Genomic DNA, 57,671 nt, shown 5'->3' on the forward strand with positions numbered 1-57,671 from the left:
GGTATTGATTGGCGTGAACCTGGCCGATCGCGACGATACGCAAAAGGAAGTGATCAACAATAACGATCCAACCTACAAAAGCGATCACAGCGACACCGTGGTCTATAGCCCGGAAGGTGCGCTGAACTATCGCCTGGTTGCCCAGCATGTGGAATATTTTTCCGATGAGGGCGTTTCGTGGTTTACCCAACCCGTCATGACCACATTCGATAAAGACAAAGTGCCGACGTGGTCAATTAAGTCAGATCGGGCCAAACTGACAAATGACCGTATGCTTTATCTGTATGGCCACGTTGAAGTCAACGCCCTGACCGCTGACTCGCAACTGCGGAAAATTACGACCGATAATGCCCAGATCAACCTGGTAACCCAGGACGTGACCTCGCAGGATCTGGTCACACTGTATGGCACAACATTTAATTCCAGCGGTTTAAGAATGCGCGGGAACTTACGCAGCAAGAACGCCGAGCTGATTGAAAAGGTTAGAACCTCCTATGAAATTCAAAACAAACAAACTCAGCCTTAAAGTAATTATCGCCAGCGCGATGCTGGCGGCCAGTCTCCCCGCGCTTGCTGTAACGGGTGATACCGACCAGCCGATCCACATCGAGTCTGACACTCAGTCCCTCGATATGCAGGGTAACGTCGTCACCTTCACGGGTAACGTCGTGATGACGCAGGGCACCATCAAAATTAACGCTGATAAAGTGGTCGTTACCCGTCCGGGTGGCGAGCAGGGCAAAGAGATCATTGATGGTTACGGCAACCCGGCCACCTTCTACCAGATGCAGGACAACGGCAAGCCGGTGAAAGGCCGCGCCTCGCATATGCACTATGAGCTGGCGAAAGACCTGGTTATCCTGACCGGAAACGCGTATCTGGAACAGCTGGACAGCAACATTACCGGCGACAAGATCACCTATCTGGTGAAAGAGCAAAAAATGCAGGCCTCCAGCGAGAAAGGCAAACGCGTAACCACCGTGCTGGTTCCGTCTCAGCTGCAGGATAAAGGCAAGGGTCAGGCCCCGGCACAGAAGAAGAGTAACTAATTCGTTATGGCAACATTAACTGCAAAAAATCTCGCGAAGGCCTATAAGGGCCGCCGTGTCGTAGAAGATGTCAGTCTGACCGTCAACTCCGGCGAAATTGTGGGCCTGCTTGGCCCTAACGGTGCGGGTAAAACCACCACCTTCTACATGGTGGTTGGCATTGTCCCGCGTGATGCCGGCAACATCATCATCGATGATGAAGACATCAGCCTGCTGCCACTGCACGCGCGCGCGCGTCGTGGCATCGGCTATCTGCCGCAGGAAGCCTCTATTTTCCGCCGTCTGAGCGTCTTTGATAACCTGATGGCGGTTCTGCAAATTCGTGACGACCTGACCAGCGAACAGCGTCAGGATCGCGCCAACGAGCTGATGGAAGAGTTTCACATCGAGCACCTGCGCGACAGCCTGGGCCAGGCATTGTCCGGCGGTGAACGTCGTCGTGTTGAGATTGCGCGCGCGCTGGCTGCAAACCCGAAATTTATCCTTCTGGATGAACCGTTTGCAGGTGTTGACCCAATCTCCGTCATCGACATTAAACGTATCATTGAGCATCTGCGTGACAGCGGGCTTGGCGTGCTGATCACCGACCACAACGTGCGTGAAACGCTTGCCGTCTGTGAGCGCGCGTACATTGTGAGCCAGGGCAATCTTATCGCCCACGGTACGCCGCAGCAGATCCTCGAAAACGATCATGTTAAGCGCGTCTATCTTGGGGAAGACTTCAGACTCTGATAGGGTAGAGGTAACGTAACGCCGAACCGGAGAAAAATGCTCTGAACATGAAGCAAGGTTTGCAATTAAGGCTCAGCCAACAACTGGCGATGACGCCGCAGTTACAGCAGGCAATTCGTCTGTTGCAACTGTCCACCTTAGAACTCCAGCAGGAGCTCCAGCAAGCGCTGGACAGCAATCCCCTGCTGGAGCAAGCCGATCTTCATGATGAGGTAGATACACAGCAGTCCCAGGATACAGAATCGCTCGACACCGCAGATGCGCTCGAACAAAAAGAGATGCCGGACGAGCTTCCTCTGGATGCCAGCTGGGATGAAATTTATACCGCCGGCACCCCTTCCGGTACGCGTGCAGACTACCAGGACGATGAGCTACCGGTTTATCAGGGCGAAACCACCCAGTCGCTGCAGGATTACCTGATGTGGCAGGTGGAGCTGACCCCGTTCTCCGATACCGATCGTGCCATTGCCACCTCCATTGTCGACGCCGTTGATGACACCGGTTATCTGACCGTCACGCTGGACGACATTCTGGAGAGCATGGGCGATGAAGAGATTGAGCTGGAAGAGATTGAAGCCGTTCTGAAACGTATTCAGCGTTTCGATCCCGTAGGCGTGGCAGCGAAAGATCTGCGCGACTGCCTGCTGATCCAGCTTTCTCAGTTCAGCAAAGAGACGCCATGGCTCGACGAAGCACGCTTAATCATCAGCGATCATCTGGATCTTCTCGCTAACCACGACTTTCGTAGCCTGATGCGCGTTACGCGCCTCAAAGAAGAGGTGCTGAAAGAGGCGGTGAATCTGATTCAGTCGCTCGATCCGCGGCCTGGTCAGTCGATCCAGACCAGTGAACCCGAGTACGTGATCCCGGACGTGCTGGTCAGAAAACATAACGACCGCTGGGTCGTTGAACTGAACTCTGACAGCATCCCTCGCCTGCAAATCAACCAGCAGTACGCCTCCATGTGCACCAGCGCGCGCAACGACGCCGATAATCAATATATTCGTAGCAACCTTCAGGAAGCGCGATGGTTGATCAAGAGTCTGGAGAGCCGAAATGATACCCTGCTTCGCGTGAGCCGCTGTATCGTCGAACAGCAGCAGGCATTCTTTGAGCAGGGCGAAGAATATATGAAACCGATGGTACTGGCGGATATCGCTCAGGCCGTCGAGATGCATGAATCAACCATTTCCCGCGTCACCACGCAGAAGTATCTGCACAGTCCGCGCGGTATTTTTGAGCTTAAGTATTTCTTCTCCAGCCACGTGAGTACCGAGGGCGGCGGCGAAGCGTCGTCAACGGCGATTCGCGCACTGGTGAAGAAGTTGATCGCCGCGGAGAACCCCGCGAAGCCACTGAGTGACAGTAAGTTAACCACCATGCTGTCCGATCAGGGTATTATGGTGGCACGTCGTACTGTTGCGAAGTATCGAGAGTCTTTATCCATTCCGCCGTCAAACCAGCGTAAACAACTGGTCTGACACAACCGATAAGGAAGACACTATGCAGCTCAATATCACAGGACACAATGTCGAGATTACTGAGGCCTTACGTGATTTTGTGAACGCTAAGTTCGCGAAACTCGAGCAGTATTTCGAAAGGATCAACCAGGTCTACGTTGTGTTGAAAGTGGAGAAAGTGACTCATATCTCGGATGCGACCCTGCATGTAAACGGGGGTGAACTCCATGCCAGTGCGGAAGGGCAAGACATGTACGCTGCTATCGACGGCTTGATTGATAAGCTTGCGCGACAGCTCAATAAACATAAAGATAAACTGAAACAACACTAATTGTCCGGGCAGTTAACGGGTGCAGGACGGCCTGTTGTGAAAAACAACAGGCCATTTGTACAGTTAGCGCTTAGGTGAAATTATGATGAACAACGATTCCGCTCTTCAACTGAGCAATGTCCTTAACCAGGAATGTACCCGCAGTGCCGTTCACTGCCAGAGCAAAAAACGTGCGCTGGAGATCATCAGTGAACTGGCTGCAAAACAGCTGGGCCTGCCGCCGCAGGTGGTGTTCGAAGCGATCCTGACCCGTGAAAAGATGGGCAGTACCGGTATCGGCAACGGCATCGCGATCCCGCACGGCAAACTGGAAGAGGACACCCTGCGTGCCGTCGGTGTGTTTGTGCAACTGGAAACGCCAATTGCCTTTGATGCCATTGATAATCAGCCCGTCGATCTCCTCTTCGCGCTGCTGGTTCCTGCCGACCAGACCAAAACCCATCTACACACGCTTTCGCTGGTCGCTAAACGTCTGGCCGATAAAACCATCTGCCGTCGACTGCGCTCAGCCCAAAGTGATGAAGAGCTTTATCAGATTATCACTGAAGCAGAAGGCAATCAGGATGACGCGTAACCAGGAGATGGCCTTCACATCTGTTGTCCTGAGGAGAAACGGAACATGGTGCTGATGATTGTCAGCGGTCGTTCAGGGTCGGGGAAATCCGTTGCCCTGCGCGCGCTGGAAGACATGGGTTTTTACTGCGTAGATAACCTGCCGGTGGTGTTATTGCCCGATCTGGCGCGTACCCTGGCGGAGAGACAAACCTCTGCTGCCGTCAGTATCGACGTTCGTAACATGCCCGAGTCGCCTGAAATCTTCGAGCAGGCAATGAGTAACCTGCCTGACGCGTTCTCGCCTCAACTGCTGTTTCTCGATGCCGATCGCAATACCCTGATCCGCCGCTACAGCGATACCCGGCGTTTGCACCCGCTTTCCAGTAAAAATCTCTCGCTGGAAAGCGCCATCGACGAAGAGAGCGATCTGCTGGAACCGCTGCGTTCACGCGCCGACCTGATTGTCGATACCTCAGAGATGTCCGTTCATGAACTGGCGGAAATGCTGCGTACCCGCCTGCTGGGCAAACGCGAGCGCGAACTGACGATGGTGTTCGAATCCTTTGGCTTTAAGCACGGTATTCCGATTGATGCGGACTATGTTTTCGACGTGCGCTTCCTGCCGAACCCGCACTGGGATCCTAAACTGCGTCCTATGACCGGCCTGGATAAACCCGTTGCGGCGTTCCTCGACAGGCACACAGAAGTTCACAATTTTATCTACCAGACGCGAAGCTACCTTGAGCTATGGTTACCTATGCTGGAGACAAACAATCGTAGCTACCTGACGGTGGCGATTGGCTGTACCGGCGGTAAACATCGTTCGGTCTACATTGCCGAACAGCTGGCCGACTATTTCCGCTCGCGCGGCAAGAACGTTCAGTCCCGTCATCGCACGCTGGAAAAACGTAAAACATGACCGTAAAACAAACCGTTGAGATCACCAACAAGCTGGGAATGCATGCACGCCCGGCGATGAAACTGTTTGAGCTGATGCAGGGTTTTGATGCAGAAGTTCTGTTGCGCAATGATGAAGGCACCGAAGCGGAAGCGAACAGCGTTATCGCCCTGCTGATGCTGGATTCTGCCAAAGGGCGCCAGATTGAGGTCGAAGCCACCGGCCCTCAGGAAGAGGAAGCGCTGGCGGCGGTGATTGCGCTGTTTAATGCCGGGTTTGACGAAGATTAGGTCTGCCATTCTGGCGGGTGGCGCTGCGCTTACCCGCCCTACATCAGATGATTACGCTGCATAAATCCCTTCCCACCCAGCTGTCTCATCTGGCGCATGATCCACGCCTGACGGCTTCGCACGTAGCCTGATGGGGCACTGGCCTTAAAGCGAAGAGGATTAGGCAGTACAGCGGCTAACAGCGCGGCCTCCGACATGCTTAGCCTGCTGGCAGGTTTATTAAAATAGCGTTGTGATGCAGCTTCGACACCAAATACCCCCTCCCCAAACTCGGCAATATTGAGATAGACGGTCAGAATGCGCTTTTTGCTCCAGACTGTTTCCATTCCCAGGGTCAGCCCCGCTTCCAGCCCTTTTCGCACCCAGCTTCGGCCATCCCACAGGAACAGATTTTTTGCCGTCTGTTGCGACAGGGTAGACGCACCGCGCACGCGATTTTCATGGCGTTCGTTATGGGCAAGCGCCTTTTCAATCGCGGCCACATCGAACCCCCAGTGCTCCGGGAACTTCTGATCTTCCGCCGCGATGACTGCCAGCCCCATCCACGGTGAGATCTCGTCCGTACTCACCCAGTCAGAATGCGCGACATAGCCAAAATCACCGGAGAACCACGCGCCGAGCTGACGCTCAACCATAACGGCTGAAAACGGTACTGGCAAAATGCTGAACACGGCCAGTCCGCCTCCCCAGAACACCGCCAGCACGAGTACGATGCGCAAAAGAAGGTATTTCACCCATTTTCCTGCGGAAGACTGTCGGCTCATTCCGTCAGCACCAGTACCCGGGCTACCAGTTTTTCAATACCCTCAGCCGCTTGCGCGATATTCTGCGCCAGCATGTACGCGGGCGTGGTGACGATTTTGTTCTCTTCATCCACGACAATGTCGTCGACCGGGCACGGAACGTGTTCGCCACCCATCTCCTCGATGACCTCAGCAGTATCGATATCGGTCCCGATTGTCAGCCGTAACGGGAAATCAAAAATGTTTGGCAGCATGGCCGGTGCAATGCAGATAAAGCCCAGCGGCTTACCCGCCGCATGCATCGCCTGCGCCAGCGCTTTTAAATCCGCGTCCACCTTGCAAGCCGCGCCTTCAGCAGCAAAAGTGCTGAGATGTTTCGCGGCACCAAAGCCACCCGGCACAATGAGCGCATCCAGTTCAGCAGCATTTGCCTGGGCCAGCGGACGAATTTCTCCCCGGGCAATACGCGCGGCTTCAATCAACACATTACGGGTTTCGGCCATTGGCTCGCCGGTCAGATGGTTAATGACATCCGCCTGATTTTTATCTGGCGCAAAACACATCACCTCTGCGCCCTGTTTTGCCAGAGCCAGTAGGGTAATTACGGCTTCATGTATCTCTGAGCCATCATAAACACCGCATCCGCTCAGGACGACACCCATTTTTTTCATCTTGACGATCCTTCTTTGCAACTTGCTGAAGCACATTAATAATTTTGATTAAAACGCTATGCTTCACACATTTCACTGATTCATGTAACAAACCATTTAAGATTTGCTATCTTATCTGCGTGCGGCCTAAATTTTTCAGGCGGCGCCCATTCGAAAATAACGTTTAAAAACAGGCGCAGCCACGATTTCCCTGGTGTTGGCGCAGTATTCGCGCACCCCGGTTAAACCGGGGTCATTTTTTTCTGGCGTCCACCCAGGCTTTAAGCACCGCCACATCGTTCTGCCACTCTTGTTTCATCTCTTCAACCCAATCACCCACGTTATCTTCCCAGGCGGGTAAATCAGGCGACTGAATCTGTTGGCCCAGCTGCTGCAGGTGGCGTAACCCGACCGAGCCGGCGGCCCCTTTGATTTTATGCCCTTCTTCCACGATGCCCTTCTGGTCCCGTGCCGTCAGGTTTGACTCCAGCACGCTCAGATAGCCCGGCATCATTTTTTCAAACACAGCCAGACCGTCGGTAATCAGTTTCGGGCCGACCAGGTCAATGTACTGCTCCAGCATCGCGGTATCGAGTATCGTTTGGGCTTTTGCGCTATCAACAGACGTCATGGTGCTCTCCTCTTCATCACGGGTATCCCAGAACTTCTTGATCATGGCGGTCAGAGCAGGCACCGCCAGCGGCTTGCTGAGTACATCGTCCATACCGGCGTCGAGATACTCTTTTTTGTCTTTCAGTACGTTTGCCGTTAGCGCCACAAGCGGCGGCAGTTCGTCAGCCGCGTACTGACGCGTCAGTTCACGCGAGATATCCAGCCCGGTCATATCCGGCAACTGGATATCCAGCAGAACGAGGTCATATTCGCCCGGTGTAAACATCTCCAGCGCGGCTTTACCGGTCATTGCCACATCCACGCTGTTGCCCAGTTTTTCCAGCACCGAGCGCGCCACAATGACGTTCAGCTCAATATCTTCCACCAGCAGGACGTGCAGGGCTGGCAGCGGCATATCGTCGTTTTCAAAGGTATCCTCAACTTCTTCCGCCACAGCTGGCGCATGCACCGTCAGCGTAAAGGTTGATCCTTTGCCCGGCTGGCTGGCAACGGTAATATCACCGCCCATGCTCTTCGCCAGCCGTTTAGACACCGCCAGGCCAATACCGGTCCCGGTGGCAGGTTTTCCGCCGTTGCTGTCCTTCACCTGGTAGTACATCGCGAAAATTTTGTCCTGCTCTTCCTGTGGAATACCGATCCCGGAGTCCTCCACCTCGAAGTGCAGCATGTCGCCTGCGTCATAGCGGATACGCACCGCCACCTGCCCTTTCTGGGTAAATTTCACCGCGTTGCTGATCAGGTTCCACAGGATCTGGCGCAACCGCGTACCGTCGGTAACCACTTTATGCGGCAGCGGCAGGGTGGGCTCCATGACGAACCTCAGCCCTTTCTGCTGCGCCTGAAGACCAGACAGATTTTCCAGATCGGCAAGGAAACTGGTGAAATCAATCGGCTGGTTATCAAGCTGAACCTTACGGCGTTCCATCTTATCCATATCGATAATATCGTTGAAGATATTACCCAGCGTAACCGCCGAGACATGAATTGTTTTCAGGTACTTTTCCTGCTCTGCAGTGAGATCGGTATCCAGCAGAATACGGCTCAGCCCCACAATGCCATTGAGCGGCGTACGCAGTTCGTGGCTAATGGTGGAGATAAAGGTGGTTTTATCGCGGCTGGCGCGCTCCAGGGCATCCTGATAGCGCTTACGCTCGGTGATATCGCGGCCGAAGCCCATCAGGCCGTGGCGTTTCCCTACGCGGTCATAATAGGGCACTTTACGGATCTCAAAGCAGGCTTTGCGGCCATCCGGATAATCCAGCCACTGCTCGTAGGTCAGCGAGACGTTATGGCGGAACACTTTTTCGTCCGTTTCCATGACCTTGGCGGCCGCCTCCTCAGAGTAAACGTCCTGCGGCTTCAGATGAATCAACTGCTTCTCGCTTTTTCCGGTCAGGAGTTCCATTGCCCGGTTACAGCCGGAAAACTCTTTATCTTCGTTGCGGTAGAACACCAGATCCGGCGAAGCATCCAGGAACGAACGCAGGAAAGAGGATTGCTGCTCAAGCTGGATCTGCGTCACCTCGCGCTCTTTCATTTCAACTTTCAGCTGTTCCAGCGTGGCCTGACGCTCCGCCTCCGCCTTCTCACGATCTGAAATTTCCTGATTCAGCTGCGCAATATTGTCTTTAAGCTGAACGTTGAGTTTCAGATCGCGCTCGCGCATCTCCTCCAGTTTATCCACCAGTTTTGACAAGCGCTGACGAGACTCCTCAAGCTGTTCAACCACGACGGAAAGGAAATAGACGGCCCAGGGGGTAATAAGCAAGCCAAAGAAGATAGAGCGGATGACGTCGATACTCTCGACCTGGCCATGCAGAACCATGGTGACGGCCATTTGCACGACAATGGCCAGAACGACCAGCGCCAGCGCCAGCAGCATGGAGAAACGCACCAGCCCAAGCTTCATCATCAGGTCGACGTAATACTGGGCAAGCATTCGAATTTGCTTCATAGAGGATCCCTTCACGACTTTATCGCTCAATAATACTCAAATTCGGGGCAGGACGTTGAAGGTTGTGAGAAAAAGTGCGGGGTGAAACAGGAGATTAGCCTCGCTCCCGGTCAACCGGAAGCGAGGAGAGGTCTGTCAGGAGCGTTTCAAAAGCAGCCAGAGGCTGATCAGGAAGAAACTGGCACTCGGCAGCAGCGCGCCAATAATCGGCGGGATACCGTACACCAGCGTCAGCGGTCCGAAGATCTGATCGAGAACGTAGAAGACAAAGCCGAAGCTGATCCCCGTCACCACGCGCACGCCCATCGGTACGCTACGCAGCGGACCGAAGATAAACGACAGCGCCATCAGCATCATTACCGCCACGGACATCGGCTGGAAGATCTTGCTCCACATGTTGAGCTGATAACGTCCGGCATCCTGCCCGCTCGCCTTCAGGTACTTCACATAGTTGTGCAAGCCGCTGATAGAGAGCGCATCAGGATCCAGCGCCACGACGCCGAGTTTATCCGGCGTGAGGTTGGTCTTCCACGTGCCGCTGACGGTCTGCGAACCGGTGATCTGTTTTGGATCGGTCAGGTCAGATTCATCCACCTGCGACAAACGCCACTGCTTATGTTCGGGGTCAAACTTTGCCGAAGAGGCATGTCGTACTGACTCCAGGCGGCGCTGGTCATTGAAGGCGTAGATGCTCACGCCGCCCAGTTCATCATCGCCTTTTACCCGTTCGATGTAGACGAAGTTTTTACCATCTTTCGCCCACAGCCCTTGCTGCGTCGAGAGTAGTGAACCACCGTACATGGCCTGAGCACGATAGTTACGCGCCATCTGCTCGCCCTGCGGTGCCACCCACTCACCAATCGCCATGGTCAACAGCACCAGCGGGATAGCGGTTTTCATTACCGACAGCGCAACCTGCATACGGGTAAAGCCTGAGGCCTGCATCACCACCAGCTCGCTGCGCTGTGCCAGCATGCCCAGCCCGAGGAGTGCCCCCAGCAGGGCCGCCATTGGGAAGAAGATCTGCACATCTTTTGGCACGCTGAGCAGGGTGTACATCCCTGCGCCCAGCGCGTCATAACTGCCCTGCCCGGCTTTTTTCAGCTGGTCGACAAATTTGATAATGCCGGAGAGCGACACCAGCATGAACAACGTCATCATGATGGTGGTAAAAATGGTTTTACCGATATAGCGGTCAAGAACGCCAAACGCCTGCATTAGATGGCTCCTTTACGCGAAAACCGGGCACGTATGCGGCGCACTGGCACCGTATCCCACAGGTTTAATCCCAGCGCCAGTAAGATGTACAAGCTGTTAACGAACCACGTCCAGACCATAGGATCCAGCTTACCCTTCGCGCCGTTAGAGCGAATAGAGGTTTGCAGCAGGAAATAGATCAGGTAAAGCAGCATCGCTGGCAGCATAGAGAGCACGCGCCCCTGACGCGGGTTCACCACGCTCAGCGGAACCACAATCAGTGCCATCATAAACACGGTGAATACGAGCGTAATACGCCAGTGGAACTCTGCACGCGCTCTGTCGGTGTCGGTGTTCCACAATGTACGCATATCCATTTGCTCGGTATCCGTCGGATCGAGCGCCACCGCCTGATGGCCGATAATAGCCTGATAGTTCTGGAAATCCGTAATACGGAAGTCGCGCAGCATCGCGGTGCCTTCAAAGCGAGTGCCTTTATTCAGCGTGACAATCTGCGAACCATCTTTACTCTGCGCCAGCTGACCGGAATCTGCCACCACGACGGATGGACGCGCGTTACCTTTAGGTCGCAGCTGGGCCAGGAATACATCGTTGAATTTACTGCCGTCAACGCTCTCAATGAACAGCACAGAGTTACCGTCGGTCGCCTGCTGGAACTGCCCCTGCGCTAACGCCGCCATGCCGGGGTTCGCTTTCGCTTCGGCCAGCACTTCGTCCTGATGACGAGAAGACATGGGGCCCGCCCACATCACATTCACTGCCGCCACGATCCCCGTGAACAGCGCCAGTATCATCGCCGCTTTCACCAGTACGGCTTTGCTCAGGCCACAGGCATGCATCACCGTGATTTCACTCTCGGTGTACAGCTTGCCGAGCGTCATGAGCAGGCCGAGGAAAAGACTCAGCGGCAGGATCAGCTGCGCCATTTCCGGGATCCCTAAACCAAGCAGGGAAAGCACCAGATTCGTTGGAATTTCGCCGTCAACGGCCGCACCGAGGATCTTAACCAGCTTCTGACAGAAAAAAATCAGCAGCAGGATGAAGAGGATCGCCAGTTGGCTTTTGAGCGTCTCCCGCACCAGATATCTTATGATTATCACTTTAAATACGCCCGTAAAAACCCGTCTCTTTGCTGGAAAATCGCTTGTTTCATGGCTTAAACGTCATTTATTCTCTTGAGTCGTCGAAATCATCGCTAAGATTAAAACATCCGGCGGATTCACGCTTCAGGACTTTTTCTGACGTGTCGAAACCGTAGTAACGTAAGATTAACACGAAGTCACCACAACAGCGGACATGAGTTACGAAAGGTTTCAATTCTATCCGTAGCAGCCGCTGTTGTCTTTAAGATTCAGGAGCGTAGTGCATGGAGTTCAGTGTAAAAAGCGGTAGCCCGGAGAAACAGCGGAGTGCCTGCATCGTTGTGGGTGTCTTTGAACCACGCCGACTCTCCCCGATCGCCGAGCAACTCGATAAAATCAGTGACGGCTATATCAGCGCCCTGCTGCGCCGTGGCGAACTGGAAGGCAAACCTGGGCAGACGCTGTTACTGCACCATGTTCCAAACGTCCTGTCAGAGCGTATTCTACTGATTGGCTGCGGCAAAGAGCGCGAGCTGGACGAGCGTCAGTATAAGCAGGTCATTCAGAAAACCATTAATACGCTGAATGATACCGGTTCAATGGAAGCCGTCTGCTTCCTGACCGAGCTGCACGTTAAAGGCCGTAACACTTACTGGAAAGTCCGTCAGGCGGTCGAAACCGCAAAAGAGAGCCTGTACAGCTTCGATCAGCTGAAGACCAATAAAAGCGAGCCGCGTCGTCCGCTGCGTAAAATGGTCTTCAATGTGCCAACCCGTCGCGAACTGACCAGCGGCGAACGCGCTATTCAGCATGGTCTGGCGATTGCCGCCGGTATTAAAGCGGCGAAGGACCTCGGTAACATGCCGCCGAACATCTGTAACGCTGCCTATCTGGCCTCTCAGGCGCGCCAGCTGGCAGACTCCTACAGCAAAAACGTCATCACCCGCGTCATCGGTGAACAGCAGATGAAAGAGCTGGGGATGCACTCCTATCTGGCGGTCGGCAACGGCTCGCAGAACGAATCCCTGATGTCGGTCATCGAATACAAGGGCAACCCGTCGGAAGATGCGCGCCCTGTCGTGCTCGTCGGTAAAGGCCTGACCTTCGACTCCGGCGGCATCTCCATCAAGCCTGCCGAAGGCATGGATGAGATGAAGTACGACATGTGCGGCGCGGCGGCGGTTTACGGCGTGATGCGCATGGTCGCGGAGCTCCAGCTGCCCATTAACGTGATCGGCGTTCTGGCAGGCTGCGAAAACATGCCTGGCGGACGCGCCTATCGTCCGGGTGACGTGCTGACCACGATGTCAGGCCAGACCGTTGAAGTGCTGAACACCGATGCCGAAGGCCGTCTGGTGCTGTGCGACGTGCTGACCTACGTTGAGCGCTTCGAGCCTGAAGCGGTAATTGACGTCGCCACATTGACGGGTGCCTGCGTGATTGCACTGGGCCACCACATCACCGGACTGATGTCGAACCACAATCCGCTGGCGCACGAGCTTATCGGGGCATCTGAACAGGCTGGCGATCGCGCATGGCGTCTGCCGCTGGGTGACGAGTACCAGGAACAGCTGGAGTCTAACTTTGCGGATATGGCGAACATCGGCGGTCGTCCTGGCGGGGCTATCACCGCGGGCTGCTTCCTGGCACGCTTCACCCGCAAGTATAACTGGGCACACCTGGATATCGCGGGTACCGCATGGCGCTCCGGTAAAGCCAAAGGCGCCACCGGTCGTCCGGTGGCGCTGCTGTCGCAGTTCCTGCTCAATCGTGCGGGTTTTAACGGCGACGAGTGATGTAAAACGCCGGGTAGCGGCTTCGCCTTACCCGGCCGACAACGTCGCTCAACCGTAGGCCGGGTAAGCGTAGCGCCACCCGGCTTTGCATTTAAATCCACGACAAGAAGCCCCATATATGAAGAATGCAACGTTCTACCTTCTGGACAACGACACCCATCAGGATGGCCTCAGCGCCGTCGAACAGCTGGTGTGTGACATTGCCGCAGAACGTTGGCGCGCAGGTAAACGCGTTCTGATTGCCTGTGAAGATGAACAGCAGGCGATTCGCCTTGATGAAGCCCTGTGGGCCCGCCCACCGGAGAGTTTTGTCCCGCATAACCTGTCGGGCGAAGGTCCGCGCGGTGGCGCCCCGGTCGAGATCGCCTGGCCACAAAAGCGCAACAGCAGCGCGCGCGATATTCTCATTAGCCTGCGGGCAGACTTTGCAGATTTTGCCACCGCTTTCACAGAAGTGGTAGACTTTGTCCCTTACGAAGAATCTTTGAAACAACTGGCGCGCGAACGCTATAAAGCGTACCGCCTGGCTGGTTTTAACCTGAATACGGCAACCTGGAAATAATGGAAAAGACATATAACCCACGCGATATCGAACAGCCGCTTTACGAGCACTGGGAACAGCAGGGCTATTTCAAGCCTAACGGCGACGAAAGCAAAGAGTCCTTCTGCATCATGATCCCGCCGCCGAACGTCACCGGCAGTTTGCATATGGGACATGCTTTCCAGCAGACCATCATGGACACCATGATCCGCTACCAGCGCATGCAGGGTAAAAACACCCTGTGGCAGGCGGGGACTGACCACGCGGGTATCGCGACCCAGATGGTGGTTGAGCGTAAAATTGCCGCTGAAGAAGGAAAAACCCGCCACGACTACGGTCGCGACGCCTTCATCGACAAAATCTGGCAGTGGAAAGCGGAATCCGGCGGCACCATTACCCGTCAGATGCGCCGCCTCGGCAACTCCGTGGACTGGGAGCGCGAGCGCTTCACCATGGATGAAGGCCTGTCCAATGCCGTGAAAGAAGTTTTCGTCCGTCTGTACAAAGAAGACCTGATTTACCGTGGCAAGCGCCTGGTGAACTGGGATCCGAAACTGCGTACCGCCATCTCTGACCTGGAAGTGGAAAACCGCGAGTCGAAAGGCTCCATGTGGCACATCCGCTATCCGCTGGCCGACGGCGCAAAAACCGCAGACGGTAAAGATTATCTGGTCGTTGCCACCACCCGTCCGGAAACCCTGCTGGGCGATACCGGCGTGGCCGTTAACCCGGAAGATCCGCGTTATAAAGATCTGATCGGCAAATTTGTAGTGCTGCCGCTGGTAAACCGCCGTATTCCGATCGTGGGCGACGAACACGCCGACATGGAAAAAGGCACTGGCTGCGTGAAAATCACTCCGGCGCACGACTTCAACGACTATGAAGTAGGTCGTCGTCACGCCCTGCCAATGATCAACATTCTGACCTTCGACGGTGATATCCGTGAAAGCGCAGAAGTGTACGACACCAAAGGCAACGAATCTGACGTTTACTCCAGCGAGATCCCGGCTGAATTCCAGAAACTGGAACGTTTTGCCGCGCGTAAAGCGATTGTGGCTGCCGTTGACGCACTCGGCCTGCTGGAAGAGATTAAACCTCACGACCTGACCGTGCCCTACGGCGATCGTGGTGGCGTAGTTATCGAGCCAATGCTGACCGACCAGTGGTACGTCCGTGCCGACGTGCTGGCGAAACCGGCGGTGGAAGCGGTTGAAAACGGCAGCATCCAGTTTGTGCCGAAGCAGTACGAAAACATGTACTTCTCCTGGATGCGTGATATTCAGGACTGGTGTATCTCCCGTCAGCTGTGGTGGGGTCACCGCATCCCGGCGTGGTATGACAACGAAGGCAACGTCTACGTTGGCCGCAGCGAAGACGAAGTGCGTCAGGAAAACAACCTGAGCGCTGACGTTGCGCTGCGTCAGGACGAAGACGTACTGGATACCTGGTTCTCTTCCGCGCTGTGGACCTTCTCCACCCTTGGCTGGCCTGAGAACACCGACGCGCTGCGTCAGTTCCACCCAACCAGCGTGATGGTGTCCGGTTTCGACATCATCTTCTTCTGGATTGCGCGCATGATCATGATGACCATGCACTTCATCAAAGACGAAGACGGCAAGCCTCAGGTTCCGTTCCATACCGTCTACATGACCGGTCTGATCCGTGACGATGAAGGCCAGAAGATGTCCAAATCCAAGGGTAACGTTATCGACCCACTGGATATGGTTGACGGTATTTCGCTGGAAGATTTGCTGGAAAAACGTACCGGCAACATGATGCAGCCGCAGCTGGCAGAGAAAATCCGCAAGCGCACCGAGAAGCAGTTCCCGAACGGGATTGAGTCTCACGGTACCGACGCCCTGCGCTTCACCCTGGCGGCGCTGGCCTCGACCGGCCGCGACATCAACTGGGACATGAAGCGTCTGGAAGGTTACCGTAACTTCTGTAACAAGCTGTGGAATGCCAGCCGCTTCGTGCTGATGAACACCGAAGATCAGGATTGCGGCTTCAACGGCGGCGAGATGACCCTTTCCCTGGCGGACCGCTGGATCCTGGCGGAATTCAACCAGACCGTGAAAGCGTTCCGTGAGGCGCTGGACAGCTACCGCTTCGATATCGCAGCGGGCATTCTGTATGAATTCACCTGGAACCAGTTCTGCGACTGGTACCTGGAGCTGGCGAAGCCGGTGATGAACGGCGGTTCTGAAGCGGAGCTGCGCGGCACGCGCAACACGCTGATTACCGTTCTGGAAGGTCTGCTGCGCCTGGCGCATCCGGTCATTCCATTCATTACCGAAACCATCTGGCAGCGCGTGAAGGTGATTGCAGGTATCAATGCCGATACCATCATGCTGCAGCCGTTCCCGGAATTCGATGCTGCGCGCGTTGATGAAGCCGCCGCTGCCGATACCGAATGGCTGAAGCAGGCGATTGTTGCCGTGCGTAACGTTCGTGCAGAAATGAACATCGCCCCGAGCAAGCCGCTGGAACTGCTGCTGCGCGGCTGCAGCGAGGCTGCCGTGCGTCGCGTGAACGAGAACAGCACCTTCCTGAAAACGATGGCGCGTCTGGAAAGCATCACCGTGCTGCCTGCAGATGACAAAGGTCCGGTTTCCGTGACCAAAATCATCGACGGCGCCGAGCTGCTGATCCCGATGGCAGGTCTGATCGACAAAGATGCTGAGCTGGCGCGTCTGGCGAAAGAAGTGGCGAAAGTCGACGTAGAAATTGGCAAAATCGAAAGCAAACTGGCGAACGAAGGCTTTGTCGCCCGTGCGCCGGAGGCGGTCATTGCCAAAGAGCGTGAACGTCTGGTTGCCTTCGCGGATGCGAAGACCAAGCTGATTGAGCAGCAGGCGGTTATTGCTGCCCTGTAATGCTTTTACCCCTTACGCTTCAGGGCGTAAGGGGTATCCTTCCTGAAAACTCCTCGCTTGCACTCCCTTTTCTGCGGTGCTATTAACAGCAGCTGTGTGTCAATTTTTGTCATGAGTAATACTATGAGCGTGATTACCCCCGTCGCGACGACGATGCGTCGGATCACTGAGCAGGACAATCCGGCTATTGCCACCGTTATCCGCACCGTTTCTGCGGAGTATGGGCTGACAGCGGATAAAGGCTATACCGTTGCTGACCCCAATCTTGACGAGCTTTTTCAGCTCTACAGCCAACCGGGCCACGCCTATTGGGTCATAGAGCAGAACGGCCAGGTAGTAGGCGGTGGCGGCGTTGCGCCGCTGAGCTGCAGCGAGCCGGACATCTGTGAGCTACAGAAAATGTATTTCCTGCCGTCCGCTCGCGGACAAGGGCTGGCAAAAAAACTGGCGCAGCTCGCCCTTGATCATGCTCGTACTCAGGGTTTTACGCGCTGTTACCTCGAAACAACCGCCTTCCTCAAAGAGGCCATCGGCCTGTATGAACATCTTGGCTTTGAGCATATCGATGCGCCGCTGGGCTGCACGGGCCACGTCGACTGCGAAGTGAGAATGCTGAAAAATCTGTAAATTTTGTTCCTGCCCCCTTCTGTTAAGCGGCCGTAAACTGAATGCTCTACACTCTCAGTTCACACCACAACGGGGGAAACACGATGTCGAAGATAAAAAGCTACGCCGCACCGCAGGCGGGTGCAGAACTTGAGCTGTACGAATACGATGCGGGCGAACTAAAAGCAGAAGACGTCGAAGTGCAGGTTGATTACTGCGGGATCTGTCACTCGGATCTCTCGATGATCGACAACGAATGGGGCTTCTCGAGCTATCCACTGATTGCCGGGCATGAAGTCATTGGTCGCGTCGCGGCGCTCGGTAGCGCCGCCCAGGACAAAGGGCTGAAGGTCGGCCAGCGCGTAGGTATTGGCTGGACGGCACGCAGCTGCGGTCATTGTGATGCTTGTATCAGCGGCAACCAGATCAACTGCCTTGAAGGCGCGGTGCCAACCATTCTGAACAAAGGCGGATTTGCCGATAAACTGCGTGCCGACTGGCAATGGGTTATTCCCCTGCCGGAGAGCATTGATATTGAATCCGCCGGTCCGCTGCTGTGTGGCGGTATCACCGTCTTTAAACCACTGCTGATGCACCACGTCACTGCGACCAGCCGCGTAGGCGTCATTGGTATTGGCGGCCTGGGACATATTGCCATCAAACTGCTGCACGCAATGGGCTGTGAAGTGACGGCGTTCAGCTCGAACCCGGCAAAAGAACAGGAAGTGCTGGCGATGGGTGCGGATAAAGTGGTGAACAGCCGCGATCCTGAAGCGCTGAAGGCGCTGGCGGGTCAGTTTGATCTGATCATCAACACCGTCAACGTCGATCTCAACTGGCAGCCATACTTTGAAGCGCTGGCCTACGGCGGTAACTTCCACACCGTGGGTGCGGTAATGAAACCTCTGCCGGTTCCGGCGTTTACCCTGATCGGCGGGGATCGCAGCGTATCCGGTTCCGCAACCGGTACGCCGTACGAGTTGCGCAAGCTGATGAAGTTCGCCGGACGCACCAAAGTGGCACCCACCACCGAGCTTTATCCGATGTCGAAAATTAACGAAGCTATCCAGCACGTACGCGACGGGAAAGCCCGGTATCGCGTGGTGTTGAAAGCGGATTTTTGATGTGAGTTTGCCGGGTGGCGGCTTCGCCTTACCCGGCCTACTTTTACCGCTGTGCCAATACGTTAAATACTTCTGCCACCGCAACCGCCCCCGGATCCATCACGCCATCCAGGTTCTCTTTGTTCACATACGACGAGCGCCCAGCTCCTGCTTTCTCCATTTTTGCCGTTGCTTCTGCCCCCTGCTGCGCTGCCTGCGCCGCTGCCTGAAGATCATTTTTCTGCAACGCCTCCAGCGCCGGTTGGAGCGCATCGATCAGGGTGCGATCGCCGAGATCCGCGCCGCCATACTGCTTCATTTGCGCCAGCCCGCTCAGCAGCGCATCCGGAAGCGATTTTCCGTCATGCAGCTTTTGCCCGGTTGCCGTAAAGAAGATCGACATCAGTACGCCACTCGATCCGCCCATCACCGTTGCCAGCCGCTCCCCTACCAGCAGCAGAAGCTTAGAGACATCATCAAGCGGAAGCGCATGCTCCTCCAGACGCTGCGCAATATCCCGCGCGCCTTGCGCAAAGGTGGAGCCGGTATCGCCGTCGCCCACTTTGGCATCCAGCGCGTTCAGACGATTTTCCAGTTGGATCAGCGTCCTGGCTACCGAGGAGACAGACTTTTCGACCTGTGGGTTTTCCGACGGAGTGTATTCCACGCGGTCATGGATGGCACTATGTGCGACGGTACGCAGTGGCGCAAATGCCACGGGTTTCTGCCAGCCCAGCGTTTCCACCTCTTCATGAAGCGCTTTTTCGAACAGATCGTTGAGCTTCAGCAGCGTCAGCGAAAAACCCTTCATATCCAGGGCGCTTACCAGCGGGGCCGGGCCAATAAGATAAGCAATACTCTCTTTCAGCGCCGAGTGCGCCAGCTCTTTGGTCAGTAACGCCATTTCCAGCGCCGATACGCCACCAAGATTGTTAATCAGCACCGCAAAGCGCCCTTCACCCGCCTGCGCTTTCAGCGGGGTCACCAGCGTGTCGATAATCGCTTTGCTGTTTTGTGTGTCGACAACGGAAGCGCCCGGCTCACCGTGGATCCCCAGCCCCAGCTCGACATGACCCTGCTTAATGCGTCCCTCTTCATCGTCACTGCCCGGCAGGTTGCAGGTTTGCATCGCCACGCCCAAACTCCAGAGGTTATCGCAGGCCTGTTGCGCAATATCCCGCACTTCACTCAACGATTTCCCCTGCTCCGCCGCATAGCCCGCAATCTTATGCACCAGCGCCGTACCGGCAATACCGCGCGGCTGTTTGTTGTCGGGCAGCGCGATATCGTCCGCCACAATCACCATTTCGACCTTCAGCCCGTAACGTTTGGCCTTCTCGGCCGCCAGACCGAAGTTCAGCCGATCGCCGGTGTAATTTTTGACAATCAGCAGGCAGCCGCGATCGCCCGTGACCGCGACAATGGCATTCAGCACCGCATCCACGCTCGGCGAGGCAAACAGATCGCCGCAGACGGCAGCCGTCAGCATGCCTTTGCCGACAAACCCGGCATGCGCGGGCTCGTGGCCAGAGCCGCCGCCGGAGATCACCGCCACGCGGCTTTTGTCCCAGTCACCGCGCGCGACAATCCTGATGGCAGGATCAATATCGAGTTTGACGAGATTCGCGTGTGGCGCAGAAAGCAGTATGCCTTCAATGGCATCGTTGACCAGCTGTTTGCGATCGTTAAAGAAGAATCTGGACATAGTTTCCCACTATTTTGTTAACCGTATGCAAAAGCATAGTCCGCGCTGGATAATGCGCCGCAAAGTCAGCAATTTACTCAGCCATTTTGCCGTCAGGTTGCCTATACTCCACCCAGGACTAAGAGAGGAAGCGCATTATGAGTACACCATTGTTAATTGCCCGGACGCTGGAAAAAGAGCTGTATCTGCTGCCCGCGATGGCGAACCGCCACGGCCTGATCACCGGCGCGACCGGGACGGGGAAAACCGTCACCCTGCAGAAGCTGGCGGAGTCGCTTTCAGAGATTGGCGTCCCGGTCTTTATGGCTGACGTGAAAGGCGATTTAACCGGTGTGGCTCAGGAGGGTACCGCCTCTGAAAAATTGCTCGAGCGGCTGAAGAATATTGGCATCACGGACTGGACGCCGCATGGCAACCCGGTGGTGGTATGGGATATCTTCGGTGAGAAAGGCCACCCGGTCCGCGCCACCGTCTCCGACCTCGGCCCGCTGCTGCTCGCCCGTCTGCTTAACCTTAACGATGTCCAGTCCGGGGTACTGAATATTATCTTCCGCATCGCCGATGACCAGGGACTGCTGCTGCTCGATTTCAAAGATCTGCGGGCCATTACCCAGTACATCGGGGATAACGCTAAATCTTTCCAGAACCAGTACGGCAATATCAGCAGCGCTTCTGTCGGCGCGATTCAACGCGGGTTACTGACTCTGGAACAACAGGGTGCCGAACACTTCTTTGGTGAACCGATGCTGGATATCAAAGACTGGATGCGCACCGACAGCAGTGGAAAAGGCATCATCAACATTCTGAGCTCAGAGAAGCTCTACCAGATGCCGAAACTCTACGCCGCCAGCCTGCTGTGGATGCTCTCCGAGCTTTATGAACAGCTGCCCGAAGCGGGTGACCTGGAAAAACCGAAGCTGGTGTTCTTCTTTGACGAAGCGCACCTGCTGTTCAACGACGCCCCGCAGGTCTTGCTGGATAAGATTGAACAGGTCATCCGTCTGATCCGCTCCAAAGGCGTTGGCGTCTGGTTTGTCTCGCAAAATCCGTCGGATATCCCCGATAACGTGCTCGGGCAGCTCGGCAACCGCGTCCAGCATGCCCTGCGCGCCTTCACGCCAAAGGATCAGAAAGCGGTAAAAGCCGCCGCGCAAACCATGCGTGCGAATCCGGCCTTTGATACCGAAGCCGCCATTCAGGCGCTGGGCACCGGTGAAGCGCTGATATCGTTCCTTGATACGAAGGGCAGCCCATCCATCGTGGAACGTGCGATGGTGATTGCGCCCTGCTCGCGTATGGGGCCCGTCACTGATGATGAACGCAACGGCCTGATTAACCATTCTCCGGTTTACGGTAAGTACGAAGACGAGGTGGATCGCGAGTCCGCGTTTGAGATGCTGCAAAAAGGCGTGCAGGCAACAACGGAGTCCCAAGATGCCCCTGCCGCAAAAGGGCAGTCCGTCGCCGTAGATGACGGCATTCTCGGTGGACTCAAAGACATTCTGTTTGGCAGCACCGGTCCGCGCGGCGGCAAACGCGACGGCGTGGTGCAAACCATGGCGAAAAGCGCGGCGCGGCAGGTCACAAATCAGATTGTACGCGGCATGCTGGGGAGTTTGTTAGGCGGCCGTCGCCGGTAGAGGGGGAACCCACGGGCGCCCCAGTGCCGAACCCTGTACGCCGTTTTCCTGCAGATAGCGGTCAATTTCCACCATCCCCGTCCAGCGGTTCTCACACCAGAGCGTGCCAGAAGCGTTGGACGGCGGGCGCTGGCCGAGATGCGGTGGTAAACAATCTCCGGCGGCGTGTGGCGAATCATCTCCCCCGCGGTCACCGTATAGTCCTCAAGCTCAATACCTCTTAACCGCCCCGCTTGCCAGGCTTTCGCCATAATGCTTCCCGTAACGATGTGCAGCGGATGCAGCTTGATACCGTCCACGCCGGTCTCAACGACCTTTTCCAGCGTCTCCAGGCCGTGCTGCTGCCCTTCGCCAGGGAGACCGACAATCAGGTGTGAACAGACCTTCAACCCACGCGCGCGCGCGAGGCGTGTGGTGCGCTGGTAACAGGCGAAATCATGGCCACGGTTAATGCGGTGCAGGGTTTTGTCATGTGCGGTCTGCAAGCCCAGTTCCAGCCAGATCTCGTAGCCTTGCTCCTTATACTCGCTGAGCAAGTCCAGCACCGCCTCCGGCACACAGTCCGGACGCGTACCGACGCACAACCCCACAATGTTCGCCTGCGTGACTGCCTGCTGATACATGGACCGCAGCACCTGCACTTCCGCCCAGGTACTGGTGTACGCCTGGAAATAGGCCAGATACTGCTTTGCGCGGTTAACCCGGCTGGCCTGATGTGCGAGCTGCTCTGCAATAGATTTATGCTGCTGAGCTTCGTCAGCAAAGGAGGCCACGTTACAGAAAGTGCAGCCACCGCGCCCGATGGTGCCATCGCGATTCGGACAGCTAAAACCGCCGTGCAGCGTCAGCTTGTGAACCTTTTGCCCGTAGCGCTGCAAAAGATCCCCACCAAACATATTGACTAATTTCTGTAACTGCATAATCTGATAGACCGTCCCGAAGAAAGGGGACAAGCCTGCCATTTTTAGCCTCTGTCGGCGATGACCTGGATCAATCGCCCTGGACGGCCTTTATCTATATGAATAAATACTCAGGATTACTGCAGTTTCATTCACACCACCTGTGATTACTTTTCCTTATGTTCTGATTGTTTTTTTCATTTATAGCGCCAGCACTGAAAAACAGTGACTTTATGCGGGTTTAGAACCCATGCCAGATTATTGTTCTGCGTTAAAACCACTATTCAGCACGCTACGTTGATAATACCGCTTACATATAGTGAGACAGATCACACTCCGTTACGGTCTACAAGGGCTTTTAACCAATGTAAAAATAGTTAAATACCCTTTATTTACAAATGCATAGGCACTCTTTAGCACATTTTTGGATAAATAAGATTGCCATTTGACCTGTGTACCAATTCCCGATAAGTTGGAAATCCGCTGGAAGCTTTCTGGATGAGCGGCCTGCTCATCATATTTATGCAGTAATTGAGATTCCCTCTGAAGCAAGTCCTCAAACTTGTTTACCTGCGCGAAAGGATGAAAAGAGGGCGAATGCGAGGTACGCGTATGAAGCGCAAACCCCGTCGCCATGCTCTTTCTGCGCCTGTGCGCCACGGTAAAGTTCAGAGAGAAGCCCGACGAGCCTGGGGAGGTTCACTGATATGTTGTACGATAAATCCCTTGAGAAGGATAACTGTGGTTTCGGCCTGATCGCCCACATAGAAGGCGAACCTAGCCACAAGGTAGTGCGTACCGCTATTCACGCACTGGCCCGTATGCAGCACCGTGGCGCCATCCTTGCTGATGGTAAAACCGGCGACGGTTGTGGCCTGCTGCTGCAAAAACCGGATCGTTTCTTCCGTATCGTTGCGGAAGAGCGCGGCTGGCGTTTAGCCAAAAACTACGCTGTCGGTATGCTGTTCCTGAACCAGGATCCTGAAAAGGCTGCCGCTTCACGCCGCATCGTCGAAGAAGAACTTCAGCGTGAAACCCTGTCGATTGTCGGCTGGCGCGATGTGCCAACCAACGAAGGGGTGCTCGGTGAAATCGCCCTCTCCTCACTGCCTCGTATTGAGCAGATTTTTGTTAACGCGCCTGCGGGCTGGCGTCCACGCGATATGGAACGCCGCCTGTTTATCGCCCGTCGCCGCATTGAAAAACGCCTCCAGGACGATAAAGAGTTCTACGTCTGTAGCCTCTCGAACCTGGTCAACATCTATAAAGGTCTGTGTATGCCGGCTGACCTGCCGCGCTTTTACCTGGACCTGGCGGACCTGCGTCTGGAATCGGCCATTTGCCTGTTCCACCAGCGCTTCTCCACCAACACCGTTCCACGCTGGCCGCTGGCGCAGCCGTTCCGCTATCTGGCGCACAACGGCGAGATCAACACCATCACCGGTAACCGCCAGTGGGCTCGCGCCCGTACTTATAAGTTCCAGACGCCACTGATCCCTGACCTGCACGACGCTGCGCCGTTCGTGAATGAAACTGGCTCGGACTCAAGCTCCATGGACAACATGCTGGAGCTGCTGCTGGCGGGCGGGATGGACATCGTGCGCGCCATGCGTCTGCTGGTGCCACCGGCATGGCAGAACAACCCGGATATGGACCCTGAGCTGCGCGCCTTCTTCGACTTTAACTCCATGCACATGGAGCCGTGGGACGGCCCGGCGGGCATCGTTATGTCCGACGGTCGTTTTGCCGCCTGCAACCTGGACCGTAACGGTCTGCGTCCGGCGCGATACGTCATCACAAAAGACAAGCTCATCACCTGTGCCTCTGAAGTCGGTATCTGGGATTACCAGCCTGATGAAGTGGTCGAGAAAGGCCGCGTCGGTCCGGGCGAGCTGATGGTTATTGACACCCGCGGTGGGCGCATCCTGCACTCTGCCGAAACCGATCACGATCTGAAGAGCCGTCATCCATACAAAGAGTGGATGGAGAAGAACGTGCGTCGTCTGGTGCCGTTTGAAGATTTGTCGGACGAAGAAGTGGGCAGCCGCGAGCTGGACGACGATACGCTCGCAAGTTTCCAGAAACAGTTTAACTACAGCGCGGAAGAGCTGGACTCGGTTATCCGTGTGCTCGGTGAAAACGGCCAGGAAGCAGTCGGCTCCATGGGTGACGATACCCCATTTGCCGTGCTCTCCAGCCAGCCACGCATCATTTATGACTACTTCCGCCAGCAGTTCGCGCAGGTTACTAACCCGCCAATCGATCCGCTGCGTGAAGCCCACGTGATGTCCCTGGCCACCAGCATCGGTCGCGAGATGAACGTCTTCTGCGAAGCCGAAGGCCAGGCGCACCGTCTGACCTTTAAATCGCCGATCCTGCTGTACTCCGACTTCAAACAGCTCACCACCATGACCGAGGAGCACTACCGCGCCGACACGCTCGACATTACGTTTGACGTGAACGACGCGAGCCTCGAAGAGACGGTGAATGTGCTGTGTGACAAAGCCGAACAGATGGTGCGTAACGGTACCGTTCTGCTGGTGCTGTCTGACCGCAATATCGCGAAAAACCGTCTGCCGGTGCCTGCGCCAATGGCGGTGGGTGCTATCCAGACGCGTCTGGTGGATAAGAGCCTGCGCTGCGATGCCAACATCATTGTTGAAACCGCCAGCGCCCGCGACCCGCACCACTTTGCCGTGCTGTTAGGCTTTGGCGCGACGGCGATCTACCCGTACCTGGCCTACGAAACGCTGGCCCGTCTGGTGGATACCCGCGCGATCGACAAAGATTACCGTACTGTGATGCTGAACTACCGTAACGGCATCAACAAAGGCCTGTACAAGATTATGTCCAAAATGGGCATCTCGACCATTGCCTCTTATCGCTGTTCGAAGCTCTTTGAAGCGGTCGGCCTGCATGATGACGTGGCAAATCTCTGCTTCCAGGGCGTGGTTAGCCGTATCGGTGGAGCCGGTTTTGCTGACTTCCAGCAGGATCTGGTGAACCTGTCCAAACGTGCCTGGCTGGCACGTAAGCCGCTGGATCAGGGCGGTCTGCTGAAATACGTTCACGGTGGTGAATACCACGCCTATAACCCGGACGTGGTGCGCACGCTGCAGCAGGCGGTGCAGAGCGGTGAATACAGCGATTATCGGCAGTATGCTGAGCTGGTGAACAACCGTCCGGCGGCGACGCTGCGCGATCTCATTGCCCTAAATCCGGGTGATGAAGCGGTCAGCATTGACGACGTTGAGCCTGCTTCCGAGCTGTTCAAACGCTTCGACACCGCGGCAATGTCCATCGGCGCACTGAGCCCGGAAGCCCACGAGGCGCTGGCCGAAGCCATGAACAGCATCGGCGGTAACTCCAACTCCGGTGAAGGCGGTGAAGATCCGGCGCGTTACGGCACCAATAAAGTGTCCCGTATCAAGCAGGTAGCATCCGGTCGTTTTGGCGTGACGCCTGCGTACCTGGTCAACGCCGACGTGATTCAGATTAAAGTCGCTCAGGGTGCGAAACCGGGCGAAGGCGGTCAACTGCCGGGGGATAAAGTTACCCCGTACATCGCCAAACTGCGCTACTCGGTGCCGGGCGTGACGCTGATCTCCCCGCCACCGCACCACGATATCTACTCTATCGAGGACTTAGCGCAGCTGATTTTCGACCTGAAACAGGTCAACCCGAAAGCGATGATCTCCGTGAAGCTGGTTTCCGAACCGGGCGTGGGCACCATCGCCACCGGCGTGGCGAAAGCTTATGCGGATCTCATTACCATCGCCGGCTACGACGGTGGTACCGGTGCAAGCCCGCTCTCCTCCGTGAAATACGCGGGCTGTCCGTGGGAGCTGGGCCTGGTGGAAACCCAGCAGGCGCTGGTGGCGAACGGTCTGCGTCATAAGATCCGACTTCAGGTGGACGGTGGCCTGAAAACTGGCCTCGACATCATCAAAGCCGCGATCCTCGGTGCGGAAAGCTTCGGCTTCGGTACAGGCCCAATGGTGGCGCTCGGCTGTAAATACCTGCGTATTTGCCACCTGAACAACTGCGCAACCGGTGTGGCGACCCAGGATGAGAAGCTGCGTAAGAACCACTATCACGGGCTGCCGTTCAAAGTGACCAACTACTTTGACTTCATCGCCCGGGAAACCCGCGAGCTGATGGCGCAGCTGGGCGTGAAGCGTCTGGTGGATCTGATTGGCCGTACCGACCTGCTGAAAGAGCTGGAAGGCTTCACGGCGAAGCAGCAGAAGCTGGAGCTCAGCAAGCTGCTGGAAACCGCGCAGCCACACCCAGGCAAAGCGGTGTACTGCACCGAGAACAACCCACCGTTTGACAATGGCGTGTTGAATGCGCAGCTGTTGCAGCAGGCGAAACCGTATGTGGACGAGAAGCAGAGCAAGACGTTCTGGTTTGATATCCGCAACACCGACCGTTCCGTGGGCGCGTCGCTCTCCGGTTATATCGCGCAAACGCACGGTGACCAGGGGCTGGCAGCGGATCCGATTACCGCGCACTTCAGCGGCACTGCGGGTCAGAGCTTCGGGGTGTGGAACGCAGGCGGCGTTGAGCTGTACCTGACCGGTGACGCCAACGACTACGTCGGTAAAGGCATGGCGGGTGGTCTGCTGGCAGTGCGCCCTCCGGTCGGCTCTGCCTTCCGCAGCCACGAAGCGAGCATCATCGGTAACACCTGTCTGTACGGCGCGACCGGCGGTCGTCTGTTCGCCGCGGGCCGTGCGGGTGAGCGTTTTGCGGTGCGTAACTCCGGTGCCATCACCGTGGTGGAAGGCATTGGCGATAACGGTTGTGAATACATGACGGGCGGGATTGTTTGCGTTCTGGGTAAAACCGGCGTGAACTTTGGCGCAGGCATGACGGGCGGTTTTGCCTACGTCCTGGATGAAGACGGTGAGTTCCGCAAACGCGTGAACCCGGAACTGGTGGAAGTGCTGGACGTTGATACGCTGGCTATCCATGAAGAACACCTGCGCGGTTTGATTACCGAACACGTGCAGCATACCGGTTCTTCGCGCGGCGAAGAGATCCTGGCGAACTGGCCGGCGTTCTCAGCGAAATTTGCGCTGGTTAAACCGAAGTCCAGCGATGTTAAAGCCCTGTTGGGTCACCGTAGTCGTAGCGCAGCAGAGCTGCGCGTGCAGGCGCAGTAAGGAATTCAGATGAGCCAGAACGTATACCAGTTTATCGACCTGCAGCGTGTTGATCCGCCAAAGAAACCGCTGAAGATCCGTAAAATTGAATTTGTTGAGATTTACGAGCCGTTCTCAGAAGGCCAGGCCAAAGCGCAGGCAGACCGCTGCCTGTCCTGCGGTAACCCTTATTGCGAATGGAAATGCCCGGTCCATAACTACATCCCGAACTGGCTGAAGCTGGCCAACGAAGGGCGTATTTTTGAAGCCGCCGAACTCTCACACCAGACCAACACCCTGCCGGAAGTGTGCGGCCGTGTGTGTCCTCAGGACCGCCTGTGTGAAGGCTCCTGTACCCTGAACGACGAGTTTGGTGCGGTGACCATCGGTAACATTGAGCGCTACATCAATGATAAAGCGTTCGAGATGGGCTGGCGTCCGGATATGACCGGCGTGAAGCAAACCGATAAGCGCGTGGCGATCATCGGTGCGGGCCCGGCGGGCCTGGCCTGTGCGGACGTGCTGACCCGCAACGGCGTGAAGGCGGTGGTCTTTGACCGTCATCCGGAAATCGGTGGTCTGCTGACCTTTGGTATTCCGGCCTTTAAGCTGGAAAAAGAGGTCATGACCCGTCGCCGTGAAATCTTCACCGGCATGGGTATTGAGTTCAAACTGAATGTGGAAGTGGGCCGCGACGTGCAGCTCGACGATCTGCTGAAGGATTACGACGCGGTGTTCCTCGGCGTTGGCACCTATCAGTCCATGCGCGGCGGTCTGGAGAACGAAGACGCTCCGGGCGTTTATGATGCCCTGCCGTTCCTGATTGCCAATACCAAGCAGATTATGGGCTACGGCGAAACCGCCGACGAGCCGTTCGTCAGCATGGAAGGCAAACGCGTGGTGGTGCTGGGCGGCGGTGATACCGCGATGGACTGCGTGCGTACCTCTATTCGTCAGAATGCGGCGCACGTCATCTGCGCCTACCGCCGTGACGAAGAGAACATGCCGGGCTCTAAACGCGAAGTGAAAAATGCGCGTGAAGAGGGCGTGGAATTCCAGTTCAATATCCAGCCTCTGGGTATTGAAGTGAATGCTAACGGCAAAGTTAGCGGCGTGAAGATGGCGCGCACGGAGATGGGTGCGCCGGATGCGAAAGGCCGTCGTCGTGCAGAGATTGTCGCAGGCTCTGAGCATGTGATCCCGGCTGATGCCGTGGTGATGGCGTTCGGTTTCCGTCCTCACAGCATGGAGTGGCTGGCGAAGCACAGCGTTGAGCTTGACTCTCAGGGTCGTATTATCGCCCCTGAAGGCAGCGATAACGCTTTCCAGACCAGCAACCCAAAAATCTTCGCGGGTGGCGATATCGTTCGTGGTTCTGACCTGGTGGTGACAGCCATTGCCGAAGGGCGTAAAGCGGCCGACGGGATTATGAACTACCTGGAAGTGTAAGAAAAAAGCCGGAGGGTATTTACCCTCCGGCTTTTTTTATGCGGTTTACAGCCATTGATTATCACCCTACCCCGCATGCAGCTCCGCTTTTAAGGAGTGCCGCGAAGAGAAAGGTTACTTCGTCAATAAACTCCAGGACAAATCACTTTCCAGCGTAGTTTGATCTGTCAGATGGCTGAACGCGCTATCGTTGAGAACCGGCGAGAGCGTTACGTTGAAACTCATCTGCTGGCCGGAAGGAACCTGGTTATTCTCAAGCGCAATCACCGCCTCGTTATTACGCAGGTAGAGAGGTGTCGGCGTACCGTTTTCAGGCGTAAAATTTAGCTGATCAACTGTTTTACCCACACTGTAACTTTTGCCATCAACGGTCATGTTGTCAATTTTGACCGCGACACCACCGGACTGCCCAAAAAGAAACCGCCCCTTATCTCCAGCTGTACCGCGCAGTAACACCGCCATCTGCTGAGTCTGAGGACAGAAAACGTTGACCGTGATGTCACGATCGGCCATTTTGTGCCAGTCCTGTTGCGTCGTTTCGATCGTATCCCGACGCATCTCGTGATAATCCACCACCGGCTGTGAGAGGCTGATCTGGCAGTCTTCAGCATGGGTTACCCCTGTCATACCGAGCATCAGCAAGGCAACTAAGCCCGATAAGTGTCGACTGTTCATCTGCAGACTCCGTTCACTTCTTCGTAGAAGGCATTTTCGTCACGCTTATCAGCCAGAGTGTAATCAATCTTACACAGTCGGTTATTGTTACCGTCTAGCGCGTAGAGGGCGCTCAGCTGATCGGCATCGTTAATAAAGACGTGGCCATCATCAACCGTGGTCACGATATAGTTACCTTTCTCATCAACAATCGAGATCCCTTTATTCAGGGGCTGACCGTTAGCCTGCTTTACGCTCAGCATGACGCGGCGGCTGTTGAGTACTTTGAAATCAATCTCGCTGACCGAAGCATGGCCTGCGGCGATATATTTCGTGCCGTTAGCAAGCGTCATACTCTGCGGCAGCTTGTTAGCATCAATTTCTATGCGGGAGTTATGCCATTCGTTGAGAGAAGGCACCACGGCCTGGCCCCATGGATCGGTCCAGACGGTGCCTTGCGGAGTGGAAATTTCAACGCCGCTCTTCTTCTCGCTCAGTCTGGCAATCGCGAAGGTATCCTGAATCGAATACGGCGAGAAAGTCACGCCCTCTTTATGCATGGCCACGCCACCCGACAATGTCGCACTGTAGTTCCGCTGATTATCACCACTGGTTCCGCCCCCCACGCTTAGCTGCGTATAGTGGAGGTTAGTGTTGATGTTGCCATTGAAGCTGTTGTCTTTGGTATCCTGATCGCGATCGGCTGAGATGTAATAGTGCGTATTGTCTCCCAGCGAGCCGCTGTTAGACACGCCATAGGTGGTGCTATCACCCTGTTTACGCATATAGGAGCTGATCGACTGACTGCCACCGAGCGGGATGCTCACGTTGACGTAGAACATCTCATTGTCCTGATCGTCATCGACATTACCGACCGCACTTTGCCAGTTCATGGACACTGACGCGTACGAAAAGGTCTTGCCCCAGGACAGCAGGAGATAACGTGAGTCATCCCTACCACCATTGGTCTGGTTGTAGTTGAACCCTGCGCTAAACACACCCGCCAGAGGGGAGGAGAAACGAACGTTGCCGGAATAGGTATTGTCATATCCCTGATAATCGTCATCCATTGCGTCAGCCATTTCGCGGTACTCGCCGCTGTAATGCGTCGCACTGCCTGAAAGACCGACATACTCGTTCAGGATATAATCACTTTGCAGATCGGTTTTTACTCCGCTGCTGCTGTCACCAAAGCTCGCACTGCTGACTGCTGCGCCCGTTGAAAGAGTCCAGTCATCGTTTATCAGGAACTCTGTTCTGCCGCCTGCTGCCTGGTATTTTTCCGCAGCTGCACCAGAAGCCAGGAGATTCATCCACGGTGAGATGCGCCAGCCGTCAGAAATGTTCATTACCAGCGGATCGCTATATTCGCTTTCGATGCTGCGCACCTGACCTACAGAAAGGGTCAGCCCCTGTGGGCGTGAAAGGTTGCGCGCCCTTACCTGAGACGCCGGGACAATAAACCGGTTAGTCGCACCATCGGACTCTACCACCGAGACGTCCAGATCCACATTGTTGCGAACCACGGGCACGTCATCCAGCGTGAAGGGGCCAGCAGGCACAAGGGTACTGAAGACCAACTGCCCGTTCTGGCGGACTTCTACACGTGCCTGGGAAGACTGGGCGATACCGGAAACACTCACGCCAGAGCTTGTTTTCGCCAGGCCGCTGGTCGGCATAAACTGCACGCCGGTAATCGGCACGCCGCTCAACACGTTGGACATGGCGTTGATTTCACCCACCTGCATCGTCATCTTCTGCGCGGCAAATACATGTTCTGCATAGGTGTAAATGCTTTCAGCATTTCGGCTACCGTTGTCATCCGTCAGGATATAACGGCTGCGCAGCGCCCAGTCCATCGTGTTGAATCCGGCTTCCAGGCTGGCCTGAGAGTAGCGGCTAGTGTCGTTGTCACCATAGTCGTTATGGGTACTGAACAATGAATAGTTCAGCTGCGCCGCCGTTCCGCCATGCTGAAAGTTTTTGATATCTGCTGACAGACTGTTCACCGCTTCAGCTGGCAGATAGAGTTCAACGGCTTCCTGGTTAGGCAAAGCGTTGATGATGGCTTTAGGATAGTTATCACGAATATCGTGACACGCCTCATCAGACTTTATTGGCACAGGCATCAGCCCGGCAAACTCCATGAGATCGTTGTCAAAGCAAAGCACGCCATCTTTGTTGAAACGAACTGCAGCCATTCCTCGCTCTTTCCCATTGACCTTCACCGAAACGGAGTGGGTTCCGGGTAAAAATCGCGGTGCTTCAGCGAAGTAATGGTTGAGATCTGTATTCAACCCCAGCGTTTGCATAATCCCCGTATCGAAGGTGACTTCCCTCGCCAGGACGGATGTCGAATCAAGTAATACCAGAGGTAATGTGCCGCAAAGAATGGCGCGGACACAAAATGCAAGGCGGCTTTGTTTAATCACCGTCATATCCCTATTTATTTAATTCCGATGTAAAGCTCGGTACCTCAACGCCATAGCGGCTGGCCGGGAAAAACTTAACGCTGCTGTCACCGCTGACTTTCTTTTTCATATCAGCCGTTAGCGTTTCGCCAGGAAGAATGTAGGTTTTGGACAGAGTGGCACTCACACCTGAAGGCAGCAGCATTACGTTCTGCCCAAGACGGACCACATATTTGCTAGGGTTTTTCACGGTGACAGACGCGCCGTTTGAAGACCACTTAAGGAACTTCCAGGCATCAGTAACCACTCCCAGAGATGCCGGACGAATAAGCACGGGGATATCCTGGCGAATGTTTATACCGATCTTGATTTTTTTATCATCGTTTTTAGGTGGAATACCGTCGAACGTGACGCGTTTATAATGCTCAACGTCCAACGGTTGTTTATTCTGAAGAATAAAGCGCAACTGCTGCGTCTGACCTGGCTCAAGACGTACCACTGGCTGCGTCGCAATAAGCTTAAGACCGGTATCATCCGGCAGATCAACGACATTTGTATATAAAAGTGAAGGGTGCGAGTCGGTATTCTTGACGTTTATCGTTCCACTGTGCGTCGCTTCATCAATGATTAACAGACTGGTTTCAGGCACCATGCCTTCTGCATGTACAGCAACACTGGCAGACAATAATGTGGCAGTAATAAGTGTATTAATTAAAGTGGATTTTAAACCTTGCATAATAATATCTCCTTGAAAGCAACAACAGAACAGTCCATGTTTATCGCGCCGTTAAAAAGAGAGTAAATGCAGCGCATTTACTCTCCGGTAATTAAATAACATTTACTCGATTAAAAAGTCTTACAGATAACGCAGACTGATTGTTACCTGACCGTCAAGCTGGGTGTCATCAGTGATCGCCAGCGTGGTGGTATCCTGGATCGCCAGGGAGGTTACCAGTGGGAAGGTTGCAGTTTCGAACGCCAGAGGAGCCAAAGAGCCAACAGTCGCAACGGTGAAATCACGATAGTTGTCGCCCTGAGTAGAACCGTTGCTGCTCTTAGTCCATACACCTGCAGAGCCCTGCTGGTAAATTGGATCAACAGTAGCACCATCAGCCACTACGCTGTCAGTTTTAACAAACATTGAATAAGAACCGATGCTTACTGGTGTTGCACCTGCAGTTTTACCGACACCATAAAGCTGGCTTTCAGAAGTCTGAGAATCCCCACCAAACATGCCATTCTCAACTTCGAGTTTCGCGTTTGAATCTTTGCGATCGTCAACCATGTTCCAGGAGACTTTCGTTGCCGCGGTGCAATTAATGGTCAGGTCGATATTTTTCTGACCCAGCTGGTTAACCGCTGTAGCACTCAAATTGCCCAGATTAATTGTACCGTAGTCAACGGTACCACCATTACTTAATGTTGGCGTACATGCTGCATTTGTCAGCGTACCCTTAACCTTCAGAACAGCGGTAGGGTTAGCAGCAAATGCTGATGTTACACACAGAGAAAGGGCGGTAGCGAGTAATACTTTTTTCACTTGTTAATCCTTAACATACGAGAAATTGCAATATTAAATCACGTAATGGTAAATGCCTTTACCGATTACTGATTGTAGTCATGCTTGTCAGCATGCGCCCATAATATTATTTTTATAAATACATGCAATTTAGCAAAATTAATTTTGATATTAAGAATATCAAAAAAATGATTATTTCCTTAATTTATTAAGGAATTACTCGTTTAAAAAGGAGATTAACATCAAAAAAATAATATTACCCAAAATTTACCTTTACTTTTATCACTGTTTTGATATTGGCTTAAATCACAATAATTCACAGGAATTATAAATCCATTTAATTATTAACCAAGTGATGAAGAATCAAGAGGTATAAACAATGCTTGTTTATACCTATCGTCACGATTATTTGAAATAAGAATAAAAAAAAGCCAGTGATATCACTGGCTTTTAATAAACAGGCCGCAAGCGGATTTATTTCACTACGCGTAGTGCTGGACGACCACCGCGCGGCGGCGGTGTGTCATCAGGATCGTCGTCGTCGTGATGGTCGGGCTTATCGCCGTCGATCACCGACATGACCGTTTCACCTTCAGCGCCAGCTTCTTCATCGTCATTGACGTGAATTGCGTCTTCATCATACGCCGCTTCCGGCTCAAACATGGTGCCTGCACCGTTTTCACGCGCATAAATCGCCAGCACCGCAGCCAGCGGCACAGAAACCTGACGCGGTACACCGCCGAAACGCGCGTTAAAGCGCACTTCGTCGTTGGCCAGTTCGAGGTTACCCACCGCGCGTGGCGCGATGTTCAGTACGATTTGTCCGTCGCGTGCATATTCCATTGGAACCAGCACGCCCGGCAACGTCACATCCACAACCAGGTGCGGCGTGAGCTGGTTATCCAGCAGCCATTCATAGAAGGCGCGCAGCAGATACGGACGGCGTGGGGTCAGTTGTGACATTTCCACAGTCATTAGCCTCGGCCGAGACGCATTTCACGTTCCGGTTCAGTTAAAGATGCCAGGAAAGAGTCGCGCTCAAATACGCGGGTCATATAGCCCTTCAGCTCTTTCGCGCCAGGACCGCTGAACTCTACGCCCAGGGTTGGCAAACGCCACAGCAGCGGCGCCAGGTAGCAATCCACCAGGCTGAACTCATCGCTCAGGAAGAAGGGTTTTTGACCAAATACAGGGGCAATGGCCAGCAGCTCTTCGCGCAGTTGCTTACGCGCTGCATCGGCTTCAGAAGCGGAACCGCTGGTGATGACGTTCATCAGCGAGTACCAGTCTTTTTCGATACGCTGCATGTACAGGCGGCTTTCACCACGCGCAACAGGGTAAACAGGCATCAGCGGCGGATGCGGGAAACGCTCATCCAGGTATTCCATAATGATACGGGATTCCCACAGGGTCAGCTCGCGATCCACCAGCGTCGGTACGCTTTGGCTCGGGTTGAGATCGATCAGATCCTGAGGCGGGTTATCCTTTTCCACATGCTCGATCTCAAAACTGACACCTTTCTCGGCCAGCACGATACGAACCTGATGGCTATAAATGTCAGTAGGACCAGAAAACAGCGTCATTACCGAACGTTTGTTGGCAGCGACAGCCATGAAAACCTCCAGGTATATTCAGAATTTTTACTGCTACCGGCCCAACAGGGGCCAGCCAGATGTTGTATCGCCCATCCCAGAGAAGACACATTGTTCAGGAATCGAACAAAAATCGAGTATTCACCGACATTTGGGCAGAAAATTGGATGATAGTTTACCAGATTTTGATGGCTTTGTGGTGAGGGGATTCTGGAAAAGAGGAAAAAGAGAAGATATATGCATGGATATTGTGGATAACCTGCGCATTATCCATAAAAAAACCCGCCGAAGCGGGTTTTTCGCCAATCGTTCTGCGTAAGCAGAATGGATTAACGTTTGGAGAACTGTGGACGACGACGTGCTTTACGCAGACCCACTTTCTTACGTTCAACCTGACGAGCGTCACGAGTAACGAAGCCAGCTTTACGCAGTTCAGAACGCAGGGATTCGTCGTACTCCATCAGAGCGCGGGTGATACCGTGACGGATCGCACCTGCCTGACCGGAGATACCACCACCTTTAACGGTGATGTACAGATCCAGTTTTTCTACCATGTCAACCAGTTCCAGCGGCTGGCGAACTACCATGCGGGCAGTTTCGCGACCGAAGTATTGTTCCAGAGAACGCTGGTTGATTACGATTTTACCACTGCCCGGTTTGATGAAAACGCGAGCTGCGGAACTTTTGCGGCGACCAGTGCCGTAGTATTGATTTTCAGCCATTGCCTATAATCCCGATTAGATGTCAAGAACTTGCGGTTGCTGTGCCGCGTGGTTGTGCTCGTTGCCTGCGTAAACTTTCAGTTTACGGAACATAGCACGACCCAGCGGGCCTTTTGGCAGCATGCCTTTAACCGCGATTTCAATCACACGCTCAGGACGGCGAGCAATCATCTCTTCAAAGGTCGCTTCTTTGATACCACCGATGTGGCCGGTGTGGTGGTAGTACATTTTGTCAGTACGCTTGTTGCCGGTTACAGCAACTTTATCAGCGTTCAGAACGATGATGTAATCACCGGTATCAACGTGCGGAGTGTATTCCGCTTTATGCTTACCGCGCAGGCGACGAGCCAGTTCAGTAGCCAGACGGCCCAGAGTTTTACCGGTCGCGTCAACAACATACCAGTCGCGCTGTACGGTTTCTGGTTTAGCTGTAAAAGTTTTCATTAAAAGCTTACCCAAATAATAAGTTACACGTTGGTGAACACCCAAACGTTTAGTCAGTTGAGGTTCACACGACAAAGTCCGGCAAACCTACCCCTTCGAATAGCACATGCCGACACATAGAAAGTTTCGGGAAAAAAACCTTCTCGTAACGTGGGGTCGCAAGATTATAGAGAAGTTGAGGTCAAAGATCGACCCTTAAATGTGATTTGGAATGGGTTTTTCGGGGTTAAGTATTGTGTGGTCTGGTGCCCTCACCCCCGGCCCCTCTCCCACAGGGAGAGAGGAGCATTTACCTCCCCCCCGGCCCCTCTCCACGGGAGAGGGTGGCATTTATGGCATATGCTCCCGCTTCAGGTATTCCTCGCTCTGCATCTCCTGCAGGCGCGACAGGCAGCGCTGGAACTCAAACTTAAGCCGCTCGCCCTGGTAGATCTCATATAAAGGTACCTCGGCGCTGACCACCAGCTTAACGTGGCGCTCATAAAACTCGTCCACCAGGGCAATGAAGCGTCGCGCTTCACTTTCCATCAGTTTCGTCATCACCGGCACATCCAGTACCATCACGGTGTGGAAGAGACGCGAAAGCGCAATATAGTCGTGCTGACTACGGGCATCCACGCAGAGCGTCGTAAAGGAGACCGCCAGCGTTTGGTTTTCGACGCCGAGCGTTGGCAACGGGCGATGGTTTATCTCCAGCGTCGGTGCATGTTCACGTTTTGTGCCCGCCAGCGCCAGCCACAGTTTATCCATCTCGCGGGTAGTCTCCGCATTGAGCGGTGAAAGCCACAAATGGGCCTGGGTCAGCGTGCGTAACCGGTAATCCACCCCGGCATCCACGTTCATGATGTCGCAGTGTTGCTTGATAGCATCAATAGCGGGCAAGAAGCGCGCCCGTTGCAGGCCGTTGCGATAGAGCTCGTCCGGCGGAATATTCGAAGTCGCCACCAGCGTGATCCCTCGGGCGAACAGGGCTTTCATCAGGCCGCCTAGCAGCATGGCGTCGGTGATGTCAGACACAAAAAACTCATCGAAGCAGAGCACGTCTGTTTCCGCCTTGAATCTGTCGGCCACAATCTCCAGCGGATCGCTTTTGCCCTGCAGCGCGGTCAGTTCCTCATGCACCCGCAGCATAAAACGGTGAAAGTGCAGACGCTGCTTACGTGCGCCAGGCAGGCTGAGATAGAACAGGTCCATCAGCCAGGTTTTTCCGCGCCCGACCCCGCCCCACATATATAAACCACGCACCGGAGCCTGAATCTGTGGCGTTTTTTTACCGAGCAATCGTCCAAATGCCGCTTTTAGCCCACTGCTCTGATCAACGTCAGCGGGTTTTGCCGTGAGTTCCTGATAAATCATCTCCAGGCGGTTTACCGCCTCACGTTGAACATCATCTGGTTGGTGCGTGCCCTCGTTAAGGGCCTGTTGATATCGCGACGCAGGGGACAGGTTTTGCATAATCTTATTGTTATTCCTTCAATTAACGCTCACCAGCAGGCGTGACTGATGAAAAAAAGGCCGTTCTACACTACGCGATGATACGTCAGGATTCCACTTCTGCGGAAATAGCGGTTATAGTGGCATTATCAGGCACAGGCAGGAGCCGAGCCAACACCCTACGGAACAACAAGACAACGGGAGAAGTTCATGACCTGGGAATATGCGCTAATCGGTTTAGTCGTCGGCATCGTGATCGGTGCTGTGGCCATGCGTTTCGGTAACCGCAAATTGCGTCAGCAGCAGTCACTGCAGTACGAACTGGAAAAGAACAAAGCAGAGCTGGAAGAGTATCGCGAAGAGCTGGTTAGCCACTTTGCCCGTAGCGCTGAGCTGCTGGACAATATGGCAACCGACTACCGTCAGCTGTATCAGCATATGGCGAAGAGCTCCAGCAGCCTGCTGCCGGAAATGACCGCGGAAACGAACCCGTTCCGCAACCGTCTGGCAGACTCGGAAGCCGGTAACGATCAGGCTCCGGTTCAGATGCCTCGTGACTATTCTGACGGCGCATCCGGTCTGCTACGCGGTGGCGCAAAACGCGATTAATCGCACAACCTGAATATATTTTACGGGCGCATCCCTTGCGCCCGTCCTTTCTTCCCGTCCCCAGCTATTATTTAGTCAAACGCCTCATTGTTCAGCGGTAGAAAATTCAATAACATCATCATGATTTTGGGCCGTTCTTCTTTCATTCCAGGATACGAGAGTCAGCATCAATGAAGAAAAAAAACCAGCTGTTGAGCGCTTTAGCGTTAAGTGTCGGGTTATCCCTCTCGGCGTCCTTCCCTGCCAGTGCGGCGTTGCCCTCACAGGTACCGGGACAAGCAGCCATTCCAAGCCTCGCGCCGATGCTGGAAAAAGTGTTGCCTGCGGTTGTCAGCGTGCAGGTTGAAGGCACAGCAGTACAAAGCCAGCGCGTACCGGAAGAACTGAAAAAATATTTTGGTGATGAGGGCCCTGACCAGCAGGCACAACCCTTTGAAGGTCTGGGTTCCGGCGTCATTATTGATGCGGCCAAAGGCTATATCCTGACCAACAATCATGTCATCAGCCAGGCCGATAAAATCAGCGTACAGCTGAACGATGGTCGCGAATTTGACGCCAAACTGATTGGCGGCGATGACCAGAGTGACATCGCACTGCTGCAGGTACAAAACCCGAGCAACCTGACCCAGATTGCCATTGCGGATTCCGACAAACTCCGCGTCGGTGATTTTGCCGTTGCCGTGGGCAACCCCTTTGGTTTAGGACAAACCGCCACCTCCGGCATTATCTCTGCGCTGGGACGTAGCGGCCTGAATCTGGAAGGTCTGGAAAACTTTATCCAGACCGATGCCTCGATCAACCGCGGGAACTCCGGCGGGGCGTTGCTCAACCTTAACGGTGAGCTGATTGGGATTAACACAGCGATACTGGCGCCGGGCGGCGGCAGTATCGGGATCGGCTTTGCTATCCCGAGCAATATGGCCAAAACGCTGGCACAGCAGCTTATCCAGTTTGGCGAAGTCAAACGCGGGCTGTTGGGTATCAAAGGCATGGAGATGAGTGCGGATATTGCGAAGGCGTTCAATATTAACGTGCAGCGTGGTGCTTTTGTCAGCGAAGTGCTGCCAAACTCCGGCTCGGCAAAAGCAGGCATCAAATCAGGCGATGTAATCGTCAGCCTCAACGATAAGCCATTGAGCAGCTTTGCTGAATTGCGCTCGCGTATTGCCACGACTGAGCCCGGTGCGAAGGTGAAACTCGGTCTGATCCGTGACGGTAAGCCGTTGAACGTCGAAGTGACACTGGATAAGAGTACCTCGTCATCGGCCAGCGCGGAGCTTATCGCCCCTGCGCTGCAAGGGGCGACGTTGAGCGACGGACAACTGAAAGACGGTACGAAAGGCATTCGCATCGACACCGTTGAGAAGAGCAGCCCTGCCGCGCAGGCCGGATTGCATCAGGAAGACGTCATCATTGGCGTAAACCGTAATCGCGTGCAATCCATCGCTGAACTTCGCAAAGTGCTGGAGAGCAAGCCGGCGGTCATTGCCCTGCAGGTGATGCGCGGCAATGAGTCCATCTACATTCTGTTGCGCTAAGCATTTGCTATCCCGGACATCACCGCTGCGTGTGATGTCCGGATAACTCATGTTATGCTGCAAATCGTTCCTTTTATCACGACACGCGCATCATGCTTTCAAAGCTCTTACGTTCCATTGTTATCGGTTTGATTGTCGCTGGCCTGCTGCTGCTGGCGATGCCGTCTTTGCGTCAGTTCAATAAACTGTCCGCTCCCCAGTTCGACAGCGCGGATGAAACGCCAGCAACCTATAACACGGCCGTTCGCCGTGCCGCCCCTGCCGTGGTTAACGTTTATAACCGCGGCCTCAATAGCTCGGCCCATAACCAGCTTGAGATCCGCACGCTGGGCTCCGGGGTGATTATGGACGAGCGCGGCTACATTATTACCAACAAACATGTGATCAACGATGCCGACCAAATCATCGTTGCCCTGCAGGATGGCCGCGTGTTTGAAGCATTGCTGGTGGGTTCTGACAGCCTGACCGACCTTGCCGTGCTCAAAATCAATGCCACCGGGGGTTTGCCGGTCATTCCGATTAACCGCAAACGCACGCCACACATTGGCGACGTGGTCCTGGCTATTGGTAACCCTTACAACCTCGGCCAGACGATCACGCAGGGGATTATCAGCGCAACCGGTCGAATTGGCCTTAACCCGTCAGGGCGGCAGAATTTCCTGCAAACCGATGCGTCAATCAACCACGGTAACTCGGGTGGCGCGCTGGTTAACTCGCTGGGCGAACTGATGGGCATCAATACCCTCTCGTTCGATAAGAGCAACGACGGCGAGACGCCGGAGGGGATCGGCTTTGCTATTCCCTTCCAGCTGGCGACCAAGATTATGGATAAGCTGATTCGCGACGGGCGCGTCATCCGCGGCTATATCGGCATTGGTGGGCGCGAAATTGCACCGATGCATACCCAGGGCGGCGGTATCGATCAGATTCAGGGCATTGTGGTCAACGAGGTATCGCCTGGCGGTCCGGCGGCTAACGCGGGGATTCAGGTGAATGATGTCATTGTCTCGGTTAACGGCACACCGGCCGTCTCTGCCCTGGAGACGATGGACCAGGTGGCAGAAATTCGTCCGGGTTCGATCATCCCTGTTGAAGTCATGCGTAACGATAAAAAACTGACGCTGCATGTGACGGTTCAGGAATATCCGGCAACAAACTGACAGCCATAAAAAAACCGAAGCCAGTCAGTGCTTCGGTTTTTTTTTGCCGGGTGGCGCTAACGCTTACCCGGCCTACGGCAGTTGGCTCGTTTTACTTATTAACGAACTCTTCGCCCAGCGTGATATCTTTCTTCAGCGTATCCAGCATGCCTTCCATCGCGTTTTGCTCAAACGCGCTCAGCGTACCGATAGACTTACGTTCTTCAATACCATTTTTACCCAGCAGCAGGGGCTGAGAGAAGAAGCGGGCATGTTCGCCATCGCCTTCAACGTAAGCGCATTCAACAACGCCTTTTTCGCCCTGCAGAGCGCGAACCAGTGACAGACCGAAACGTGCCGCCGCCTGGCCCATAGACAGCGTTGCAGAACCGCCACCCGCCTTCGCTTCCACCACTTCGGTGCCCGCGTTCTGGATACGTTTGGTCAGGTCAGCCACTTCCTGCTCGGTAAAGCTCACGCCTGGGATCTGCGACAGCAGAGGCAGAATGGTGACACCAGAGTGACCGCCAATGACAGGCACTTCCACTTCTGTTGGCTGTTTGCCTTTCAGCTCAGCAACAAAGGTGTTGGAACGGATGATATCCAGCGTGGTCACACCGAACAGTTTGTTTTTATCGTAAACACCGGCTTTCTTCAGCACTTCTGCCGCGATAGCGACGGTCGTGTTCACTGGGTTAGTGATGATGCCGATGCACGCTTTCGGGCAGACTTCAGCGATCTGCTGCACCAGGTTTTTCACGATGCCCGCGTTGACGTTGAACAGGTCTGAACGATCCATGCCTGGCTTACGCGCCACGCCTGCAGAAATCAGCACCACGTCAGCACCCTGCAGTGCAGGACGTGCATCTTCACCGGAGAAGCCTTTGATTTTTACAGCTGTCGGGATGTGGCTCAGGTCAACCGCCACACCTGGGGTTACCGGAGCAATATCGTACAGGGAGAGTTCTGAGCCTGAAGGCAGTTGGGTTTTCAGTAGTAGGGCAAGCGCCTGGCCGATACCACCAGCAGCGCCGAGGACTGCGACTTTCATCCTAAACTCCTTATTATGGTTAACTTAAGTATCTGTAAATCCGTTGCCGCGACCTTAATTCAGCAAGTCTTTAATTACAATTTTCGAAGCTAAAGAATTTGAGGTCACGCGTCTTTATCTCTCATCAGAAGGCTATCTGACGACAGAAGGCAACGCATTAAGAGGTGGTTACAATACACCCTGCCCCGCCACCAAAACAACATCATTTTGATAACATTTAATTTACTTTTAAGCTTATTTGCGTGGCGTGACCCAGGCATGTTTTCTGATAACGAAATCTGATAAAATCACTCCCTTTCATAACATTATTTCAGCCTTGCGCTGAGTAGATAATTTGCATAAAAATTCATCCACATGCATAATAATGTTGTTTCTTTCGTCATATTCCGGGTGACTTATGCGAAGCTCGTCTAAGCAAGAAGAATTAGTAAAGGCGTTTAAAGCGCTACTCAAAGAAGAGAAATTCAGTTCTCAGGGAGAAATTGTTCAGGCGCTGCAGGAACAAGGTTTCGATAACATCAATCAGTCGAAAGTCTCCCGCATGTTAACTAAGTTTGGCGCGGTACGTACCCGTAACGCGAAGATGGAGATGGTCTATTGCCTGCCGGCTGAACTTGGCGTGCCGACCACTTCCAGCCCCCTCAAAAATCTGGTTCTGGATATCGACTATAACGACGCCGTGGTGGTGATCCACACAAGCCCTGGTGCCGCACAGCTGATTGCCCGCATGCTGGACTCGTTAGGTAAAACGGAGGGCATCCTGGGTACCATCGCAGGCGACGACACCATTTTTACCACCCCGGCCAGCGGTTTCTCCGTAAAAGATCTCCACGAAGCGATTCTGGTTCTGTTCGAACAGGAACTGTAATCCTCTCTCCCCGTAGCGCTGCTACGGGGAACATCCTGCTCCAGCCTCGTTTTCCCCTGCATTCCACTGTCTCTGGTTTTAACAAATAGTGCTTTTTACCGCCTATTAACATTCATCTGGTGAATGATAAATCAAAAAATCGCACAAAAAATCAAAAGCAGATATCCATATGATTTTCTTAGATTTAACCACACATAAAGCTCAATAATCACTCAATATTATGCATTTTGGTTATAAAAAACGGTGTATTTAACACGTAATAACACAGGAAACCATTAGTCTGGTATTAATTTTTGCCGTTATTAGTGTATACTTGATTTTGTGATGAGGGTCACGAAACAAGACCTCACTAAAAAATTCGACGAGGTAAGAATCATGAAAATCAAAACTACTGTAGCGGCGCTGAGCGTCCTGTCTGTCCTGTCCTTCGGTGCTTTCGCGGCTGACGCTATTAATGCTGACCAGGCACAATCCCGTGAAGCAATCGGTACGGTTTCGGTCGGTGCAGTCGGCACGTCGCCAATGGACATGCATGAAATGCTGAACAAAAAAGCGGAAGAAAAAGGTGCATCATCTTATCGCATCATCGAAGCGCGTTCCGGTGACCACTGGCACGCAACCGCAGAGCTGTACAAATAAGTTTTAGTTATCACTGAAGATGTAATTCTCCACTCAACGGCACCAGGCATAAAAATAGCGGTTCAACCCTTCTCGCCGTTGAGCAAAAAACCTTTTCCAGGAGTAAAGACTATGAAAACCAAATTGATCATCGCAACCCTCGGTCTGGCATCCGTTCTCTCTTTCGGCGCAAGCGCAGCCGTACAGCAAGTGAATGCCGACCAGGCACAAAATCTGCAGCGTATGGGCAGCGTATCCGTCACGTCGGTCACCGGCTCACCGATGGATATCCGTCAGGAACTTGCCGCCAAAGCTGAAAAAGCAGGCGCCAGCAGCTATCGCGTCACCGAACTGAATCAGGGTGACCACTGGCATGCCACGGCAGAACTGTATAAATAAACCCTCGTCGTATCTCATCATACGACTTGCCCCTGGCCTGATGGTCAGGGGCTTTTTTATGGCTTGCTCAGTGGCGAGCATTGAAACGCAGTTGTCCTTCCAGCTCTTCTTCCGCTTCATCGAACAGTAATATCAGCGCCCCGAAACGTCTGCGCAGCTTATCGGGCAGATGGATAAACTCTATTTCCAACGGTAGCGGCAACAGACTGCCGGTTACCACATCCCACAGCGTATCCAGATTCGTCACGCTTTGCCGTTCAAGATCAAACACCCGAGTAAATTCCCGATAGAAGTCTTCCTGACTGTCTATCTCATCAAAATCAAAGGTATAGGTTTTCATTACCAGCCACCAGTCCAGGCGAGCGGCAGATGCCGCTCCATCTATTATAATCCCCCGATATGCAGGGTTTTAACTTCCAGATACTCTTCCAGCCCCAGCACCGATCCCTCACGCCCCAGGCCGGATTCTTTTACGCCGCCAAAGGGCCCCAGCTCTGTGGAAACGGCGCACTCGTTAATCCCAATCATTCCGCTTTCAATTGCCTGTGAAACGCGGAAGACCCGCGAGAGATTCTGGGTATAGAAGTACGCCGCCAGACCATAAGGCGTGTTGTTGGCACGCTGGATGACTTCATCTTCTGAGGTGAAACGGAAGCACGCCGCGACCGGGCCAAACGTCTCCTCTTCTGCCAGCTTCATCCCTTCATGACAGTCCCCCAGTACGGTTGGCATCCAGAAATTGCCGCCAAGGGAATGAGGTTTACCGCCCGCCAGCACGGTCGCGCCACGCGCAACAGCGTCGTCAACATGTTCACGTACCTTGTCGACCGCTGCGCCTTCAATCAACGGCCCGACGACGACGCCGTCCTCAAGACCATTTCCCACCTTCAGAGCCTTCACCGCATCAGCGAGTTTATTCACGAATTTGTCGTAGACGGTTTCCTGAATATAGAAGCGGTTCACGCTTACGCACACCTGCCCGGCATTGCGAAACTTATTGGCGATCGCGCCTTTCACAGCCGCGTCGATGTCTGCATCCTCAAAGACGATGTACGGCGCATTTCCCCCCAGCTCCATCGAGACTTTTTTCATGGTTTCTGCGGCGTTACGCACCAGCGTTTTGCCAACCGATGTCGAGCCGGTGAAGGAGATTTTTCGCACGTCCCGACTGGCCATAATCGCGTCGCTGATTTCGTGCGTATTCCCGGCGACCGCGTTGAGTACCCCATCCGGTACGCCGGCCTGTTTTGCCAGCGTCAGCAGCGCAAAAGCGCTGAGCGGCGTGTTATTGGCCGGTTTGATTACCCCGGTGCATCCGGCTGCCAGCGCCGGGCCTAACTTGCGGGTGAGCATCGCCATCGGGAAGTTCCACGGCGTGATAGCCGCGACAACACCTATCGGTTCACGGGTCGCCAGAATGCGCGAGCCGGGTTTGATCGGCGGAATAATTTCACCGTTCGCACGCTTGGCCTCTTCGGCAAACCACTGGATAAAGCTGGCGGCGTACTCCACTTCACCTTCCGCTTCTTTCAGGGGCTTACCCTGTTCGGTGGTCATTAGCCGTCCGAGCCAGCTTTTATTCTCAATAATCAGTTCGTACCAGCGGTAAAGAATGGCCGAACGCTCTTTCGCGGTTTTGGCGCGCCATGCAGGGAAAGCCTGGGTGGCGGCAGCAATTGCTGCTTCGGTCTCTGCTTTGCCGGCTTTCGCGACGCGGGCGATGACTTCCCCGGTAGCCGGGTTAAGCACATCAAACGTCGTATCCAGCGGTTTCCAGAGGCCGTTAACCAGATAGCCGGTCTGAAAAAGGGTATTGTCCTGAAGCGCCTGGGTCGTCATGTGTCCTCCCTTTCTGAATGTAAGAACGTGCTGGAATAAGTATAGCCACAAAAAAACCGACGCTTTTGGCGTCGGTTTTTTTACTTCAGTCAGTTATCGGTGAGGGCATTTTGATAGCGACGCAGCATCAGCGCCAGCCGCCCTACCGGTTCGGTGACCTGAAGCGGTGCATCCCAGTGCTTAAGTTTTTCCTGATAGATATCGAGCTCTTCAAGCAGCTGCGTAAAGTAACGGCGACGTTTGTCATCACTGCTGGCGGAAAGCACATGGTCCGCGGTACGACGCAGCTGACGGTGCCAGGCGGAGAGATCGTCGTTGATCGGCACCGGTGCACTGCGCAGACGCTGGTGCGCGATAATCATGGTTAACGCCAGGCGGAACTTCGCGATGTCGCCCGGAAACTTGTTCAGCAGTAAAAACAGCTGCTGATAGAGCGCCGGGAGGTGGTTCTCTTTACGACGCGCGGTATTGGTGGTCATCGACGACACGGCGGCAGAAACAAACTGATTCAATAACACACGCCCCGTCCGCGCCTGTGAGTTATCTCGCACCAGCAGAATGACCATCATCGCCAGGAAACAGCCCACCAGCTGGCCCAGCGCGCTGTCGAGGAACTGGCTGAAATGGAAAGTCATCGGGTTATCGAGCACGATGATGTTAATCGTACTCGCCAGCGCCCCCAGCGATCCCAGGCGACGCTTTTGCACTTCAATGCCGATAAAGAACGCCATCACCGCCAGGCTAATACAGAGCAGCAACATGCTTTGTTGCGTCGACGGGATGATGACCAGGAAATAGAGCGCCCCTATCGGCAGGGCGGCAATGGTACCGTAGAGGAAATCAACGGCAACCATACGGGGGTTAGGCAGACGCATCGCCAGTGCGGTCACAACGGCAATCATCACCATCGCGCCGCTGCCAGACGTCCAGCCTGTCCACAACCAGAACAGCGTACCGAGCATACAGGCAAGCGTGGTACGCCAGAAATTGACCATCGCGTGGTGGCGTTCGGCAGATTCGGCCTTGATGACCACTTCACCCTGGAGGACCTCTTCTTCCGCCGCGCTAATTTTGGTGTTGCCGATCACGCCACGTTTCAGCAGCAGATAGCGCGTCGCGGCCCCGACCCAGGTGTAGATGGTCACCGGCGTGTCGCGCTCCCCGGTCCAGGCGATCACCCGACGCATACGCTTAAGCTGTTTATGCACGTCCTGCACGGTTTCCACCGGCTCGGCAAACAGCTCACGGAACGTATCGGTGACCGCTTCCGGACGGGTGTTCTGGATGAGATACGTTTCACACGCCTGGGTAATCAGCGTCAGGGAGACAGTATTGAGGGCTTTCAGGCGGCGGTTCGCACGGGCCCAGCGCGAGGACTCCATGTTGAGGTTGCTACGCATCCCCTCCAGCGCCTGCGTCCGGCGAACCAGCCCGCTCCAGGCGTTATCCACCTCTTCACTGTCGCCATGCTTAATGCACAGCTGCATCAGCTGGTACTGGGCAACGATCAGCGCGTCAAGTTCACGGTCGACTTCCTGTTTGATGGAGCGTGGAGAGAAAAGCAGGTCAGCGACAATCGCACTCACAATACCGATCACAATCTCGCTGCAGCGCTCCACGGCAAACTGCGGCGCGAGCAAAGGTTCAGACTGAATGGTGATGATAATAATCAGCGCGGTATAGCCCGCCAGCCCCCAGGCGTAGGAGTTTTCCACTTTCACCAGAGACGAAATCCAGGTGCAGAAACCCGCCCAGATACAGCACACCATCAGCATCAACAATGGCGTGCGGATCATCAGAATAATAATGGTGAGTGCTGCGAAACAGCCGATAAACGTCCCGATGATACGCAGCATCCCACGATAGCGGATCGCGCCAGAATAGGGTTCCCCGCCAGCGGCAAAGGCAGGACCCGCCGCAACTATTGCCGCCGTCAGGACCGCCCAGCGAGGGGTTTCAAGCTGGAAGTGAAAGCCAACAAACAGCGCCAGCACAATGGCACAGGCCAGCTTCACGGCGAAGCGAATGTGCTGGCTGGCGATGGAAAAGATACCCATGGCGATTAACCAAACTCGCGCAGGCGATGGGCAATTTTACGGAAGAAGGAGTCCTGGCTGGCATCCCGATCTTTTTCACCGGTGATCACCACCGTCGCCGTGGTCCCCGCTGGCCACAGGTTGCCCTGCTGTTCATCAAGGTGAATACGTACCGGCACACGCTGCGCCAGACGCACCCATTCCAGGTTGGAATCCACCGTCGCCATTCCTTTAGTATCGTTAGAGCTGCTGGAGTTGGTCACCCCTGCAGCGACACTGTCGACGGTACCTTTGAAGACGCGGTTACTGCCCAGCGGCGTGATTTCCGCACGATAACCCGGACGCACGCCTTCCAGCTTGGTCTCTTCCATATAGGCGAGCACGTAGAAGGAGTTCTGTTTAACCAGCGCCACGGCAGTGGAGCCACGGGTAATAAACTCCCCGGCATAGACATTGAGGTTAGTGACCCAGCCGTCGGATGGCGCGCGGATCACGGTGCGCTCCAGATCGAGCTTAGCGAGATCGCGCGTGGCTTGCGCTTTCGCCAGCTGGTGCAGCACGGTTTGCAGCACGTTGTTAGACTGGTCTATCTCTTCACGGGACATGGCCTGAACGCCCAACTGGTTACGGCGGCCCGCCTCACGGCGTTTTTCCGATGCCAGCGCCTGGTAATAGGCGACATCTGCTTCCGCTTCTTCCAGCGCCTTCTGGTAACGAGGCTGGTCGATGGTGAACAGAACCTGATCTTTTTTCACCAGCTGGTTATCGTGAACATTCACCGCCGTGATTAGACCAGCCACATCGGGGGCGATGGCCACGACATCCGCGCTGAAGCGCGCATCACGCGTCCACGGTGATTCGGTGTAATAGACCCAGGCACGAAAAATAGCGATGAAGGCGAGGATAACCAGCGCCATCGTGATGGCAGTGCGGGAGATTTTTCTTGTTAGCGTTTTCACATCAACCTCAGACAAACATGCGCGATATCAGGTAAAACAGGCAGCAATACAGCGCGGTATTGAACAATGCAGGGTGCCAGACGAAATCGTAAATCCCGGTAGGGACCAGCACCTTGCGCACCAGCCAGAAGATCGCCAGTGATAAAAGTAGCTCGAAAAATATCGGTGGGAACGACAGACCGAACACCACGATAACGGGAAACAGACTCATGTTGACCTTGATAAGAGAGAGTGCAGGCTTCAGAATTTTTTAGCGCACGCCATCGCAGAAGAGCAAGAAACGTCGGGCGAGAATGGCGCAGCCGTTATGTAATTAATAATATATTAACGTAACTGTTATGCTGTTATCTATAATATGTGATCTAAATCACTTTTAAGCCAGAGTGAACAATGGAACGTTTAAAACGCATGTCGGTCTTCGCCAAAGTGGTTGAACTGGGTTCGTTTACCGCCGCGGCACGTCAGCTTCAGATGAGCGTATCATCCATTAGCCAGACGGTCTCTAAACTGGAAGATGAGCTACAGGTCAAGCTGCTCAACCGCAGTACCCGCAGCATTGGGCTGACGGAGGCGGGTAAAATTTACTATCAGGGCTGCCGACGCATGATGCACGAAGTACAAGACGTCCATGAACAGCTCTACGCCTTTAACAACACCCCGATCGGCACACTCCGTATAGGGTGTTCTTCAACTATGGCACAAAATGTACTCGCTGCCATGACCGCGGATATGCTGAAGGAGTACCCCGGGCTTACCGTCAATCTGGTGACAGGTATCCCGGCGCCGGATCTGATCGCCGATGGTCTGGACGTGGTGATCCGCGTGGGGGCGTTGCAGGATTCCAGCCTCTTCTCGCGTCGACTGGGCAGCATGCCGATGGTTGTCTGCGCCTCGAAAAGCTATCTTGCGCAGTACGGCGTTCCGGAGAAACCCGCGGATCTCACCAACCACTCCTGGCTGGAGTACAGCGTGCGACCCGACAATGAATTCGAGTTGATTGCCCCGGAGGGGATCTCCACCCGGCTGCTGCCGGAAGGGCGATTCGTCACTAACGATCCGATGACTATTTCGCGCTGGCTGGTGGCCGGTGCGGGGATCGCCTACGTCCCGTTGATGTGGGTGATCAATGAGATCAACAGCGGCGTGCTGGAGATCCTTTTCCCTCGCTATCAATCCGATCCGCGCCCGGTCTACGCCCTGTATACCGAAAAGGACAAGCTGCCGCTCAAAGTGCAGGTGTGTATCAACTATCTGACCGACTATTTTGTGGACGTGGCGGAGCTGTTTCAGGGGATGCGGGGAAGAAGGAAAGAATAGGCCTTTCCCCTCTCCCGGTTGGGGAGAGGGTTAGGGTGAGGCGGTGAAAAACTACGCTGTACCGCCCACCGTCAGATTATCCACTTTCAGGGTTGGCTGGCCGACGCCAACCGGCAGGCTCTGGCCCTCTTTACCGCAGACGCCCACGCCGTTGTCCAGCTTCAGATCGTTACCGACCATAGAGATCTGCTGCATGGCTTCGATACCGGAACCAATCAGGGTCGCACCTTTTACCGCTTTGGTCACTTTTCCCTTCTCAATCAGATACGCTTCTGAGGTAGAGAAGACAAATTTACCGGAGGTGATGTCCACCTGGCCGCCGCCAAAGTTTGGCGCAAAGATACCGTAATCTACAGACTCGATAATCTCCTGCGGCGTGGATTTGCCCGGCAACATGTAAGTGTTGGTCATGCGCGGCATTGGCAGGTGCGCGTAAGATTCACGACGGCCGTTACCCGTTGGTGCGACGCCCATCAGGCGCGCGTTGAGTTTGTCCTGCATGTAACCTTTCAGCACGCCGTTTTCAATCAGCACATTGTACTGGCCTGGCGTACCTTCATCATCGATAGCCACCGAACCGCGACGGTCAGGCATGGTGCCATCATCCACCACGGTGCACAGCTCAGAGGAGACGAGCTGTCCAATCTGACCGCTGAATACGGATGTCCCGCGACGGTTAAAGTCGCCTTCCAGACCGTGGCCCACCGCTTCGTGCAGCAGCACGCCCGGCCAGCCTGCGCCCAGCACCACCGGGAATGTCCCGGCGGGAGCCGCAACAGCATTAAGATTCACCAGCGCCATGCGCACGGCTTCTTTTGCCCACGCGTCAGCGCGCGCTTCGCCATCTACATCGCCCAGGAACCAGTCATAGCCGAAACGACCGCCGCCGCCGCTGGAGCCACGCTCGCGTTTACCGTTGTCATCAACCTGCACGCTGATGGAAAGACGCACCAGCGGACGCACATCGGCGGCCAGCGTACCGTCCGTTGCCGCCACCAGAATCAGTTCATAAACACCGCTCAGGCTGGCAGAAACTTCCTGCACGCGTTTATCGGCAGCACGCGCCACTTTATCCACGCGGCGCAGAATATCCAGCTTCTCTTCGCGGCTCATGCTCTGCAGCGGATCGATACTGGTATAGAGCGCAGAGTGCGACACTTCACCGAGGGTTTTCACACGGCCGTCGCCAGTATCACGCACAATGGTACGCGCAGCCTGCGCACTTTGCTCCAGTGCAGCCAGGCTAATCTGGTCGGCATAGGCAAAACCGGTTTTCTCACCGCTGACGGCGCGCACGCCGACGCCCTGGTCAATGTTATAAGAACCATCTTTGATGATGCTGTCTTCTAAAACCCAGGATTCGTGATAGCTCGACTGGAAATAGAGATCGCCGTAGTCGAGACGGCGTTCGGTCAGTTGACCAAGAATGGAGAACAGGTCCTGATGGCTCAGGCCGTTCGCTGCGAGCAAATGTTCACTTACCAGGTTCAGACTCATCGTATTGCTACTCGTTCGTTGCCGCCCGTGGCGGTATAAAAATCGTATTTATTGAGAGTGAGGCAATTACCTGCCCACGTCAAATCATTGCTGTGCATCTTTGCGCGGCTGGCGCAGTACCTCGTTAATCTGGGGTTTATCCACCGGACCGGTAATGCGATAGCGCAGAATCGAGACTTTGCTCCACAGCGGCCCCAGCACTTTACTGGCAGCAAATACCGCCGCACCGACTATCGGGTTCACCACAAACGCCGCCGCCACGCCCACGCTCGCGGAAATTTCCGGTGCCACCACGGCTTCCATATCCAGCTCACGGCGTACCAGATTGACTGAGCCTTTCATGGCGATATCCGCTTCCAGGCCGTCTACCAGCGTGTCATCCGTATGCATCACGCCGTCCTTTATCCACGCCGTGCTGCGGATGGAATCGTAGTAGAAACCTTCGCTGAAGGTGTCGCTGAAATCGAAGCGCAGCTTGCGCAGCAGCGCATCAAAACTCAGCAGGCGCAGGATCTGCCCGGCTCGCCCCGTGCTCACATCGGCGATTTCCCCCTTGCCAAAGCGGGTTTTTAAAATACCGTTCAGTGACGCTTCGTCTGGCTTCCACGGCGCGTCTCGCCAGTGAAGATCGTAATTCACGTCAAATGACGATCCCCGCAGCGGCGTAGTGATGCCAAAGAAATTGGTTGCCGCATCCAGTTTGTTGCCTTTAATGTCGCCCTTCAGGGAGGTCCGCTGTTCGCCCGGGTTATTGACCCATTCCCCTGCGGCCGTCATGCGGCCAAAACCGGTATCGACCAGGCCGCCGGAGAGCGTAAGCGTATTCCCCTGGATGGCAAAATCGCCGTCGATACGGCCATATTTTTGCCCCCACAGCCAGCATTCCGCGCAGCGCAGCTGGAGATCGGGCCAGCCGCTAAAATCGACGCGGGAGGCTTGACTCAGCGGCGATGTGTTCGCCGGTTGATCTTTACTCGCGGTGGCCGGGTTGTAGTAGAGATAGCGAATCGCTGCCTGCCACGGCGCGTTATTACGCATGGTAAGCGTGCCGTTGATCTCCCGGCCCTGCGCCTCCACTTTGGAGCCATTCGCGGTGGGCTGAGAAACAATGCTAAGGTTGTTCCACTGCTGTCCGCCCAACATCAGCGACGGCGTGCGTACCGTAACGGTTTGCGGGAACTGGGCGGCTTCATCCACGTTTTGTCCAACGCCTTTCTGGAACAGCGCCAGCCACTCCGCGCCATCCATCGGCGGAAGATTGAGCTCAACGCCCGCATGGTCGGGCAGCGGCGGCGTGGTTTTGCTGTCCGTCGTCCAGATAGCCCTGTCGAGGGTGAGTTTGCGATTAAGCAGCCAGCGGCTGTTGAAATGGTTTGTGCTGCCCGCATTTCCGGTCAACGCAAAGCTGTTCAGGTTGCCATCGACGTTGACCTTCACCGGCAGCGATTGTCCGGCCTGTTTATCCAGCGGCGCGGGCAACTGGCTGTGGATGTTTTTCAGGTCACCCGTGATGTCGACCTTATACTGCACGCCTGCGTGATAAGGCAGCTCAATAGCCACTTTGCCATTCCAGGCTACCGCGCCATCCACTGATGACGCGATCGGCTTCGGCAGGACGTCCATACGCGCAGGCTGCCAGTTACCGTCCAGATTGACGGCCACCTGGTAAGCTTTTTCACCCTCAGTGGTTGTGAAGTCAATATTCACCGGCTGATTAAACCAGCTGGCGGTCAGCGGCTCGCTCTTGAGGTTACCATTCACAAAACTGAACTGCCCGCTGAGGTTTTTCAGGGTGCTCTCAAGCGGTTTAATGTACAGACTGTTGTTCTTCAGACGGACATCACCTTTGGCGGTGGTCATCTCACCGTCAAGCGGGATATCAAGATGTAAGCGAGCATTCACATCGCCATCAAGCTGGAGCTGCTGCAGCGTCGCCGCCAGCGACTCTTTCAGCGGCGTCTCCTCAAAGTACGGCCCCACCGCTTTACCTGGACCGTTAATGTCGGCATCAATAAGCAGCTTCTCTTTTGAGTAGTCCGGGATGTTAGCCGTCAGGTTGCTGGCCGTCACGCCGCCCAGCGCAACGCTGTCTGACTTCATCCATAAGCCGTCATTGAGGAAGTTAAGTTCGATATCCAGGTTTTTCAGCGCAGGCCAGCCAGGCTGGAACGCGAAGGTGGCGTTGTGCAGCGGCACCAGCACCTGGAACTGACCTTCATTATGTTTGTACGGGAAAAGGTGCGGATTACCACCGTAGACCAGTGTGGCATTATCCGCCTGACCGCCCTGAATCGCGCCGCTCAGATAGTCGACCAGCGCTTTCCCCATCAGGTTTTCCGGGAAATAGCGCCAGGCCTGAGAACCATCATCGGTACTGATGCCGGCCAGAATACCCAGCCAGGGCTCATCGCCATCTGGCTGCAGGTAGCGGAAATCGCCGCGTGCATGTACCGCTTTGGCTTTGACGTCGATATGCCTGCCATCAAGCTGGAAGCCCTTATCATTACGGAGCCAGTTCAGCACCGCATTGCCCTGTTCAATTTCCAGCGGCGCACGGAAGACCGTCTCGTAAGGCATTTTGGCGTTGTGCATATCCACCGTCAGCCTGCCGTTTTCCACGCTACCTTCCAGCTTGCCGCTGAAGTGCTCGGCTCCCGGAAGCAGCTTCCACTGCTTCCAGGCAAGATCGTTCCACGAGGCCTGGAAACGGGTTTTATCTGTGGCCTGAAGCGGGATATCCAGCGCCAGCGCATCAATCTTGCCGCTCGGCTGCGTTGCCAGCCAAATCTCGCCCAAATCCGGGGAGAGTTTCGCCGCCATCGAGCGCAGGCCTTCGATGGCTGTCAGATCCAGGTTACTGGCGCGGATACGCAGCTCATCGCTGCGTTTACTGGCCGCGCCGCCCACGTCCTGCTCCGGCATCCAGGCCAGCGTCAGCGCACCGCGCGGCCACGGCTTGCCGTCCATCGTGATGCGCGTATCCGGAATAGCAAACTGCCAGCCCTCTTTCTCCTGCGTCACATGCGCGGTGAGGTTATCGACGGAAAGCTGATGCTGCTGATTTTCGCCCTTCCAGCTTGCGCCCCCTTGCTTGAGCCAGATATCGCCGCTGGCGAATTTTCCTTTCGTCAGGGTTAGCCAGCCCTCAAGGCTGAAGCGGGCGGTTTCCAGCTGCATGTTTTGCTGTAACCAGTCACCGAGCCAAGGCTTCACGTCCACATCGTCGGCCTGCAGCCAGACTTTACCGTTGTTTAGCAGGCCGTCATCGTCGCGCAGATCCATACGTACCTGCATCACGCCGTGCTGGCCATTCAGGCTGGACAGGCTCACCAGTCCTTCCGCGCGGTGTCGGTTCTTGCCGTTAAGCCAGGTTAGCTGTGGGATCGCCAGTTCGGCGCGCTGGCCGGAAAGGGTAATAAAGCTCACTTCGCTGTCGCGCAGATCGAAATGATCGAACTGACGGAGGAAGAGATCGCTGAAGCGGTTGGCTTCCAGGCCCTGATTATCCTCACCGCCCGTTAGCGGCGTATTGGTCAGAAACTGAAGCTGGTAAAAGGTGAGATCGCGAAACTGCCAGCGCAGATGCAGCAGGCTTTGCCAGACGTCCAGCGCCAGGGTCACGCGTTTGATTTTCAGATGGCCGCCATCTTTCAGGCTGGCATTGATATCCCGGACGTCGAGCGTCGGGCCAAAATTTTGCCAGCTGGCGCTTAGCTGGCTTACGTCCACCGGCACACCGGTGGTGGATTCGATTTTTGCCAGCAGCTGCGGACGCCAGCTGTCGAGATGCGGCAAAACGAGGCGTAGCCCGCTCACGAGCAACGCGACAATCACGACCAGCGTTGCCCCTGTAAGCAATAAAATCCCCGGCAATCGCCTCACGCATCTCTCCTTGTCAGCTTTCGTCACGCAGCGTACTGCGTTTTACATCATCACAACGTCAAACTGCTCCTGGTTATAGAGCGGTTCAATTTGTACTTTTACCTGTTTGCCGACAAAGATTTCCACTTCCGCCAGCGCGTGCGACTCTTCGCCTTTCAACGCTTCCGCCACCGCAGGGGAAGCATAGACCAGAAAACGGTCGGAGTCGTAGGCGTGATGAACTCGGACGATTTCACGCATAATTTCGTAGCAGACGGTCTCAACCGTCTTTACCGTTCCGCGTCCATGGCAGGTTGGGCATTCATTACACAGCACATGCTCAACGCTTTCTCGGGTGCGCTTACGCGTCATTTCCACCAGCCCCAGCTGTGAGAAACCGTTAATGCTGGTTTTCACGCGATCCTTACTCAGCGCCTGCTCCAGTGAATGCAGCACGCGGCGGCGGTGATCTTCATTACTCATATCGATGAAGTCGATGATGATAATGCCGCCGAGATTGCGCAGACGCAGCTGGCGGGCAATCGCCTGCGTGGCTTCAATGTTGGTGTTGAAGATGGTGTCATCGAGGTTGCGATGGCCAACAAACGCGCCGGTGTTGATATCGACGGTGGTCATCGCTTCGGTCTGATCGATAATCAGATACCCGCCGGACTTGAGCTCAACCTTACGCTCCAGGGCACGCTGGATCTCGTTTTCGACATCATAGAGATCGAAGATAGGCTGACGCCCGGTGTAGTGCTCCAGCAGGCCCGGCATTTCCGGGATGTATTCAGCGGTAAATTCCAGCAGCGCTTCATACGTCAGGCGAGAGTCCACGCGAATGCGGTCGAGCTGCGCATCGGCAAAGTCACGCAGAACGCGCTGAGCCAGCGCCAGCTCACCGTAAAGCTGGTAGCGGGTCTGGTTGCGTTTTTTACGCTCCATCACTTTGGTCCAGACGCGCTTAAGGTATGCGGCATCGGATGCCAGATCGTCTTCGCTGATCCCTTCCGCGGCGGTGCGGATAATAAACCCGCCCTGTTCATCGCAGTAGGCGCTGACCACTTTCTTCAGACGCTCGCGCTCGCTTTCGCTCTCAATGCGCTGCGAAACGCCAACGTGTGACGCGCCGGGCATAAAGACCAGATAACGGGAGGGTAAGGTGATGTCGGTGGTCAGACGGGCGCCTTTGGTGCCCAGGGGATCTTTCACCACCTGCACCATTAAGTCCTGGCCCTGACGCACCAGTTCGGAAATATCGCGCACGGCAAATTGCTTTTGCTCTTCGCCCGCAACGCACTCGGTGTGCGGCATGATATCGGAGGCATGTAAAAATGCCGCCTTATCCAGACCAATATCTACAAAAGCCGCCTGCATACCCGGCAGTACACGACTGACACGACCTTTGTAGATATTGCCTACTATTCCGCGCCGCGCTTCACGCTCAATATGAATTTCCTGAAGAATGCCACCGTCAATATAGGCCACACGGGTTTCCGATGGCGTTACGTTTACCAACAATTCAGCCGTCATAATTATCCCTTCCCTCACGCAGTGAGTTAAAATTGCTCAGCAACTCATACGTTTCCACCAGCGGTAAGCCGACTACGGCGTGATAGCTGCCATGAATCTTCCTGACAAAACAGCCACCCAGCCCCTGAATACCGTATGCACCTGCTTTATCCATCGGTTCACCGCTGGCAATATAAGCGGCGATCTCGTCGTCGGTAAGTACTCTGAACGTGACATCGGTTACCACCAGACAATCCAGCACGTGCTGGCTATCCGCCAGCGCGACCGCCGTCAT

The 57,671-nt window shown here is 54.8% G+C and carries 48 protein-coding genes and 1 pseudogene (2 of these 49 cut by a window edge); 23 read left to right on the plus strand and 26 right to left on the minus strand.

The window, feature by feature from the left end:
• The 8 genes from lptC to npr form a co-directional block, all read left to right on the plus strand.
• A protein-coding gene (lptC, locus tag AAER43_RS20305; RefSeq protein WP_014885393.1) for an LPS export ABC transporter periplasmic protein LptC crosses the window boundary here: on the plus strand, window positions 1-526 show its 3' portion. It extends 50 nt beyond the left edge of the window; the window shows 526 of its 576 coding nt (coding positions 51-576); the start codon falls outside the window, past its left edge; it ends in the stop codon at window positions 524-526.
• The gene (lptA, locus tag AAER43_RS20310) at window positions 495-1,049 is read left to right on the plus strand and encodes a lipopolysaccharide ABC transporter substrate-binding protein LptA (protein WP_023331402.1); all 555 of its coding nucleotides are present in this window, start codon (window positions 495-497) and stop codon (window positions 1,047-1,049) included. The genes lptC and lptA overlap by 32 nt, the downstream gene beginning before the upstream one ends.
• 6 nt (window positions 1,050-1,055) lie before the next feature.
• Window positions 1,056-1,781 (plus strand): LPS export ABC transporter ATP-binding protein, encoded by a 726-nt coding sequence (gene lptB / locus AAER43_RS20315; RefSeq protein ID WP_014885395.1) that lies wholly within the window; start codon window positions 1,056-1,058, stop codon window positions 1,779-1,781.
• Window positions 1,782-1,828: 47 nt separating this feature from the next.
• Window positions 1,829-3,262 carry an RNA polymerase factor sigma-54 gene (gene rpoN, locus AAER43_RS20320; RefSeq protein ID WP_014885396.1) on the plus strand — a complete coding sequence of 478 codons (1,434 nt, stop codon included), beginning with the start codon at window positions 1,829-1,831 and terminating at the stop codon, window positions 3,260-3,262.
• A gap of 22 nt (window positions 3,263-3,284) precedes the next feature.
• Window positions 3,285-3,572, plus strand: coding sequence for a ribosome hibernation promoting factor (gene hpf / locus AAER43_RS20325; RefSeq protein WP_014171818.1), 288 nt, complete (start codon window positions 3,285-3,287; stop codon window positions 3,570-3,572).
• Window positions 3,573-3,654: 82 nt separating this feature from the next.
• On the plus strand, window positions 3,655-4,146 hold the full coding sequence (gene ptsN, locus AAER43_RS20330) for a PTS IIA-like nitrogen regulatory protein PtsN (protein ID WP_008501443.1): 492 nt from the start codon (window positions 3,655-3,657) through the stop codon (window positions 4,144-4,146).
• A gap of 45 nt (window positions 4,147-4,191) precedes the next feature.
• The gene (gene rapZ, locus AAER43_RS20335; protein WP_014885397.1) at window positions 4,192-5,046 is read left to right on the plus strand and encodes an RNase adapter RapZ; all 855 of its coding nucleotides are present in this window, start codon (window positions 4,192-4,194) and stop codon (window positions 5,044-5,046) included.
• Entirely contained in the window at window positions 5,043-5,315 is a 273-nt protein-coding gene (gene npr / locus AAER43_RS20340) for a PTS phosphocarrier protein NPr (protein ID WP_003861872.1), read from the plus strand. Before rapZ ends, npr begins: the two co-directional genes overlap by 4 nt.
• Before the next feature lie 38 nt (window positions 5,316-5,353).
• Here the strand turns inward: npr and mtgA are convergent, their stop codons facing one another.
• The 5 genes from mtgA to lptF form a co-directional block, all read right to left on the minus strand.
• A complete protein-coding gene (gene mtgA / locus AAER43_RS20345) occupies window positions 5,354-6,079 on the minus strand; it encodes a monofunctional biosynthetic peptidoglycan transglycosylase (RefSeq protein WP_050861517.1) in 726 nt (241 codons plus the stop codon).
• On the minus strand, window positions 6,076-6,729 hold the full coding sequence (gene elbB / locus AAER43_RS20350) for an isoprenoid biosynthesis glyoxalase ElbB (RefSeq protein ID WP_057057741.1): 654 nt from the start codon (window positions 6,727-6,729) through the stop codon (window positions 6,076-6,078). Before elbB ends, mtgA begins: the two co-directional genes overlap by 4 nt.
• Before the next feature lie 232 nt (window positions 6,730-6,961).
• Window positions 6,962-9,295: an aerobic respiration two-component sensor histidine kinase ArcB gene (arcB, locus tag AAER43_RS20355; protein WP_014885400.1), complete on the minus strand. Its 2,334-nt coding sequence runs from the start codon at window positions 9,293-9,295 to the stop codon at window positions 6,962-6,964.
• Between the two features lie 135 nt (window positions 9,296-9,430).
• On the minus strand, window positions 9,431-10,513 hold the full coding sequence (gene lptG / locus AAER43_RS20360) for an LPS export ABC transporter permease LptG (RefSeq protein ID WP_014885401.1): 1,083 nt from the start codon (window positions 10,511-10,513) through the stop codon (window positions 9,431-9,433).
• Window positions 10,513-11,613 (minus strand): LPS export ABC transporter permease LptF, encoded by a 1,101-nt coding sequence (lptF, locus tag AAER43_RS20365; protein WP_014885402.1) that lies wholly within the window; start codon window positions 11,611-11,613, stop codon window positions 10,513-10,515. Before lptF ends, lptG begins: the two co-directional genes overlap by 1 nt.
• A gap of 266 nt (window positions 11,614-11,879) precedes the next feature.
• On the opposite strand from lptF, the gene pepA reads away from it, so the two are divergent.
• The 5 genes from pepA to AAER43_RS20390 all read left to right on the plus strand — a co-directional run bounded on the left by pepA (window position 11,880) and on the right by AAER43_RS20390 (window position 18,538).
• Window positions 11,880-13,391 carry a leucyl aminopeptidase gene (gene pepA, locus AAER43_RS20370; RefSeq protein WP_014885403.1) on the plus strand — a complete coding sequence of 504 codons (1,512 nt, stop codon included), beginning with the start codon at window positions 11,880-11,882 and terminating at the stop codon, window positions 13,389-13,391.
• A 118-nt stretch (window positions 13,392-13,509) separates the two neighbouring features.
• Complete coding sequence (holC, locus tag AAER43_RS20375; protein WP_014885404.1) at window positions 13,510-13,953, plus strand: DNA polymerase III subunit chi; 444 nt, start codon at window positions 13,510-13,512, stop codon at window positions 13,951-13,953.
• Complete coding sequence (locus AAER43_RS20380; RefSeq protein ID WP_014885405.1) at window positions 13,953-16,808, plus strand: valine--tRNA ligase; 2,856 nt, start codon at window positions 13,953-13,955, stop codon at window positions 16,806-16,808. Before holC ends, AAER43_RS20380 begins: the two co-directional genes overlap by 1 nt.
• A 123-nt stretch (window positions 16,809-16,931) precedes the next feature.
• Window positions 16,932-17,435 carry a GNAT family N-acetyltransferase gene (locus AAER43_RS20385; RefSeq protein WP_023331404.1) on the plus strand — a complete coding sequence of 168 codons (504 nt, stop codon included), beginning with the start codon at window positions 16,932-16,934 and terminating at the stop codon, window positions 17,433-17,435.
• An 83-nt stretch (window positions 17,436-17,518) separates the two neighbouring features.
• Window positions 17,519-18,538 (plus strand): NAD(P)-dependent alcohol dehydrogenase, encoded by a 1,020-nt coding sequence (locus AAER43_RS20390; protein ID WP_014885407.1) that lies wholly within the window; start codon window positions 17,519-17,521, stop codon window positions 18,536-18,538.
• 43 nt (window positions 18,539-18,581) lie between these two features.
• On the opposite strand, the gene AAER43_RS20395 is transcribed toward AAER43_RS20390, so the two are convergent.
• Window positions 18,582-20,222 (minus strand): dihydroxyacetone kinase subunit DhaK, encoded by a 1,641-nt coding sequence (locus AAER43_RS20395; protein WP_050861524.1) that lies wholly within the window; start codon window positions 20,220-20,222, stop codon window positions 18,582-18,584.
• Window positions 20,223-20,359: 137 nt separating this feature from the next.
• Here AAER43_RS20395 and AAER43_RS20400 point away from each other — a divergent pair, with 137 nt between their 5' ends.
• Window positions 20,360-21,862 (plus strand): helicase HerA-like C-terminal domain-containing protein, encoded by a 1,503-nt coding sequence (locus AAER43_RS20400; RefSeq protein WP_023331406.1) that lies wholly within the window; start codon window positions 20,360-20,362, stop codon window positions 21,860-21,862.
• Here the strand turns inward: AAER43_RS20400 and AAER43_RS20405 are convergent.
• Window positions 21,842-22,782 (minus strand): annotated as a pseudogene (locus AAER43_RS20405) (TIGR01212 family radical SAM protein). The gene AAER43_RS20400 and the pseudogene AAER43_RS20405 sit on opposite strands and share 21 nt — an antisense overlap.
• Window positions 22,783-23,468: 686 nt before the next feature.
• On the opposite strand from AAER43_RS20405, the gene gltB reads away from it, so the two are divergent.
• Both gltB and gltD read left to right on the plus strand, forming a co-directional pair.
• The gene (gene gltB, locus AAER43_RS20410; protein WP_050861528.1) at window positions 23,469-27,929 is read left to right on the plus strand and encodes a glutamate synthase large subunit; all 4,461 of its coding nucleotides are present in this window, start codon (window positions 23,469-23,471) and stop codon (window positions 27,927-27,929) included.
• A gap of 9 nt (window positions 27,930-27,938) precedes the next feature.
• On the plus strand, window positions 27,939-29,357 hold the full coding sequence (gene gltD / locus AAER43_RS20415) for a glutamate synthase subunit GltD (RefSeq protein ID WP_014885412.1): 1,419 nt from the start codon (window positions 27,939-27,941) through the stop codon (window positions 29,355-29,357).
• Window positions 29,358-29,471: 114 nt separating this feature from the next.
• Here gltD and AAER43_RS20420 read toward each other — a convergent pair whose 3' ends face one another.
• From AAER43_RS20420 to zapE, 9 genes are all read right to left on the minus strand, one after another.
• On the minus strand, window positions 29,472-30,032 hold the full coding sequence (locus AAER43_RS20420; protein ID WP_032635417.1) for a hypothetical protein: 561 nt from the start codon (window positions 30,030-30,032) through the stop codon (window positions 29,472-29,474).
• A complete protein-coding gene (locus tag AAER43_RS20425) occupies window positions 30,029-32,449 on the minus strand; it encodes a fimbrial biogenesis usher protein (RefSeq protein ID WP_342702019.1) in 2,421 nt (806 codons plus the stop codon). The genes AAER43_RS20420 and AAER43_RS20425 overlap by 4 nt, the downstream gene beginning before the upstream one ends.
• Window positions 32,450-32,453: 4 nt before the next feature.
• The gene (locus AAER43_RS20430; protein WP_014885415.1) at window positions 32,454-33,158 is read right to left on the minus strand and encodes a fimbria/pilus chaperone family protein; all 705 of its coding nucleotides are present in this window, start codon (window positions 33,156-33,158) and stop codon (window positions 32,454-32,456) included.
• Between the two features lie 120 nt (window positions 33,159-33,278).
• On the minus strand, window positions 33,279-33,962 hold the full coding sequence (locus tag AAER43_RS20435) for a DUF1120 domain-containing protein (protein WP_023337863.1): 684 nt from the start codon (window positions 33,960-33,962) through the stop codon (window positions 33,279-33,281).
• 453 nt (window positions 33,963-34,415) lie between these two features.
• Window positions 34,416-34,910, minus strand: a complete 495-nt coding sequence (gene sspB / locus AAER43_RS20440) for a ClpXP protease specificity-enhancing factor (protein WP_014885417.1) — start codon at window positions 34,908-34,910, stop codon at window positions 34,416-34,418.
• Window positions 34,911-34,915: 5 nt separating this feature from the next.
• The gene (sspA, locus tag AAER43_RS20445; protein ID WP_014885418.1) at window positions 34,916-35,554 is read right to left on the minus strand and encodes a stringent starvation protein SspA; all 639 of its coding nucleotides are present in this window, start codon (window positions 35,552-35,554) and stop codon (window positions 34,916-34,918) included.
• 308 nt (window positions 35,555-35,862) lie between these two features.
• Window positions 35,863-36,255 carry a 30S ribosomal protein S9 gene (gene rpsI / locus AAER43_RS20450; protein ID WP_003860436.1) on the minus strand — a complete coding sequence of 131 codons (393 nt, stop codon included), beginning with the start codon at window positions 36,253-36,255 and terminating at the stop codon, window positions 35,863-35,865.
• Window positions 36,256-36,270: 15 nt separating this feature from the next.
• The gene (gene rplM, locus AAER43_RS20455; protein ID WP_003860434.1) at window positions 36,271-36,699 is read right to left on the minus strand and encodes a 50S ribosomal protein L13; all 429 of its coding nucleotides are present in this window, start codon (window positions 36,697-36,699) and stop codon (window positions 36,271-36,273) included.
• 330 nt (window positions 36,700-37,029) lie between these two features.
• Complete coding sequence (zapE, locus tag AAER43_RS20460; protein WP_050861532.1) at window positions 37,030-38,154, minus strand: cell division protein ZapE; 1,125 nt, start codon at window positions 38,152-38,154, stop codon at window positions 37,030-37,032.
• Between the two features lie 189 nt (window positions 38,155-38,343).
• Between zapE and zapG the strand changes: the two genes are divergently transcribed.
• From zapG to degS, 3 genes are all read left to right on the plus strand, one after another.
• Entirely contained in the window at window positions 38,344-38,742 is a 399-nt protein-coding gene (gene zapG / locus AAER43_RS20465) for a Z-ring associated protein ZapG (protein WP_010436126.1), read from the plus strand.
• A gap of 170 nt (window positions 38,743-38,912) precedes the next feature.
• Window positions 38,913-40,280: a serine endoprotease DegQ gene (gene degQ, locus AAER43_RS20470; RefSeq protein ID WP_023331415.1), complete on the plus strand. Its 1,368-nt coding sequence runs from the start codon at window positions 38,913-38,915 to the stop codon at window positions 40,278-40,280.
• 92 nt (window positions 40,281-40,372) lie between these two features.
• Window positions 40,373-41,440, plus strand: coding sequence for an outer membrane-stress sensor serine endopeptidase DegS (gene degS, locus AAER43_RS20475; protein WP_014885421.1), 1,068 nt, complete (start codon window positions 40,373-40,375; stop codon window positions 41,438-41,440).
• A gap of 91 nt (window positions 41,441-41,531) precedes the next feature.
• Here degS and mdh read toward each other — a convergent pair whose 3' ends face one another.
• On the minus strand, window positions 41,532-42,470 hold the full coding sequence (mdh, locus tag AAER43_RS20480) for a malate dehydrogenase (protein WP_014885422.1): 939 nt from the start codon (window positions 42,468-42,470) through the stop codon (window positions 41,532-41,534).
• A 397-nt stretch (window positions 42,471-42,867) separates the two neighbouring features.
• On the opposite strand from mdh, the gene argR reads away from it, so the two are divergent.
• The 3 genes from argR (at window position 42,868) to yhcN (AAER43_RS20495) (ending at window position 44,355) form a co-directional block, all read left to right on the plus strand.
• Complete coding sequence (gene argR / locus AAER43_RS20485; protein WP_008502836.1) at window positions 42,868-43,338, plus strand: transcriptional regulator ArgR; 471 nt, start codon at window positions 42,868-42,870, stop codon at window positions 43,336-43,338.
• A 375-nt stretch (window positions 43,339-43,713) separates the two neighbouring features.
• Complete coding sequence (yhcN, locus tag AAER43_RS20490) at window positions 43,714-43,977, plus strand: peroxide/acid stress response protein YhcN (RefSeq protein WP_014885423.1); 264 nt, start codon at window positions 43,714-43,716, stop codon at window positions 43,975-43,977.
• A 111-nt stretch (window positions 43,978-44,088) separates the two neighbouring features.
• A complete protein-coding gene (yhcN, locus tag AAER43_RS20495; RefSeq protein WP_014885424.1) occupies window positions 44,089-44,355 on the plus strand; it encodes a peroxide/acid stress response protein YhcN in 267 nt (88 codons plus the stop codon).
• 67 nt (window positions 44,356-44,422) lie between these two features.
• Here the strand turns inward: yhcN (AAER43_RS20495) and AAER43_RS20500 are convergent, their stop codons facing one another.
• The 5 genes from AAER43_RS20500 to aaeX all read right to left on the minus strand — a co-directional run bounded on the left by AAER43_RS20500 (window position 44,423) and on the right by aaeX (window position 49,400).
• Entirely contained in the window at window positions 44,423-44,695 is a 273-nt protein-coding gene (locus AAER43_RS20500; RefSeq protein ID WP_014885425.1) for a barstar family protein, read from the minus strand.
• Between the two features lie 44 nt (window positions 44,696-44,739).
• Window positions 44,740-46,194 (minus strand): NAD-dependent succinate-semialdehyde dehydrogenase, encoded by a 1,455-nt coding sequence (locus AAER43_RS20505; RefSeq protein ID WP_014885426.1) that lies wholly within the window; start codon window positions 46,192-46,194, stop codon window positions 44,740-44,742.
• 89 nt (window positions 46,195-46,283) lie between these two features.
• Window positions 46,284-48,251, minus strand: a complete 1,968-nt coding sequence (gene aaeB, locus AAER43_RS20510) for a p-hydroxybenzoic acid efflux pump subunit AaeB (RefSeq protein ID WP_014885427.1) — start codon at window positions 48,249-48,251, stop codon at window positions 46,284-46,286.
• Between the two features lie 5 nt (window positions 48,252-48,256).
• Window positions 48,257-49,189 (minus strand): p-hydroxybenzoic acid efflux pump subunit AaeA, encoded by a 933-nt coding sequence (aaeA, locus tag AAER43_RS20515; protein ID WP_014885428.1) that lies wholly within the window; start codon window positions 49,187-49,189, stop codon window positions 48,257-48,259.
• Between the two features lie 7 nt (window positions 49,190-49,196).
• Entirely contained in the window at window positions 49,197-49,400 is a 204-nt protein-coding gene (gene aaeX, locus AAER43_RS20520) for a p-hydroxybenzoic acid efflux pump operon protein AaeX (RefSeq protein WP_003860416.1), read from the minus strand.
• A gap of 179 nt (window positions 49,401-49,579) precedes the next feature.
• Between aaeX and aaeR the strand changes: the two genes are divergently transcribed.
• Entirely contained in the window at window positions 49,580-50,506 is a 927-nt protein-coding gene (gene aaeR, locus AAER43_RS20525) for an HTH-type transcriptional activator AaeR (protein WP_014885429.1), read from the plus strand.
• A 51-nt stretch (window positions 50,507-50,557) separates the two neighbouring features.
• On the opposite strand, the gene tldD is transcribed toward aaeR, so the two are convergent.
• The 4 genes from tldD to AAER43_RS20545 all read right to left on the minus strand — a co-directional run.
• A complete protein-coding gene (gene tldD / locus AAER43_RS20530) occupies window positions 50,558-52,003 on the minus strand; it encodes a metalloprotease TldD (protein ID WP_023331419.1) in 1,446 nt (481 codons plus the stop codon).
• 84 nt (window positions 52,004-52,087) lie between these two features.
• Window positions 52,088-55,885, minus strand: coding sequence for an AsmA2 domain-containing protein YhdP (gene yhdP / locus AAER43_RS20535; protein WP_014885431.1), 3,798 nt, complete (start codon window positions 55,883-55,885; stop codon window positions 52,088-52,090).
• Window positions 55,886-55,927: 42 nt separating this feature from the next.
• A complete protein-coding gene (gene rng / locus AAER43_RS20540) occupies window positions 55,928-57,397 on the minus strand; it encodes a ribonuclease G (RefSeq protein WP_014885432.1) in 1,470 nt (489 codons plus the stop codon).
• A protein-coding gene (locus AAER43_RS20545; protein ID WP_014885433.1) for a nucleoside triphosphate pyrophosphatase crosses the window boundary here: on the minus strand, window positions 57,387-57,671 show its final stretch. It continues 309 nt past the right edge of the window; the window shows 285 of its 594 coding nt (coding positions 310-594); the start codon falls outside the window, past its right edge; its stop codon occupies window positions 57,387-57,389. Before AAER43_RS20545 ends, rng begins: the two co-directional genes overlap by 11 nt.

The organism is Enterobacter sp. FUJ80071, assembly GCF_038739915.1.
GTDB classification, from domain to species: Bacteria; Pseudomonadota; Gammaproteobacteria; order Enterobacterales; family Enterobacteriaceae; genus Enterobacter; species Enterobacter kobei.

What these genes read in the sequence shown, in the direction of transcription:
- lptA (WP_023331402.1), top strand. Translation starts at nt 495, where the DNA reads ATGAAATTCAAAACAAACAAACTCAGCCTTAAAGTAATTATCGCCAGC.
- lptB (WP_014885395.1), top strand. Translation starts at nt 1,056, where the DNA reads ATGGCAACATTAACTGCAAAAAATCTCGCGAAGGCCTATAAGGGCCGC.
- rpoN (WP_014885396.1), top strand. Translation starts at nt 1,829, where the DNA reads ATGAAGCAAGGTTTGCAATTAAGGCTCAGCCAACAACTGGCGATGACG.
- hpf (WP_014171818.1), top strand. Translation starts at nt 3,285, where the DNA reads ATGCAGCTCAATATCACAGGACACAATGTCGAGATTACTGAGGCCTTA.
- ptsN (WP_008501443.1), top strand. Translation starts at nt 3,655, where the DNA reads ATGATGAACAACGATTCCGCTCTTCAACTGAGCAATGTCCTTAACCAG.
- rapZ (WP_014885397.1), top strand. Translation starts at nt 4,192, where the DNA reads ATGGTGCTGATGATTGTCAGCGGTCGTTCAGGGTCGGGGAAATCCGTT.
- npr (WP_003861872.1), top strand. Translation starts at nt 5,043, where the DNA reads ATGACCGTAAAACAAACCGTTGAGATCACCAACAAGCTGGGAATGCAT.
- mtgA (WP_050861517.1), bottom strand. Translation starts at nt 6,079, where the DNA reads ATGAGCCGACAGTCTTCCGCAGGAAAATGGGTGAAATACCTTCTTTTG.
- elbB (WP_057057741.1), bottom strand. Translation starts at nt 6,729, where the DNA reads ATGAAAAAAATGGGTGTCGTCCTGAGCGGATGCGGTGTTTATGATGGC.
- arcB (WP_014885400.1), bottom strand. Translation starts at nt 9,295, where the DNA reads ATGAAGCAAATTCGAATGCTTGCCCAGTATTACGTCGACCTGATGATG.
- lptG (WP_014885401.1), bottom strand. Translation starts at nt 10,513, where the DNA reads ATGCAGGCGTTTGGCGTTCTTGACCGCTATATCGGTAAAACCATTTTT.
- pepA (WP_014885403.1), top strand. Translation starts at nt 11,880, where the DNA reads ATGGAGTTCAGTGTAAAAAGCGGTAGCCCGGAGAAACAGCGGAGTGCC.
- holC (WP_014885404.1), top strand. Translation starts at nt 13,510, where the DNA reads ATGAAGAATGCAACGTTCTACCTTCTGGACAACGACACCCATCAGGAT.
- AAER43_RS20380 (WP_014885405.1), top strand. Translation starts at nt 13,953, where the DNA reads ATGGAAAAGACATATAACCCACGCGATATCGAACAGCCGCTTTACGAG.
- AAER43_RS20385 (WP_023331404.1), top strand. Translation starts at nt 16,932, where the DNA reads ATGAGCGTGATTACCCCCGTCGCGACGACGATGCGTCGGATCACTGAG.
- AAER43_RS20390 (WP_014885407.1), top strand. Translation starts at nt 17,519, where the DNA reads ATGTCGAAGATAAAAAGCTACGCCGCACCGCAGGCGGGTGCAGAACTT.
- AAER43_RS20395 (WP_050861524.1), bottom strand. Translation starts at nt 20,222, where the DNA reads ATGTCCAGATTCTTCTTTAACGATCGCAAACAGCTGGTCAACGATGCC.
- AAER43_RS20400 (WP_023331406.1), top strand. Translation starts at nt 20,360, where the DNA reads ATGAGTACACCATTGTTAATTGCCCGGACGCTGGAAAAAGAGCTGTAT.
- gltB (WP_050861528.1), top strand. Translation starts at nt 23,469, where the DNA reads ATGTTGTACGATAAATCCCTTGAGAAGGATAACTGTGGTTTCGGCCTG.
- gltD (WP_014885412.1), top strand. Translation starts at nt 27,939, where the DNA reads ATGAGCCAGAACGTATACCAGTTTATCGACCTGCAGCGTGTTGATCCG.
- AAER43_RS20420 (WP_032635417.1), bottom strand. Translation starts at nt 30,032, where the DNA reads ATGAACAGTCGACACTTATCGGGCTTAGTTGCCTTGCTGATGCTCGGT.
- AAER43_RS20425 (WP_342702019.1), bottom strand. Translation starts at nt 32,449, where the DNA reads ATGACGGTGATTAAACAAAGCCGCCTTGCATTTTGTGTCCGCGCCATT.
- AAER43_RS20430 (WP_014885415.1), bottom strand. Translation starts at nt 33,158, where the DNA reads ATGCAAGGTTTAAAATCCACTTTAATTAATACACTTATTACTGCCACA.
- sspA (WP_014885418.1), bottom strand. Translation starts at nt 35,554, where the DNA reads ATGGCTGTCGCTGCCAACAAACGTTCGGTAATGACGCTGTTTTCTGGT.
- rpsI (WP_003860436.1), bottom strand. Translation starts at nt 36,255, where the DNA reads ATGGCTGAAAATCAATACTACGGCACTGGTCGCCGCAAAAGTTCCGCA.
- rplM (WP_003860434.1), bottom strand. Translation starts at nt 36,699, where the DNA reads ATGAAAACTTTTACAGCTAAACCAGAAACCGTACAGCGCGACTGGTAT.
- zapE (WP_050861532.1), bottom strand. Translation starts at nt 38,154, where the DNA reads ATGCAAAACCTGTCCCCTGCGTCGCGATATCAACAGGCCCTTAACGAG.
- zapG (WP_010436126.1), top strand. Translation starts at nt 38,344, where the DNA reads ATGACCTGGGAATATGCGCTAATCGGTTTAGTCGTCGGCATCGTGATC.
- degQ (WP_023331415.1), top strand. Translation starts at nt 38,913, where the DNA reads ATGAAGAAAAAAAACCAGCTGTTGAGCGCTTTAGCGTTAAGTGTCGGG.
- degS (WP_014885421.1), top strand. Translation starts at nt 40,373, where the DNA reads ATGCTTTCAAAGCTCTTACGTTCCATTGTTATCGGTTTGATTGTCGCT.
- mdh (WP_014885422.1), bottom strand. Translation starts at nt 42,470, where the DNA reads ATGAAAGTCGCAGTCCTCGGCGCTGCTGGTGGTATCGGCCAGGCGCTT.
- argR (WP_008502836.1), top strand. Translation starts at nt 42,868, where the DNA reads ATGCGAAGCTCGTCTAAGCAAGAAGAATTAGTAAAGGCGTTTAAAGCG.
- yhcN (WP_014885423.1), top strand. Translation starts at nt 43,714, where the DNA reads ATGAAAATCAAAACTACTGTAGCGGCGCTGAGCGTCCTGTCTGTCCTG.
- yhcN (WP_014885424.1), top strand. Translation starts at nt 44,089, where the DNA reads ATGAAAACCAAATTGATCATCGCAACCCTCGGTCTGGCATCCGTTCTC.
- AAER43_RS20500 (WP_014885425.1), bottom strand. Translation starts at nt 44,695, where the DNA reads ATGAAAACCTATACCTTTGATTTTGATGAGATAGACAGTCAGGAAGAC.
- AAER43_RS20505 (WP_014885426.1), bottom strand. Translation starts at nt 46,194, where the DNA reads ATGACGACCCAGGCGCTTCAGGACAATACCCTTTTTCAGACCGGCTAT.
- aaeB (WP_014885427.1), bottom strand. Translation starts at nt 48,251, where the DNA reads ATGGGTATCTTTTCCATCGCCAGCCAGCACATTCGCTTCGCCGTGAAG.
- aaeX (WP_003860416.1), bottom strand. Translation starts at nt 49,400, where the DNA reads ATGAGTCTGTTTCCCGTTATCGTGGTGTTCGGTCTGTCGTTCCCACCG.
- aaeR (WP_014885429.1), top strand. Translation starts at nt 49,580, where the DNA reads ATGGAACGTTTAAAACGCATGTCGGTCTTCGCCAAAGTGGTTGAACTG.
- tldD (WP_023331419.1), bottom strand. Translation starts at nt 52,003, where the DNA reads ATGAGTCTGAACCTGGTAAGTGAACATTTGCTCGCAGCGAACGGCCTG.
- rng (WP_014885432.1), bottom strand. Translation starts at nt 57,397, where the DNA reads ATGACGGCTGAATTGTTGGTAAACGTAACGCCATCGGAAACCCGTGTG.